Genomic DNA, 56910 nt, shown 5'->3' with positions numbered 1-56910 from the left:
TCGATCGAGGTCGCGACCGACTCGGGGTCGCCGAACGCCGACGAGTCGAACGCCGCCATCGGCACGCCCGCGCTGTCGAGCGACTCGATGAGCGACGCCTCATCGTCGTGCCGCCCCGTGAGCAGCACGAGGTCGGGCTCGAGCGCGAGAATTTGCTCGGGATCAGGGTTTTGCGTCACGCTGACGTGGGTGGCGACCTGCTCGGCGAGGTCGAGCTGGTTGCCGGTTCCAGGGGTCGCCGACCCCTCCGAGACGGCCACGAGTCGCTCGGGTCCGACGAGTTCGAGGGCGAGGTCGCCCACCTCGGTCGAGAGGGCGGCAATGCGCACGGGCTCGGCGGTGACCTGCACCGTGCGCTCGCCCACCTCCACCGTTCTCGGCCAGCTCGCGCCGGACGCGGCGTCGCTCGCTGCCGTGGTGCCGGTGGCAGCGCCCGTCGTGGCGGCGCAGCCGGTGAGTGCGACGGCGGCGAGGGCCGCGGTGGCGAGCAGGCGCAGTGGGAATCGTTGGGTCATGGTTCGCTTTCTCTTGGTGGTGGTCTGACTGGTACTGGTGGCCGGGCGCGAGGCGGCCGGGCTGCTGCCCCCCCTACCCCGCGCCCGTGGGCACGGATGCGCGCGACAGCACGGTCACCCGCGGCACCTCGAGCCGCGGGTCGAGATCGACGGCGCTGTGCACGCCGTACGCCGCCTCGAGCGTGCCCGGCGTGAGCACGCGCTCGGGCGGACCCTCAGCGCGGAGTTCCCCGTCGGCGAGGAGCGCGAGCCGGTCGCAGGCGCGGGCGGCGAGGTTGAGGTCGTGGAGCACCGCGACGACCGCGCAGCCGTCGCGCGCGAGGTCGCGGAGCAGGTCGACGACCTGCAGCTGATACGCGAGGTCGAGGGCCGAGACGGGCTCGTCGAGCAGCAGCACGCGGGGTTGTTGGGCGAGCTGCTTCCCGATGAGCACAAGCTGCCGCTGTCCGCCCGAGAGCTCGGTGATCGGCCGTTCGGCGAAATCGCGCACGCCGACCCGGGCGAGGGCGTCGTCGACGGCCGCGAGGTCGCCGGCGCGAAGCTCCCCGCGCATCCGGTCGAGGCGTCGCCGATGCGCATACCGCCCGAGCTCGACGACGGCGCGCACGGTGAGCTCGGCATCGATGCGGGTGTCCTGCGGCAGGAACGCGACGTGCCGGGCGCGATCGCGGGCCGCGAGCCGAGCGAGGGTGCCGACCGGGGTTGTCACCTCGCCCGCGCCGGGCGCCGCGAGCCCGCCGAGCACGCGCAGCAGGGTCGACTTGCCGGCGCCGTTCGGCCCGATAAGGCCGAGCACCTCGCCGGCCCGCACGTCGAGGTCGATGCCGCGCAGTACCTCGCGGCCGCGGTAGCCCGCGTACACGCCTCGGGCTCCGAGCAGCGACTCGGGGCGGCTCGGCGCGACGACGCTCACGCGGCCCTCGCCCGGCGCGCTACGAGCACGAGCAGCACCGGCGCGCCGATGAACGCGGTGACGGTGCCGGTCTGCAGCACGACGGGGTCGAAGAGGTTGCGGGCGATCAGGTCGGCGAGCACGAGGAAGATGGCGCCGAACCCCATGCTCACCGGCAGCAGGGTGCGGTGGTCGGGGCCGAGCACGAGCCGCACGAGGTGGGGCACGACGAGGCCGACGAACGAGATCACGCCGGTCACGGCGACACCCGCCGCCGTGACGAGCGCCGCGATCGCAAGCAGACTCTGTCGTGCGCGCCCCGTTCGCACGCCGCTTGAGGCGGCGTGGTCGTCGCCGAGCACGAACAGGTCGAGCTCGGGCACGGCCGTCGCGAGCAGCAGCGTGCCCACTACGATCGGTGCCACCGCGAGGCCAACGTCGCCCCAGTTCGTCGAGGTGAGGTCGCCGTTGAGCCAGAACATCGCTTGCTGCGCGTCGTCGGAATCGGGGGCATTCGCGATCACCGCCGCGATCACGGCGCCGAGGAACGCGTTCACCGCGATGCCGACGAGCAGCAGCGTCGCCCCGGCTCCCCCTCGCATCCCGGCCACGAGTTGCACGACCGCGACCGCCGCGAGCGCGCCGACGAACGCGGCGAGTGGCAGCAGCCACGGTGCGGCGACCGCGGCGCCCGAGACGATGACCGCGACCGCCCCAACCGCGGCGCCCGACGACACCCCGGTGACACCAGGCTCGGCGAGCGGATTGCGAAATACCGCTTGCATGACCGCACCCGCCGCGGCGAGCCCGGCCCCCACGAGTAGCGCGAGGGCGACGCGTGGCAGGCGCACGCCCCACACGAGTGACACGGTCGCGGCGGGCAGCTCGGGCAGCGATACTCCGAGGCGGCTGAGTGGCTCGCGGAGCGGATCGAGCAGGGCCACGATCACCTCGCCCGGGCTCGTGCCGACGGGGCCAATGCCGCACGCCGCGAGCGTGACGGCGACGAGCGCAACCGGGATGCCGACCGCGAGCCACCCGGCGCGGCGGCGCGGGCCGGGGTGGTCGTGACGCGACCCACCCGTCACGGTCTTCGGATGCACGTGATCCGTTGCGCTGCCCGTCGTCGTGGCGTCGCGCTGGGCTCGATCAATCGTGGTCATCGCAGCAACCCTATCGCTTTTGAGAATGATTTTCATTCTGCACAACCACTGCCGCCCCACAACTCGACCTCCCCCGCCTCCTGTTGAGTGGTCGCTTTTTGTAGTTTCCAGCGCCTGGAAACTACAAAAAACGACCACTCAACGCTGGTTTCCTGGGAGGATGGAGACCGTGGGGAGATGGCGAGGGATGCGGGCGGCGGTCGGATGCGCGGCGGCCTTTGCACTGTTGGCCGCGTGCACGAGCACGGCCGGGTCGCGCATCCCCGAGGCGGATGTTGGCGAGACCGCCGGCGCGAGTGGCGCATCCGAGCTGCCCTCCGGGCCGTACGAGGGCGAGGTGCCGATTCGTGAAGCCGCGACGCCCGCGAGCTGCGATGGCACGGCCGAGCTCGCGATTGGCTTCAGCATCGTCGACGCCGCCGCGGGCAGCCGGTATCTCGGGGTCGAGATGCTCAACTGCTCGGATGCGCAGGTCACGCTGCGCGAGCCGCCAACGTTCGCAACGTCAACGCTCGACGGCATCGACATCGATGTCGAATGGGAGGAGTCGCCCGGGTCGGCATCCGCGCCGACGATCGAGCCCGGCTCATCGGCAACCCTTGAACTCTCGTGGCAGTCGAACGGCCGCTGTGAACGCGGCGCGCAGGTGCTCGAGGTGTCGATCGCCGGCGCATCCGGCCGCATCGAGGACTGCCTCCAACTCGGCAACGACCCGGGCTGGGACGACCCGACCACCGCATCCGACGCCTACGGCACCGACCCCGCCACCGCATCCTGGTCCTACCCCACCAAATAACAGTTGAGTGGTCGCTTTTTGTAGTTTCCAGGCACCGAAAACTACAAAAAACGACCACTCAACCATGAGGGGAGGCACTCGGACTGAGGCTGACCCCGATTCCCGGACAGGTGGTTGGTTGGTCAGGCTGCCAGCGCGAGCTGGCGTCGTTCGTACTCTAGCGGGCTGAGGTAGCCGATGGCGGAGTGTCGGCGACGGGCGTTGTACCAGCCATCGATCCAGACGTAGGCGCCGCGTCGCGCGGCGTCGATCGTGGCGAAGGCGTGCCGGTGATAGTACTCGTTCTTGAACGTTGACCAGAACGATTCCGCGGCGGCATTGTCCCAGCACACCCCGGTGCGGCCCATCGACCGCAGCACGCCAAGCTCCTTCGCTGCTTTCGCGAGCTGCGCGCTGGTGTACTGGGTGCCTCTATCGGCGTGGAAGATCACCTTCCGCGGCAGGTGACCGCGCAGCGCGACCGCCTGGCGCAGTGCGTCTTCGACGAGGTCGGTGTGCAGGCTGTCGCCGACGGTCCGGCCCAGGACGCGGCGGGTGTTCCCGTCCCTGACGACGCACAGATACGCCCATCCCTCACCGGTGTGCAGATACGTGATGTCGGAGAACCAAGCGACGTCGCGTTCACCCTTGTCAAACTGCCGCTCCACCAGGTCGGGGACAGGGAACGGATCCTCACCATGGACGGTCATCGGTGGATGCCAGGTAGCGGGGCTGATCCCCGTGACACCGTCTACCTGCATGAGTTTCGCGACCGTCTTGCGCGAGACCACCACCCCGGCGTCCTGCAGATCAGCATGGATCCTTGGCGCCCCATAGGTCCCGTCAGACGCGGCATGGAACTCACGGATCTGCACCGTCAGTTCCGCCGCTCGCTGCTGCCGTGGCGACGGGCCGGCAGCTATCCGGGCCCGCCACTCGTAGTACCGGCGCCGGTCCACCCCGAGCAGCGCACACATCCGTGTCACCGTCATCGTCGTCTGATTGGCCTTCTCCGCCTCGATCACCGCGAACCGTTCCTCGGGTTCTGCTTCGATGCGAAGAAGGCCGCCGCTTTTCCCAGGAACTCGTTGTCCATCCGCAGATCCTGATTCTCGCGGCGTAACCGTTCAAGCTCGGCGCGCTCGTTCAGATCCAGCGACGTGTCGGCCTCACCGCCTGTGCGCGCTCGTTCGGCGTGCACCCACCGGCCCAACAACTGCTCACCGACACCGATCTCGCGCGCTACCGCCGCGACGGTCCGACCCGTGTCGATCACCAGATGTGCGGCCTCACGTCGATACTCCGGCGTGTATGTTTTTCTCTTGCTCGTGCCCATCAAGGACATCCTCCCCGACGGGCCCGCAAACACACGGATCCCGCCTGGTCAGTGTCCGGAATCCGGGGGCAACCTCAGACGGGGGTAAGGCAAATCAAATACGATTGGGGCATGCTTGCCAATGACGACATCAGAAAGATTGCCGAGGAGCTCGCCGACGCCGAGCGCACTCACACGGTGATCCCCCGCATCACCGCCCGCTACCCCGACGCGACCGTCGAGGACTCCTACGCAATCCAGGGCGTCTGGCGCGACAGCCAGGTCGCCGCCGGCCGCAAGCTCGTCGGCCGTAAGATCGGCCTCACCTCGAAGGCGATGCAGGCCGCCACCGGCATCACCGAGCCCGACTACGGCGTCATGTTCGACGACACCGTCTACGAAAACGGCTCGGTCATCGAGTTCGACCAGTTCACGAACGTCCGCATCGAAGTCGAGCTCGCGTTCGTACTCAAGTCGCCGCTCGAAGGCCCGAACTGCTCGCTGTTCGACGTCATCCGCGCCACCGAGTTCGTCACACCCGCGCTCGAGATCCTCAACTCGCACATCGAGATGGAGGGCCGCACCATCGTCGACACCATCTCCGACAACGCGGCCTACGGCGGCATGGTGCTCGGCGGCATCCCGATGCGCCCCGACGAGATCGACCTGCGCTGGGTCTCGGCGCTGCTCTACCGCAACGAGACCATCGAAGAGACCGGCGTCGCGGCGGGCGTGCTCAACCACCCCGCCACCGGCGTCGCCTGGCTCGCGAACAAATTCCATCAGCACGGCCAGCGGCTCGAGGCGGGCGAGATCGTCCTCGCCGGCTCGTTCACCCGACCCATGTGGGTCGAGCGCGGCGACTCGGTCGTGTGCGATTACGGAAAGATGGGCACCATTTCATGTCGTTTTCTCTAGAGCTTCCTCCCACCTTCGCACAGCGCCTCGCTGACGCCGACCGCGGCCTCGCCGGCATGTGGCTCTGCTCGGGCTCGACGGTGAACGCCGAGATCGCGGCCGGCTCGGGCCTCGACTGGGTTCTCATCGACGGCGAGCACGCCCCGCTCTCGCTCGAGTCGATCCAGACCCAGCTGCAGATCCTCGCCGCCTACCCGGTCACCCCGGTCGTGCGCGTGCCCGTGAACAACGAGGTCATCATCAAGCAGTACCTCGACCTCGGCGCGCAGAACCTGCTCGTGCCGATGGTGAATTCGGGCGAGGATGCGGCTGCCGCGGTTCGCGCGGTGCGCTACCCGCCCGCTGGCGTGCGCGGCGTCGGCGCCGCCCTCTCGCGCGGGGGCCGCTGGAACCGCGTCGAGGGCTACCTGGGGCGCGCCAACGACGAGCTCGTCTCGCTGTTCGTGCAGATCGAGTCGGCGGAGGCGGTGGAGAACGTCGAGGCGATCGTGAACACCGAGGGTGTCGACGGCATCTTCATCGGCCCGAGCGACCTCGCGGCCTCGATGGGCTTCATCGGCCAGCAGACCCACCCGGATGTTGTGGCCGGCGTCCACACGTCGATCGCGGCCGCCCGCGCGGCCGGGAAGCCGGTCGGTATTAACGCGTTCGACCAGCAGGTCGCGCTCGGCTACCTCGACGACGGCATGGACTTCATCCTCGTCGCGGCCGATGTCTCGCTGCTGGCCCGCGCATCCGAGAAGCTCGCGGATACGTTCATCCACGCGCGGCAGGGCGCCGAGGCCCAAGGCGAGCGCGCGAGCTACTAGACCGCCGCTGACGCGTACCCGTCCGGGCAGCATTGCGGGTCGGTCTCCGGTTGGAGATCGACCCGTTTCGCTATCTCGGGCGCGAAACGCCGCCATAGTCTGAGCGGCAGCACCACTCCGTGTGCCCGCCAGAAAGGGGCCCTTCACAGATGAGCATGGGTAGGGGTCTTGCGCCACGGCCGGTGTCCGCCGGTGGCGAGCAGGGCGCGTAGGCGGTAGTTGCCGAAGTTCCGGAAGCCGCGGGCGACCCGGCGCATCGTCTCGATCACCCCGTTCACGGCCTCGGTGGGCCCGTTGGAGGCCCCGGCGGTGTCGAAGTAGGCCAGGATCGCGGCCTTCCACCGGCGCAGGGTCCGCCCGAGCCGGGCGATCTCCGGGATCGGGCAGGACGGGAAGGCGGCAAGGATCTCGGCGACCAGCCGGCGGCTGTCCCCATCCACGCTCCTAAAGAGCGTCGGCAGGGGTGGACAGCCCAGATTCCGCTAGAGGTAAGGCACCCAGCGCCAGAAATTTCTGGTGGACGGGGAACGCCTCGATGTCGACACCCACGGCCGGTTGAAAACCGATCCATACCCTGCCTTTGCGCGCTTCCCACGACCCTTATTGAACGGTGACGGGAATCACCAGGCCGGTCGGCTCCACATGACCAGGGAACCGTATTTCCGCTGGCCACGGGTCTATAATTGTGGGGAGAAGGGTCTCACACCGGAGCGACACTCGGAGGCAGAAATGTCCGGCCATCAGGTTGATTCCACCCACGAATCCAGAGCCATGAGTCGGGACACCGTCTCCATGCTCTGGAAGTTCGGACTGATGGTGCTGGTGGGAGCGGTGATCTTCTTCATCCCCGCGCCGGAGGGCGTGGACCCCCGCGGCATGCACATGCTCGGGATCTTCGTCGCGACCATCCTGGGGCTCATCCTGCAGCCCCTGCCCACCCCCTCGGTGGCGCTGATCGGTCTGGCCACCGCCATGATCACCGGCGCCATGGACGTCAAGAGCGGGGAGGCCCTGAGCGGGTTCTCCAATTCCGCGGTGCTGCTGATCGTCGCGGCATTCTTCATCGCGGACGGCTTTCTGCTCACCGGGCTGGGGCGCCGCGTGGCCCTGATGTTCCTCACGATCCTGGGCAAATCACCCCTGGGCATCGCCTACGGCATGGCCGTCACGGACCTCCTGCTCGCCCCGGCCACCCCGTCCAACACGGCCCGCGCGGGTGGTGTGATCTACCCGATCGTCCGCTCCGTCGCGGAGGTGCAGGGCTCCACCCCGGACACCGACGAGTCCCGCAGGAAGCTCGGCTCCTACCTCACGTTCACCGCCGCCCACGTCAACGTGATCACCAGCGCCATGTTCATCACCGCGATGGCCGGCAACCCGCTGGCCGTGGCCTCCGCCGAGAAGCTCGGCGTGCACATCTCCTGGGGCCAGTGGGCCCTGGCCGCGCTGATCCCCGGCCTCGTGAGCCTGGCGGTGGTCCCGTGGCTGCTCATGAAGGTCTACCCGCCCACGCTGAAGAGCACTCCGGAAGCACCCACCATGGCCCGCAGCGAGCTGCAGAAGATGGGGTCCATGACTCGCGGTGAGATCATCATGGCGGCCACGTTCGTGCTGCTCCTGCTGCTGTGGGTCTTCGGCACGGCCATCGGTGTCAACGCCACCACGGCGGCCTTCGTCGGCATCGCGGTGCTGCTGGTGACCAAGGTGCTCACCTGGAACGACATGGCCAAGAACGGCTCCGCCTGGAACACCCTGATCTTCTTCGCGGTCCTGGTGGGCATGGCGGAGAACCTGAACAACCTGGGCGTCATCACCTGGATCGGCTCGGTGGTTTCCGGCGCCGTCGGCGGCATGCCCTGGGCTGTTTCCTTTGCCATCCTGGCGCTCGTCTACTTCTACGCGCACTACTTGTTCGCCTCGAACACCGCGCAGATCGTCGCGATGTACGGCGTCTTCCTGGGTGCGGCCATCACCGCGGGTGCCCCGCCGATGTTCGCGGCCCTCGCCCTCGGCTACATCGGCAACCTGTTCGGCGCCATCAGCCACTACGCCTCGGGCCCGTCCGGGGTGGTCTACGGTTCCGGGTACGTCAAGGTCTCCGAGTGGTTCAAGGTCGCCTTCATCATGTCCGTGGCCATCATCATCATCTGGACCGTGGTGGGCAGCGGCTGGATGTGGATCCTCGGCGACCTCGCCATGTAGTCCGCCCGGCAAACCCTCCCCGCACGACGACGCTCGGTGCCCTCCCAGGGGCCCCGCGCGTCGTCGGGGGTCGCCGGGGGAGGGGGTGCGGCGGCCGTGTTGCGCAGCACCTGCCGCAGCTTCTCCTTGTTGAGGCCGGCAATCGCGGTCAACGGGATCCCAGCGGGGCACACCTCCGCGCACTCGCCGTAGACCGAGCACGGACCGAACTCCTCCTCGGCCGCGCGCGTGATGCCTTTGGCCCGGCGGCCACGCTCCTTCTGGCTGGAGGGCAGCGTGGCCAGGTGCATCGTCTTGGACCCGGCGAACAGCTGCGCGGAACCGTTGGGGCACGCGGCAACGCACGCACCGCAGCCGATGCACGCTGCCAGGTCCAGCGCCCACTCCGCGGCCTCGTGCGAGACCGGGATGGCGTCCGCGTCCGGCGCTGTGCCCACGGAGGTGGAGACGAACCCGCCGGCCTCGATCAGCCGGTCCAGCGCGCTGCGGTTCACCGCGAGGTCCTTGACCACGGGGAACGCTCCGCTGCGGAACGGTTCGAGCTGCACGGTCGCGCCGTCCTCGAAGGACCGCAGGTGCTGCCGGCACGACGGCGTGTTCTTTTGGGGGCCGTGCGGAGTGCCGTCCACGGTCACGCCGCACGCCCCGCAGATGCCTTCGCGGCAGTCCGAGTCGAACGCGATCGGCTCCTCACCACGGGCAACGAGGTCGTCGTTGAGCTTGTCGAGCGCCTCCAGGAGGGAGAACTCGGGTCCGACCTCCTCCAGCAGGTACTCCTCGAAGTGCCCTTCCTCGGCGCCGGACTCCTGACGCCAGACTTTCAACGTGAGTTTCATGAGGATGGTCCTCTCATCGGTAGTCGCGGGTCTCGGGCGGGACGCTGGGGAACTCCAGGGGCTCCTGGTGCCTGATGTAGCGCGGCCCCGTTTCGCCGGTCTCGCCGGAATCAGCACGCTCCCACGCGGACGCGAACAGCCAGTGCTCGTCGTCGCGCTGGGCCTCGCCGCCCTCGGTCTGGTGCTCCTCGCGGAAGTGCGCGCCGGCGGACTCGTCCCGGTCCAGCGCGTCCAGGCACATGAGCTCGGCCATGTCCAGGTAGTCGGCCACGCGGCCGGCGCGCTCGAGCTCCTGGTTGAAGCCGTCCGGGCGCCCCTGCACCCGCAGGTCGCTCCAGAACTCCCTGCGCAGCTTCCGGATGCCTCGCAGACCCTCGGCCAGCCCCTCGGCGGTGCGCGTCACCCCGCACTTCTCGTACAGCAGGTCGCCCAGCCGGCGGTGGAAGCGCTCCGGGCCCTGCGTGCCGCCGATGTCGACCAGCGCCTGCACGCCCGCCTCGGCCTCGGCAACCGCGGCCCGCACGACGCCGTCGTCCGGTGAGAGCTTCGACCTGCCCAGCAGCGGCGCCAGGTAGTTGGGCACCGAGTAGGGGAGCGTGAACCACCCGTCCACGCACGCGGAGAGCAGCGAGTTGGCGCCCAGGCGGTTGGCGCCGTGGTAGCCCCAGCCGGCCTCGCCGCCCACGAACAGCCCGGGGATCGACGTCATCATGTCGTAGTCGCTCCACAGCCCGCCCATGGCGAAGTGCGCGCCGGGTGCAATGCGCATGGGCTCCTCGTACGGGTCCTCGCCGGTGGCGTCCGAGTACATCTCGAAAAGGTTGCCATAACGCTCCGCGATCACCTTGCGGCCCAGACGCTCGATGGCGTCCCGGAAGTCGAGGTAGACGGAGTTCTTCAGCGGCCCGACGCCGCGCCCCGCGTCGATCTCGGTGCGCGCGGCCCGGCTGGCGACGTCGCGCGGTGTGAGGTTGCCGAAGGCCGGGTACCGGCGTTCGAGGTAGTAGTCGCGCTCGTCCTCGGGAATCTCGTTCGGGGGCCGGTGGTCCCCGGCCTTCACAGGAACCCAGATTCGGCCGTCGTTGCGCAGGGACTCGCTCATGAGAGTGGTCTTCGACTGCCACTCGCTGGAGACCGGCAGGGCCGTGGGGTGGAACTGGATGAAGCACGGGTTGGCGAACAGCGCGCCGCGCCGGTGGGCCCGGAATGCGGCGGTGACGTTCGAGTTCTTGGCCAGCGTGGAGCGGTAGTAGACGTTGCCGTAGCCGCCGGTGGCGAGCACCACGGCGTCCCCGGTGACCGCCGAGATCTTCCCGGTCACGAGGTCGCGCACCACGATGCCCTGGGCGCGGCCCTCCACGACGATGAGGTCCAGCATCTCGGTGCGAGTGTGCAGGTTCACCTGTCCCGTGGAGACCTGCCGCAGCAGCGCCTGGGCGGCGGCAACCTGCAGCTGTTGACCGGTCTGCCCGCGCGTGTAGTAGGTCCGGGAGACCTGCACGCCGCCGAACGAGCGGGTGGCCAGCCCGCCCCCGTACTCGCGGGCGAAGGGCGCGCCGATCGCGTTCATGTGGTCGATGACCCGGATGCTCTCCTCGGCCAGCCGCCAGGCATCGGCCTCGCGGCCGCGGAAGTCGCCGCCCTTGACGGTGTCCTTCACGAACCGGGCGATCGAGTCGTTGTCCACCGTGCGGGCGCGTGCGGCGTTGATGCCGCCCTGGGCGGCCACCGAGTGGGCGCGGCGCGGGGCGTCGTGGAAGGTGAACGACTCCACGTTGTAGCCGAGTTCGCCCAGGGCCGCCGCCGCACCTGCACCGGCGAGTCCGGTGCCCACGACGACCACGGTGAACTTCCGACGGTTGAGCGGGCCCACCATGCGGTAGTGCAGCCGCCGGTCCGCCCACGTCTGGGACGGGGGCACGTCCGAGCCCAGACCAGGGAGGTCCGAGCCCACGGTGCGCAGCTCGTCCAGCAGGGCGTGCGGCTGGGTGGTCGAGGATGCCGTCATCACTGAATCACTCCCAGGAGAACCAAGACGGGGATCGAGATGTTGCCCAGGCAGATGGCCATGGCGACCAGTCCCGCCACCCACGCGGCGAGCTGCCGCAGCCGCCTGCCGGTGGCGCCGAGGTCGTTGGCGGCGGTCCACGTCCCGTGGGCCACGTGCACGGTGAGCACCAGCATGGTGAGCATGTAGAAGAGGGCCACGACGGGCCGCTGGAAACTGGCGACCAGATTGGCGTACGCCGATCCGCTCTCGAACGCCCCGGATGCGGCCGGCTGGACACCCAGCGTGAGGTCCAGGATGTGGAAGATCACGAACAGCAGGATCACCAGGCCGGTCCCGAGCATCGAGCGCGCCATCAGGGCGTCGCCGCGGCGCAGCCCGGTGCGTTTGAACGGCCCGCGGGCTCGACGGGCGCGCGTCCACAGCAGGAGCCCGCAGCCCACGTGCAGCACCAGGCTGATCAGCAGCACGACGCGCAGCACCCACAGGACACCCGCGTAGGGCATGAGCGGCATCAGGATCTCGCGCAGCCAGTGTGCGTAGTGGTCGAACTCCTCCTGGCCGCGGAAGATGTGCAGATTGCCGTACATGTGCACGAACACAAATCCGACGAAAATGAGACCGGTGACGGCCATGGTGGTTTTCGCGGCGAAGTTCGACACCGGCAGCCGTGTGCGCGGCGGGGCTGACGTGCGTTGTTTTCGCTGAATGGTTGCCGTCATCGTTGCCCCTCGTCAGTGGGTGAACCGAGTGCTGAACTCCGGGAGTTCATCATCCTCAATTCTACACCGGGAGGGGCATTGCAAGACGCGTTCCGGGGCGTTTCCAGTACTGCCGCCAGAAAGGGTTGCGGGCCCTTCACAGATGAGCATGGGTAGGGGTCTTGCGCCACGGCCGGTGTCCGCCGGCGGCGAGCAGGGCGCGTAGGCGGTAGTTGCCGAAGTTCCGGAAGCCGCGGGCGACCCGGCGCATCGTCTCGATCACCCCGTTCACGGCCTCGGTGGGCCCGTTGGAGGCCCCGGCGGTGTCGAAGTAGGCCAGGATCGCGGCCTTCCACCGGCGCAGGGTCCGCCCGAGCCGGGCGATCTCCGGGATCGGGCAGGACGGGAAGGCGGCAAGGATCTCGGCGACCAGCCGGCGGCCGGTCTCGGGGCGGGCGTGGTAGATCGCACGCAGCTTCTGATAGCAGTGCCAGGCCAGGGTCACCTCGTGGTGCGGGTCTCCGGCCTCGAGCTTGGTGTTGAGCCGGGTGATCTGTTTGGCGGTGAGGTGCTCGGCGCCGATCTGCAAGGTGCGGCGGATCCCGTAGAGCGGGTCCCCGGCCCGGCCCCGGTGGCCCAGGGTGTCCTGCTGCACCCGACGACGCACCTCGTCCACGACCTGCCCACCGAGTTTCACCACGTGGAAGGCGTCCAGGACGGTGATCGCCTCAGGGAGTTCGTCGCGGATGGCGTTGGCGTAGCCGTGGAACGGGTCCAGCGTCGCCGTGCGGATCCCGCTCGTGAACGCCGGACCCTGCTCGGTGAGCCAGTCGCCGTAGGCCGCCCCCGTGCGCCCCTTGACCAGGTCCAGCAGTCGCGCCCGGGGCCGGCCGTCCTCGCCGCGGGAGTGGTCCACGATCCCGGTGACCAGCCCGGTGCCGGGTGGACCCACGTGGCGCCACACGTGCTCGTCGACACCGAGGGCGTCCACCCCGGCCAGCCGATCCTCCGCGGCCAGCTGGCCTTCGATGACCGGGGCCACGGCGTGCCAGACGGTGTTCCAGGCGACTCCGAGCATGTCCGCCAGGGCGGAGACCGCGATGTCGTGGGAGCGCAGCTGCGTCACCGCCCAGGCGATCGCGCGGGTGGTGAGCTTGGCCCGCGGCGCGGCCAGCTCGTGGACCTCGCTGAACGTCACGACCTCGCAGGCGTCCTCCCGGCACCTGAAGATCCGCTTGCGCCACACCACCCGCACGGGCACCCCAGCGCAGGGCAGATCGTGGAGCACGACCTCCCGGCGGCCGTGGCCGGTGGCGAGCACCCCGCAGGACGGGCACCCCACCAGCGTCGGAGAAGTCTCCACCACCACGGTGAACGAGCGTGGTCCGCGTTCCACGGCCCTGACATGGACGTCGGGCAGGTCGAAGAGCGCGCACGCGGGCGCGCAGATAGCATGAGACACGTCGAGGCCTTCATGGATCGGGTTGCTTGGTCGCTACCCATCCTGGAGGCCTCGACCTCTACCCAGACCTCACAACACACCCCTCGAGACGCCCACGCGCACACCGCTACCCATGCTCATCTGTGAAGGGCCCAGAAAGGCCTTGTCATGCAACGCAAGCACCTCGTCTCCCTCCTCGCCGGCGCCTCGCTGCTCGCGACCCTCACCGCCTGCAGCAGCGGCGACGACGCCGAAGCCCCCGCCGAGGATTCCGCCGGCACCTCCGCCGAGGAGTCGACCGACACTGGTTCCGGCGCCGAGGAGTCGACCGACACTGGCTCCGAGGACGGCGCCGCCGCCGCATCCGATGTCTCGCTGTCGGTCGACGGCCAGGCGGTCGACCTCGGCCAGGCGTCCGTGAGCTGCGCCGACTCCGAAGCCGGGTTCGCGATTTCGGTCTCCTCGGACAACCTCGATGCCGCATCCGGCCAGGCGATCGGGGCGGTGCTCAGGAGCGCCGATGACCCGACGGTGACAGCCCTCGCGCTCTCCGACGCGGAGGGCAACAGCCTGGCGTACGCCGAGGGCACCGGTGGCTCGGCCGAGGTGACCGTCAACGGCAACACCTACGAGATCACGGGCGAGGCCATGTCGACGAACATGGACGACCCGACGAACATCGAGCACCTCCCGTTCGAGTTCACGGTGACCTGCCCGTAGCACCACCGCAAGGAGGCGGGGCGGCCGACGCACAGCGCGTTTGCCACCCCGCCTCGTTGTGTGCTCCGCGAACGCCCCTCACACGCAAATTCACGCGCCGAAGTCACCCTGGCCGCGACCAATCGCCCGCCCGGCTGATGGGCGCAGAACCTAGAGCGCGCGCAGCACGACCGCGCTGCCCTGGCCGCCGCCGCCGCAGATGCCGACCGCGCCAAGCGAGCCCGCGCCGGCCGCCTGCAGCTGGCGCGCGAGGGTGCCGACGATGCGGGCCCCGGATGCGCCGATCGGGTGCCCGAGCGCGATCGCCCCGCCGTGCTGATTGACGATCTCGGGGTCGATGCCGAGGTCGCGCGTCGACTGCACGCCGACGGCCGCGAACGCCTCGTTGATCTCGACCGCGGCGAGGTCGGATGCGGTGGCCCCCTCGACCTTCGCGAGCGCGGCCGAGATCGCGCGCGAAGGCTGCGAGTGGAGGTGATTGTCGGGCCCGGCGACGAAGGCCGTCGCCTCGATCTTCGCGAGCGGCTTGAGCCCGAGGCGCTCGGCGGCGGCCTCGCTCACGATGACAAGCGCAGCCGCGCCGTCGGTGATCTGCGAGGCGTTGCCCGCGGTGATCGTGCCATCCTTCGCGAACGCGGGGCGCAGACCCGCGAGCGACTCGGCGGTCGTGTCGGGGCGCACCCCGTCGTCAGCGTCGACGACCGTGTCGCCCTTGCGCGAGGACACAGTGAACGGTGCGATCTCCTCGGCGAGGAACTCGCGCGACGCGGCCGCGCGCTGGTGCGAGGACGCGGCGAACGCATCCTGCTCTTCGCGCGTGAGCTTGCGCGGCGCGTTGCCCTGCTCGGTAAGGGCGCCCATCGCGACTTGGTCGAACGCGTCGGATAGACCGTCGTGGTCGACCGTGTCGACGAACGTCGCGTCGCCGTACTTCACGCCGGCGCGCAGCGGCGCGACGTGCGGCGCGAGCGACATCGACTCCTGCCCGATCGCGAGCACGACGTCGGCCTCCCCCGCCGCGATGACGCGCGCGGCCTGCGACACCGCCTCGGTGCCCGAGAGGCAGACGGCGTTGAGGGTGATCGCGGGCACGTCCATCGAGACGCCCGCTGCGACCGCGCTCTGGCGCGCGGGGTTCTGGCCCGCGCCCGCCTGCAGCACCTGGCCGGCGACGACAAGGTCGACGTCAGCGGCGCTGACGCCCGCGCGCTCGAGCGCGGCCTTCGCGGCGTGCGCGCCAAGCACGGTCGCGGGCTGCCCGGCGAGCTTGCCGGTGAACTTGGTGAACGGCGTGCGGGCGTACCCGGCGACGAGTGCGGCCATGGGAGTGCTCCTCGGTTCTCGGCCGCGAGCTGGTCGCGGCGCTGCGACGATTCGGCCCGCGGGTCGGGCCGTCCCTTCTATTGTGCCTGCTGCCTCCGACACTGCCTGGGCGGGTGGCTAGCCCCAGAGGGCGGCGGTGGCGTCGGTCGCGAAGAGGCGCTCGATCTCCGCCGGCGCGACGTCCTCGAGCCGCGCGGGCTGCCACTGCGGATTGTTGTCCTTATCAACCACCCGCGCACGAACGCCCTCCCGAAAGTCGGGCGCGGTCGCGAGGTGCATCCCGACCCGATACTCCCGCGACACGGATGAGCGCAGCCCCGGCCTCTTCCGCGCGTCCCGCAGCAGCCGCGCCGTCGCGACGAGCGAGGTCGGCGACATCTGTTGGATGCTCGCGGCGGCCTCCCCCGCGGCCGCATTTCCAGCCTCGGCCAGGTCGCCGAGCGCCGCGAGCATATCCTCCACCAGCTCGTGCCGGTACGCGGCGTCGATCCAGTCGCGCTGCGCGTGCAGCTCGCCCGCAGGCGCGGGCGCGGAGAACCGCGCGACCACCGCATCCGCGTCGTCGGTCTCGAGCGCGACGAGGAGCTCCGCGAGTCGCGCCGACGCCACGTAGGCGTCGGCAAGCCCGCCCTCGATCGCGTCGCCCGCGCCCATCGACCCCGCGGTCAGCGCGAGGTGCATACCGACCTCGCCGGGCATGACGGCGAGGCGCCAGCTGCCGCCGACATCCGGGATGTACCCGATGCGCACCTCGGGCATGCCGAGGCGGCTGCGCTCGGTGACGATGCGGTGCGACGCGTGCGCGCTGAGGCCGAGGCCGCCGCCGAAGGTGATGCCGTCCATGAGCGTGACATACGGCTTCGACATCTCGTTGAGCTTGACGTCGAGCCGGTACTCATAACCAAGGAAGTCGTAGAACAGCTGCGGAGTGCCCGCCTCGATCGCCTCGCGCGACTCGGCGATGTCGCCGCCGGCACAGAGCGCGCGGTCGCCCGCGCCGACGAGCGCGAGCTGGCGGATGCTCGGGTCGGCGAGCCACGCATCCACCTGGTCGCCGATGAGCCGAAGCATCTCGAAGGAGAGGGCGTTGAGCTGCCGCGGTCGGTTCAGGGTGATGAGCCCGAGGTGACCGCGCTGGTCGAAGAGCACCGGTGACGCTGTCATAGCGGTTCCACCCTAGCTCCGCGGCGGATGCGCGCCCGCGCGGCCCGGATGCGAGCCTGCGAATGGCCGGTCTACTCGCCAAGTCTCGACAAACTCCGGGAAATATGGCGCGGCGCCGGGCTCAGCCCGACCCCACGTCAAATATCCGGGAGCTTGTCAACAGATCCGGAGTAGCCCGGCGCCGCTGCCGAGAAGATTTCGGCCCCGAGCCGAATCGTGCCGTGTAACGCTCGGACCGGGACCCGGCGACAAGAATAATTGGACAACGTCGCAATTACCTCGGTGCCACCCGACAAGGTTTTCGACGCGCATCGTGCTAATTCGTGCATCCTTCAATGCGGATGGCCGATGATCGCCTCCAGCGCAACGATTTCTGGCCGCGCGGCCAGGGCCGAGCGTTAGTCTTGTGGCACGTTCGGCTGGCGGCTGCTGCGCGCCATTTTCGCGCCCGCCACCGAGCTTTTGCACGCAGGCAGCAGCACGAATTTCAGGGATGATGCCAATGACTACACCGCACACCAACAGCCCGTTGATGCAGGAGCTCGACCCCGAGATCGAGGCGCTCGTTGCCACGGCCGACGCGGCCGCCATCGCCTTTGCCGACACCACGCCGAAGGAGCGCGGCGCTGCGCTCGTGGCCGCGGGTGACGCGCTCGACGCGAACGCCGACGAGCTCGTCGCGCTCGCCAAGGAAGAGACCGGCCTCTCGGAGGGTCGCCTTCGCGGCGAGCTCAACCGCACCGCCGTGCAGCTGCGCCTCTTCGCCGACGTGATCATCGACGGCACCTACCTCGACGCGCGCATCGACTACCTCGACACCGACTACGCGCTCGGCGTGCGCCCCGACCTGCGCCGAGTGCTGCAGCCCGTCGGCCCGGTCGTCGTGTTCGCGGCCTCGAACTTCCCGTTCGCGTTCTCGGTCGCCGGTGGCGACACCGCGTCGGCGCTCGCCGCGGGTTCGCCCGTGCTCCTCAAGGCGCACTCGGGCCACCCGAAGCTGTCGATCCGCACCGGTGAGGTCGTCGCCGAGGCGCTCAAGGGCGCGGGCCTGCCCGACGGCGTCTTCGCCGTGTTCACGGGCCAGGAGAACGGCACCGCCGTGCTCAAGGACCCGCGCATCCAGGCCGGTTCGTTCACCGGTTCGGAGCACGTCGGCCGCCTCCTCGCCGACATCGCGGCGGCGCGCCCGCAACCGATCCCCTTCTTCGGTGAGCTCGGCTCGACGAACCCGGTCTTCGTGACCCAGGCGGCGCTCGACACCCGCGCCGACGACATCGTGAGTGGCTTCGCCACCTCGATCTCGGGCTCGGCCGGCCAGCTCTGCACCAAGCCGGGCTTCGTGTTCCTCCCCGAGGGCCACGGCCTCGACGAGCAGCTCGTGTCGGCGTTCGCCGCGGTCAACGAGCCGCTCGGTGAGCAGCGCCTGCTCAACCCCAGCATCACCCGCGGCTACAACGGCCGCCGCGACGAGGTGCTCGCCGCCAACGGCGTGCGCACCATTGTTGAGGGCTCGTCGCGCGTCGACAACGACAAGCAGGGATGGACCACCCCGACCGTCGTTGCCGTGTCGCTCGACGACTTCCGCGCCGGCCGCGAGGCGATTCTCGCCGAGGTGTTCGGCCCGTTCTCGGTGCTCGTCGAGGTGCCCGCTGGCACCGACTACACCGCACTCGTCAACGAGTTCTTCACGGGCTCGCTCACCACGACCATCCAGGCCGCGGACGGCGAAGCGAGCGACGAGCTCCAGCAGCTCGTGCGCGCCCTGCGCCAGGTGTCGGGTCGCATCCTGTTCGGCGGCTGGCCGACTGGTGTCGCCGTGACTTACGCCCAGCAGCACGGTGGCCCGTGGCCCGCGACGACGAACGACTCGTCGACCTCGGTGGGCACCGCGGCAATCGGCCGCTTCCTGCGCCCGGTCGCATTCCAGTCGATGCCGGATGCCCTGCTCCCGGCCCCGCTGCAGAGCTCGAACCCGTGGGGCGTGCCCCAGCGCATCGACGAGGCCGGCGCCTCGAAGACGTGGGGATCGACCGCGCGGTAGTTTGCGGTTGATCGCTGGGTTGAGCGGTTAAGTGAAGGATGCTCGTGGGCTTGGCCCGCGGGCATTCTTCGGTTTCCGGGGGAGGTGGGGCGGGGTAGGTGCGCCGGTGTGAGATGGACCGTGGTCGGGAAGCAAGGACGGGATACGTGAGGTCGGGCAGGTGCGCCGGTCTGGTATGGGCCATGGTCGGGAAGCAAGGACGGGATACGTGAGGTCGGGGACGCGCGCGCTGGCGCGGTCACGCGCCTGGCCGAGCCCGCGCATCCGGCCACGCCCGCGCATCCCGTCATGGTCACGACAAAGTGAGTCGAAGTTACGAGATATCGAGCGAGAAACCGAAAATTGAACTCACTTTGCGGCGAGGGTGCCCTCCCAGCAGCGACACCCACCCGATTCCCGCCACCACGCAGACGTCACGCCACAGAGGGTCCCCGATATCCCAGTTTTCGGCGAAAAAGTGGGATCTTGGGGACACTCGGCGGGCAAAGGCGCACGCCGAGCGGGCGGCGCGTTGACGCGCCCAGGCTGGGTGACTAGCGTCAGCGAAGTGACCCGCACCCTGACTCTCGCCCAGGCGCGCCGCGTCGCCATCGCCGCGCAGGGGCTCGATCGCCCGCGCCCCGACACCGTGACGATGCGGCAGCTCACCGGCGTGCTCGACCGCATCGGCCTGCTGCAGATCGACTCGGTCAACGTGCTCACCCGCGCACACCTCCTCCCCCTCTACTCGCGCCTCGGCCCGTACGACACAGCGCTCGTCGACCGAGCCACGGGCAAGGCGCCGCATCGCCTCATGGAAACCTGGGCGCACGAAGCGACCTACGTGCCGACCGCGACCTATCCGCTACTCACCTGGAAGCGCCGCAACTGGGGCAGCATGAACGCCGCGAACGTCGAGGCGAAGCATCCGGGCATCATGGAGCTCGTGCGCGGCATCGTCGCCGAGCACGGCCCGATCACCAACCGCGAACTCGAGCGCTACGTCGACGAGGCGCACGCCGAACGGCCGCGCGACGGCTGGGGCTGGTCATGGAGCGGCGCGAAGGTCGCCCTCGAGATCCTCTTTGACGAGGGTGTCGTCACTTCGACCCGCCGCAACGCACAGTTCGAGCGCGTCTACGACCTCACCGAGCGCGTGCTGCCGCCGGCCATCGCGGCGCAAGACAAGCCCGAGCGTGCGGATGCGGTGCGCGAGCTCGTACGTATCTCGGCCCAGGCGCATGGCGTGGGCTCGCTCCGCTGCCTCGCCGACTACTTCCGTCTCGAGACCGCGAGCACGAAGCAGGCCATCGCCGAGCTCGTCGAACTCGGCGAGCTCGAGCCCGTGACCGTGCGCGGCTGGGATCGCGAGGTTTGGCTCGCGGCCGGCGCGCGCATCCCCCGCCGCACCGACGCGCGGGCGCTGCTCGTGCCGTTCGACCCGCTCGTGTTTGAGCGCCGGCGTCTGCTCGAGCTGTTTGGGATGCACTATCGCATCGAGATCTACACACCCGCGGCGAAGCGCGTGCACGGCTACTACGTGCTGCCGTTCCTGCTCGGCGAACACCTCGTCGCCCGCGTCGACCTCAAGCACGACCGCGCCCGCGGCGTGCTGCTCGTGCGCTCGGCGTTCGCCGAAACCCCGGATGCGCAGGCCGCGAAGACCTGGCCGCACGAGGACGTCGTGGTCGCGAACCTCGCCGCAGAGCTCCGCGAGCTCGCGCGCTGGCTCGGCGCCGACGCCGTCGAGGTCGAGGCGGATGCGCGCGGCGACCTCGCGACGCCGCTCCGACTCGCGTCCTAAACAACGCGCGAACCGAAATTTCGTGTCGCTGGCGTGCGGCAAGATAGAAACATCGGCACCTCCCGCGCCGCCAGTTGTGAAGAAGGAACGCGTTCGCCTGTGGTCAATCACGTGAATTTCATTTGGAGTATTGCCGAGTCGCTGCGTGGCCCGTTCAAGCCGGCCGAATACGGCCAGGTCGTGCTGCCGTTCACTGTGCTGAGGCGCCTGGATGCGGTGCTCGCGGCGACGAAACCGGACGTGCTCGCGCTCGCCGACAGCCTCGGCGACGTGCCCGAGATTCTGCGCCACATGGAGCTCACGAAGGCGTCGGGCCAGGAGTTCTACAACTCGAGCCCGTTCGACATGGCAAAGCTCATCGCCGACCCGAACGACCTGCGCCAAAACATCGCCGCGTATATCGCCGGGTTCTCCACCAACGTGCGCGATATCTTCGACCGCTTCGAATTCGAAACGACGCTGAACAAGCTCGCCGAGAAAAACAAGCTCTTCGCGGTGACCGAGAAGTTCGCGCACGCTGACTTCCACCCCGACCGCGTCAGCAATATCGACATGGGCCTCATCTTCGAGGAGCTGATCCGCTGGGCCAACGAGAAGTCGAACGAGACGGCGGGCGACCACTACACCCCGCGCGAGGTGATCTCGCTCATGGTCGAGCTGCTGTTCGCGCTCGACGACGACGCGCTCTCGCGCTCGGGCGTCGTGCGCTCGATCTACGACCCGACGGCGGGCACGGGCGGCATGCTCTCGGTGGCCGACGAGTACCTGCGCCGCGCGAACCCGGGCATTCAGCTGAGCCTCTACGGCCAGGACTACAACGACTACTCCTACGCCATCTGCAAGGCCGACATGGTGATCAAGGGCCAGGACGTCGACAACATTCGCCTCGGCGACACCCTCACCGAAGACCAGTTCGAAGACAAGAAGTTCGACTATGGCCTCTCGAACCCGCCCTTCGGCGTCGACTGGAAGGACCAGCGCGAATTCATCGACGACGAGCACGCGCGCCTCGGCTTCGCCGGCCGCTTCGGCCCGGGCACGCCCGCGGTGAGCGACGGCGCCATGCTCTTCCTGCTCCACCTCGTCAGCAAGATGCGCCGCACCGAAGACGGCGGCTCGCGCGTCGGCATCGTGCTCAACGGCTCGCCGCTGTTCTCGGGCGGCGCGGGCGGCGGCGAGTCGAATATTCGCAAGTGGCTGCTTGATAACGACCTCGTCGAGGCCATCGTCGGCCTGCCGAAAGACATGTTCTACAACACCGGAATCTCGACGTACATCTGGGTACTCAGCAACCGCAAGGACGAGGAGCGCAAGGGCAAGGTGCAGCTCATCGACGGGCGCGAGTTCTTCGTGAAGCTGCGTAAGGGCCTCGGCTCGAAGCGCAACGAGCTCTCGCGCGGCGACATCGCGCGAATCGTGCAGCTCTACGCCGAGTTCGAGGAGACCGAGCACTCGAAGATCTTCAGCAACGACGACTTCCTCTACCGCACGATCACGGTCGAGCGGCCGCTCAAGCTCAACTGGCAGGCCACGCCCGAGCGCATCGACGCGGTGTTCGAGACGCGCCCCGTCAAGAAGCTGAACGAGGCGGATGCGCAGATACTGCGCGACGCGCTCGTCGCCCTGGGGGCGGAGCAGGTCTGGAAGAACCGTGGCGAGTTCCAGCAGGCGCTCAAGCAAGCAGTCAAGGGCCGGATGCTGTTGCCGGCACCGCTGCTAAAGGCAATCACGACGGCGCTCGGCGAGCACAACGACACCGCCGAGGTCTGCACCGATGCGAAGGGCAAGCCCGAGCCCGATACCTCGCTGCGCGACACCGAGAACGTGCCGTGGAACGAGGATGTCGACGAGTACGTGGCCCGCGAGGTGCTCCCCTTCGTGGCCGACGCCTGGGTCGACCATTCCAAGACCAAGGAGGGCGCGGAGATTCCCTTCACCCGCCACTTCTACAAGTACGTACCGCCGCGCCCGCTCGAGGAGATCGACCGCGACCTCAACGAGGTCATGGACCAGCTCCGCACCATGCTCGCGGAGGTCGAGCGGTGAGCGACATTCCGTTCGGCAGGGCCGTCGAACTAGTCACCGAACGATCGCCTCAGCATGGTGACTTCCGCATCGGCCTCGAAGCAATAACCAAGGAAACCGGACGGCTCAACTTCGATTTGAACGTCGAGTACGACGGCGACGGAATCGCCTTTCAACCCGGCGACGTACTCTTCGGAAAGTTGCGCCCGAATCTTGCCAAAGCATGGCTCGCAGACAGACAGGGCGAAGCAGTTGGTGACTTTCACGTCTACCGACCTCGAGAAGCCATGACAACTAGTAGGTATCTCGCATACCTCGTTTTGTCCGATCCATTTCTCGGACCCGTCATCGCCTCTGTTAGCGGAGCAAAGATGCCCCGCGCCGACTGGAGCGAAGTCCGAAATGTGAAGGTGTGGCTCCCTAGCGCTCAGGAACAGGAGGCGATCGCGGACTACCTGGACCGGGAGACGGCGCAGATCGACGCGTTCATCGCGAAGAACGAGGAACTCATCGCGCTCCTCGAGGAACGAAGAGATTCAATTTGGAATGAGCTATACGACGTTGCACTCGAACACAGTGAGCCAATCCTGCTGCGACGCTTAGTTGCTTCAATCGTGGACGGCCCTTTTGGATCCTCGCTCACTTCAGCTCACTATTCTGCCTCTGGGACTCGAGTCATCCGACTAGGAAACATAGGCATCAACGAGTTCAAAGACATGGATAAGGCCTTCATCCCCGATGACTACGCGAGTTCACTCAGCGCACATGCCGCCTCGCCAGGCGACGTGATAGTCGCTGGCCTGGGTGACGATCGCATGCCGCTGGGCCGCGCTTGCGTTCTCCCCGAGATCGGACCAGCCATTGTGAAAGCTGACTGTTATCGAGTCAGGCCTTCGAGCGCCATCAGCTCTGAGTTCTTAGCTTGGTCGATGTCCTCACCCAAGGTGAGGGGTCAATTCACTTTGCTAGCGCGGGGCACCACTCGTCAACGATTGAACACTTCAGTCGTGCTCGACGTCCGAATTCCGGCGCCTGGCAGCGACGTAGAGAGCCGGATCCTCGCAGAATCCTCGATGGTATTTCATCGAATCGAGACTTCAATTTCCGCCGCAGAAAGCGCAATCGAGCTCGCGCGGGAGCGTCGCGCCGCGCTGATCTCGGCGGCCGTGACTGGCAAGATCGATGTGAGCAAGGAGGCTGTTTCGGTATGAGCACGCACGGGGCGCATCGGGAGTCGGTGCTCGAGACCGAGATCGCTGAGCATCTCGCGGCAAACGAGTGGCTCTACTCCCCCACCGACGAGGGCTACGACCGCGAGCTCGCGCTGTTCCCCGACGACGTCTTCGCGTGGCTGGCGGAATCCCAGCCCGAGACGCACGCGAAGGTGATCCGCGCATCCGACAGCCCGGCGCAGCAGGCCGCGGCCAAGGCCGACCTGCTGCGCAACCTCACGAAGCGCCTCGACAACGATCCGTTCAAGAACGGCGGCACGCTGCGCATCCTGCGCGAGGGGTTCGCGTACGTGCCGATGCGCGGCGGGTCGATCAAGGTCGACATGGCGCAGTTCCGCCCCGCGACCTCGATCAACCCCGCAACGCAAGCGCGCTACGAGGCCGTGCGGCTGCGCGTAATGCGGCAGGTGCACTACTCCTCCCGGCACCCGAATCGTGCGCTCGACCTCGTCCTCTTCATCAACGGGCTGCCGGTCGCGACGATCGAGCTGAAGACCGACTTCACGCAGTCGGTTGGCAACGCTATGACGCAGTACCAGTTCGACCGCAACCCCGCGGGCGAGCCGCTGTTCGGCCATGGCCGGCGCTCGCTCGTGCACTTCGCCGTCTCGAACAGCGCGGTGAAGATGACGACGAAGCTCGCGGGCGCGAAGACCCGTTTCCTTCCATTCGACCAGGGTGACAACGAGGGCGCGGGCAACCCGCCGAACCCGCACGGCTCGGCCACCGCCTATTTCTGGCAGGAGATTCTGCAGCGCGACACCTGGCTGCAGCTGTTCGGCTCGTTCGTACATACGCAGATCGACGTCGACACCGACCCCGACACGGGCAAGAAGACGCGCACCGAGAAGATCCTCTTCCCCCGCTTCCACCAGTGGCGCGCGGTCACCCGTCTCGTGGCCGCGGCCCGCGCCGAGGGCGCCGGGCACCGCTACCTCATTCAGCACTCGGCGGGCTCTGGTAAGACGAACTCGATCTCGTGGCTCGCGCACCAACTCTCGCAGCTGCACGACGCCGACAACGAGCGCATCTTCGACACCGTCGTCGTGGTCACCGACCGCACCGTGCTCGACAAGCAGTTGCAGGACGCAATCGCGCAGTTCGAGAAGCAGGCCGGCGTCGTGCAGTCGATCACGCGCGACTCGGGCGACTCGAAGTCGAAGGTGCTCGCCCAGGCGCTCGTGGCTGGCAAACACATCGTGATCGTGACGATCCAAACGTTCGAGGCGCTCATCGACACGATCCAGCAGCTGCCCGAGCTGCGCGGCCGCCGCTTCGCGGTGATCGCCGACGAGGCGCACTCGTCGCAGACCGGCTCGACCGCGGGCGCGCTCACCAAGGTGCTCTCGCCCGACGAGCGCGCCGCCGTGGCCGAGGGTGCGCCGATCGACTCGGAGGCGTACCTGCAGTGGGCGATGGCGGTCACCGCCGGCGCCTCGAACATCTCGTACTTCGCGTTCACGGCGACGCCGAAGCAGAAGACGCTCGAGCTGTTCGGGCGGGTGCCCGAGGGCGGCACGCTGCCCGAGCCGTTCGACCTCTACTCGATGCAGCAGGCGATCGAGGAGGGGTTCATCCTCGACGTGCTCGAGAACTACACGCCCTACAAGGTCGCGTGGGAGCTGCAGCATCCGGGTGCCGACTACGACGGCAGCGAGCCCATCGACGAATCGACCGCGGCGAAAGCGCTCGTGCAGTACGTGCGCCTCCACCCGACGAACATCAGCCAGAAGGCGAAGATCGTCGTCGACCACTTCCGCAGCTTTGTCGCACCGCTGCTCGACGGCAAGGCGAAGGCCATGGTCGTCACCGGCTCCCGTAAAGAGGCCGTGCGGTGGAAGAAGTACCTCGACCAGTACCTGGTCGACGCGCACATCCAGGGCGTGCAGGCCCTCGTCGCGTTCTCGGGCACGGTCGACGACCCGGAGGACGTGGGCACGGACCTCACCGAGGCGAAGATGAACGAGGGCGTGCGCACGGCCGACCTCGCCGAGGCGTTCAAGCCGTCGACGTACAACGTGATGATCGTGGCCGAGAAGTTCCAGACCGGCTTCGACCAGCCGCGGCTCGTGAGCATGTACGTCGACAAGAAGCTCGGCGGCGTGCAGGCCGTGCAGACGCTCTCGCGCCTCAACCGCATGTACCCGGGCAAAGACAAGACGTACGTGCTCGACTTCGTCAACGAGCCCGAGGAGATCCTCGCCGCATTCCTGCCGTACTACCGCAAGGCATCGCTGACGGCGACGACCGACCCGAACCTCATCTACGACCTCGTCGGCAAGCTCGACGTGGCCGGCATCTACACGATGGAGGAGGTCGAGCGGGCCTTCGACGCCGCGCTCGTTGGTGGCGCGAACGCGAACAGCAAGATTAGCGCAGCGACCCGGCCCGCCGTCGACCGCTTCCAGCACCGGTGGTTCGAGGCCGTGATGAGCCGCGACGAGGCCGCGCAGGAGGAGCTGCTGCTGTTCAAGCGCGACGCGCAGGCGTTCGTGAAGTTCTACGACTTCATCTCGCAGGCGCGCAACCTCGAGGACACCGGCTTGCCTCGGCGGCACTATTTCTTCCGGCGCATCCTGCCGCAGTTGCGGACGGCGACGATCGAGGAGCCGATCGACATTTCGCAGGTCGAGCTGCGCAGCTACCGCATCTCGAAGGGCGAGACCGTCAAGCTCACGCTCGAGCAGGGCCCGGGCCTCGACCCGATCACCGCGATTGGCTCGGGTGCGGTGCACGAGAAGCATCGCGACGAGCTGCAGAAGATCATCGACAAGCTCAACGAGCGCTACGGCGGCAAACACCCGCCCGGCGCTGTCGACTACACGTTCAACAACGTGCTCATGCGCCTCTCCCGCGACGAGGAGCTCGCCGAACAGGCGCAACACAACACCTCGCATCAGTTCGAGGAGTCGCCAGCGCTACCCCGGGCCTTCGCGCGGGCGATGATGCGCGCCCGCAGCGAAACCCCGCAGATCATCGACGACGTCCTGGGCGACTCGGAGATCTTCGCGGAGCTCGCCCGGGCAATCCCCGCGATGCTCTACGAGACCTTCAGAAAGAACGGTCGCTCCGAAGACCCCCGCGGCTAGAGAGCAAAGATCCCGGTTGGGTGGCGTCCAGGGCGATTCCCCTCAATGCCACCCAACCGGGGACGCTTTGCGTGCGCCTACTTCTCGTTGGCGAGGCGCCAGCGCTGGCCCGGGTCGGTCGCGATGCGAAGCCATGCGGCGAGCACGTTCGCGCACACCGTCGTAATGACGATCGCGAGGCCCGGCAGCACCGACTGCCACCAGGCGATCTGCAGGTACTCGCGACCCTGCGACACCATGAGATCCCAGCTGAGGTCCGGCGGCTGAATACCGATGCCGAGGAAGCTCAGCGACGACTCGGCGAGCATCACATAGCAGAACTCGAGCGTCGCGAGCGAAACGATCGTCGGCAGCACGTTCGGGAAGATGTGGCGACCCATGATCGTCACGGGGCTCGCGCCGAAGTTGCGCGCCGCATCCACGAACATGCGCGTGCGCAGCTCGGCGGTCTCGGCCCGCGCGGTACGCAGGTAGATCGGGATGCGGGTCAGGGCAAGCACGAGCACGATGTTCGCGGCGCTCGGGGCGAAGATGTAGAGGATGACGAAGGCGAGCAACAGCGACGGGAACGACATGATGATGTCACCGACGCGCATCGACACGCTCTCGCGCCATCCGCGGTGGTAGCCGGCCCAGATGCCCCAGGCCGTACCGATGATGCCGGCGACGACGACCGCGGCCAGCGAGACGCCGAGGCTCGTGCCACCCGCGATCATCATGCGGGCGAGCATGCTGCGCCCGATCGCGTCGGAGCCGAGGATGAACTGCCACCCCTCGCCGACGCTGAACGGCGGCAGGTTTCGGTTGGGCAGGTCGGGTCGCTGCGCGAGGTCGCTCACGAGCAGCGGCGCGACGAGCGAGGTGAGGATGATGAGGATGAGCACGATCGCGGCCGTGGTCGCGAACTTGTCGCGCAGCAGCAGCGTGAACAGACTCGGTTTGCCGCCATCGCGCTTCAGCTGGCGGCGGTCGGCCTTCGTCGTGAGAATCGCTTCCGTGCCGCCGGCGTCGACCGCCGGGGTGTACTTGGGCCGGGTGTCGGTCATGCGACTGCCCCCTGGGTTCCGGGTACCTGAGTGGATGTGGTGGTGCCGGTGCTCGAGGCCGAGTCGGCGGATGCGGTGGCCACGGTCGCCTTGATGGCGCCGGGCTTGACGGTGCGCACACCAGTCGTGGCCGGCTCGCCGTCCTTCTTTCCCTGCTGCTTCGCGCTGCGACCGGTGGGGCGAACCCGCGGGTCGAGCGCCGCGTAGAGCAGGTCGATGACGATGTTCAGCACGAAGATCGCGACGGCGGTGACGAGCACGCCAACGGGGCGCATCATCAGCGTCGCGACGGGCAGGTCGAGGCCGTTGCGGGCCGCGAAGTCGGCCTTCATCTCCTCGGTCGCGCTCAGCGGGAGGTAGAGCGACGACGGATCACCCGTGAGGCGAGCGAGGAAGAAGACGCCGATGACGACGACGATCAGCGGGATCGCGCTTTGGAGGATGCGCTTCCCTAGGTAATTCAGTACGTGAGTTCCTCTCTGAACCGTTGCGTTGAGTCGGGTACGGTGCCGGCGCTACGCCGAGGTCACCGTGGAGATCCGCAACTCGTCGCCTGATGCCGAGTTCGGGGTGTAATTGATGCGGTCGGAGATACCGAGCATGCCGGGCTGGTGGGAGATGAACGCCATCTGCACGATCGATTCGACCTCGTAGTTCATGATTTCTTCGTACGCGGCCTCGCGCTCGTCGCCGGAGAGTGGGCGGGCAGCATCCATCATCGCGTCGAACTCGTCGGTGCCGAACTCGCTCTGCGGGCCGTCGGAGAGGAAGTACTGGTCGACCGAGAACTGGGCGTCACCAGCCTGGTTTCCGTGCTGGATCAGCAGCATGATGGGCCCCTGGTTCGTGACGAACGGCGCGGTCTGATACTCGAGGTGCTGCGCGGTCTCGAGCATCTGCAGGTTCACGTTGAGGCCGATCTCGGCGAACTCACCCTGCAGAATTTCGGCCATTTCCTGAATCTTCGGGAACTGGGCGGTGCGCACGACGAGCTGGATCTCGGTGTCAACCGGCACGCCATCGGCGCGGGCCTCCTCGACGAGCTGGCTGGCCTTTTCGGGGTCGAAAGGCCAGGGCTCGAGGTCGGGGTTGTGGCCAACCACGCCCTCGGGGATGATCTGCGCCGCCACCTGGTCGCCGTTCGGGTAGAGCGCGTCGACGATGCCCTGTTTGTCGATCGCGTAGTTGATCGCCTGGCGGATGCGGATGTCGTCGAGCGGCGCGACGTTGCCCTGGAAGCGCACGGCGACAGTCTCGTTGTTCGGGTACGGGACACCGTAGTCGCCGATGCCGTCGTCCTGACTTAGGCCGGTCGCAATGTCGGCCTCGCCGTTCGTGATCATGGCCGCGCGCACGGTCGCCTCGCCACGCCACACATACTCGACGTTGGGGAACTCGGGCTTGTCGCCCCAGTAATCGGCAAACTGGGTGAGGCGAATGTTGTTGCCCGAGCTCCAGTTGGCAATCTCGTAGGGGCCGGTGCCGGCGGGCTCGCGCACCTTCTCGGTGTCGGAGGTGGCGGGCGAGACGATCTCGATGAATGAGAGCTTCAGCGGCAGAATTGGGTCGGGCTCTTCGGTCGTGATCTTCAGCGTCGTGTCGTTGACGACGTCGAGGCCGTGGCACCCGGGCGGCGAATGCAACAATTGTGCGAATGAAGGCACACGAAGTGGTTATGGCGTGGGTCACCGACGAACTCGCGAGCGGCCGTCTGCACGTCGGCGACCACCTGCCGAGTGAGCGCACGCTCGCCGAGACGCTCGGCATTTCGCGCGGCTCGGTGCGCGAGACGATGCGCGTGCTCGAGTCGCTCGGCACGATCCGCACCTCGACCGGCTCGGGCCCCCGCTCAGGCACGATCATCACGGCGGCACCCGAACAGGCGCTCACGCTCGCGCTCAACCTGCAGCTCGCGACACGGCAGGTCGATCACCACCACATCTTTGAGATGCGGCTGCTGCTCGAGACGTGGGCGGCCGAACACTCCGACCCCGCCCTCGGCGATTGGGAGAGTGCCGAGCGACTGCTCGACCTCATGGACGACGAGTTGCTCCCCGTCGAGGATTTCCTTCCGCTCGACGCCGAGTTCCACGTCGTGCTCTCGCGCGCCGCGGACAACCCGCTCATCAGCACGCTCATGGATGCACTGCGGCTGTCGATCGCCGATCACACGCTCGCGCTCGCCCACGCGATTCCCGAGTGGGCGACGACCTCGCACAGGCTGCGGCGCGAGCACCGGGACATCTTCACCGCGCTCCGCGAGGGCGACCGCGAGGCCGCGGCAGAGCGTATCCAGGCCCACATTCGCGGGTACTACTTCGAAACGTCGACGGCCGGCGAAGGCGCAGGCAGCCTCGGCGCTCCCGCCACCGGCGCCGAGTAGTTCCCAGCCGCACCTTCTTAGGCCGGGCGACCGCGCCCGGGGGTCTCCCCTGTGCGTTTTGAACATTTTTTGTTGACGCGTTGAACAGCGAGTGCCTACACTCGTGTGGTCAGACCACAAGGTCATACCACACGTGTGGCCTACCCGCATCCGCACTGGCAGCGGAAATCTCAGTAGCAAAAATCTCAAGGGAGAGATTCATGAACGCACCGGGAACACCTACCCCTACACCCGACACCACAGAGAAACTCAACCTGCGCGTGCTCCTCGGCAGCCTCAGCGGCAGCGTCATCGAGTGGTTCGACTTCCTCGTCTACGGCACGGTCGCCGCGCTCGTCTTCAACAAGCTCTACTTCCCGAGCGACGACGAGTTCGTCTCAACGATCCTCGCGTTCGCGTCGTTCTCGCTCACGTTCTTCTTCCGCCCACTCGGCGGCATCATCTTCTCGCACATCGGCGACCGCATCGGCCGCAAGAAGACGCTGTTCATCACGCTCACGCTCATGGGCGGCGGCACCGTCGCGATCGGACTACTGCCCGACTTCGCGGCGATCGGCGTCGCCGCGCCGATCCTCCTCGTCTGCTTCCGCATCCTGCAGGGGCTCGGCATCGGCGGCGAGTGGGGCGGCGCGCTGCTGCTCGCCTACGAGTACGCCCCGAAGCACCGGCGCGGACTCTACGGCGCCGTGCCGCAGATGGGAATTAGCCTCGGCATGCTGCTCGCCTCGATCGTGATCGCCCTGCTCACGCAGCTGCCCGACGGCCAGTTCCTCACGTGGGGCTGGCGCGTGCCCTTCGTCGCGAGCATCATTCTCGTGTTCGTCGGCCTCTGGATTCGCAACGGCCTCGACGAGACCCCCGAGTTCCGCCGCATTCGTGAGACCGGTGCCCGCCTCAAGCTGCCGATCAAGGACGTCGTGACGAAGCACTGGGGCGCCGTGCTCGTGTCGATCGGCGCGAAGGCTGCCGAGACCGGCCCGTTCTACATCTTCGGCACCTACGTCGTCGCCTACGCAACGAACGTGCTCGGCGCCCGCGAAAACGTTGTGCTACTCGCGGTCGGCGCGGCCTCGCTCGTCGCGACCATCTGGATGCCGATCTTCGGCGCGATCTCTGACCGCGTCTCCCGCGCCCTGCTCTACCGTTGGTCGGCGATCGCGACGATCGTGCTCATCGTTCCCTACTACCTTGTGCTCAACACCGGCGAGACCTGGGCGCTGTTCGTCACGACAATCATCGCCTTCGGCCTGCTGTGGGGCAGCGTGAACGCGATTCTCGGCACGCTCATCGCCGAGAACTTCGCGCCCGAGCTGCGCTACACCGGCGCGACCCTCGGCTACCAGCTTGGTGCCGCGATCTTCGGCGGCACCGCCCCGATCATCGCTGCCTGGCTGCTCGAGATCAGCGGAGGCGAGTGGTGGCCCATCGCGGTCTACGTCGCGATCTGCGCCAGTATCTCGGTGATCGCGTCGTTCTTCATCAAGCGCGTTGCGCACGTCGAAACCGCTATCACTCCGGCAGCCGTGCCCGAGGCGTAGTCCCAACATCGTCGAAAACGAAAAGGTCTCCACCATGGTGCAACGTCAGCTGCCGAACCCCTCGGACATCTTCGAGTACATGCAGTTCAAGAAGCCCGATTTCAACCTCAAGCGCCGCCGCCTCGAGGCGGCCCTCACCGTCGCCGACCTTCGGAAGATCGCGAAGCGCCGCACCCCCGCGGCCGCCTTCGACTACACCGACGGTGCCGCCGACGAAGAACTCTCGATGCGCCGCGCCCGCCAGGCGTTCCGCGACATCGAGTTCAACCCCGACATCCTTCGCCCGGCCGAGCACGTCGATACGACCATCAACATCCTCGGCGGCACGAGTGCCCTCCCCTTCGGCATCGCCCCGACCGGCTTCACCCGGCTCATGCAGACCGAGGGCGAGACCGCTGGCGCCGGCGCTGCCGCGGCGGCGGGCATCCCGTTCTCGCTTTCGACCCTCGGCACGACCTCGATTGAAGAAGTGCAACGGGTCAACCCGAACGGGCGCAACTGGTTCCAGCTCTACGTCATGCGCGACCGCGAGATCTCGTACGGCCTCGTCGAGCGCGCCGCAAAGGCCGGCTTCGACACGCTCATGTTCACCGTCGACGCGCCGATCGGCGGCAACCGCATGCGCGACACCCGCAACGGCTTCTCGATTCCGCCGCAGCTCTCGGTGAAGACAATCGTCGACGCGATCCCGCGGCCCTGGTGGTGGTGGGACTTCCTCACGACGCCGAAGCTCGAGTTCGCCTCGCTCTCATCGACCGGCGGCACCGTGGGTGAGCTGCTCAGCTCGGCGATGGACCCCACCATCTCTGACGACGACCTCTCGATCATCCGCGACATGTGGCCAGGCAAGCTCATCGTGAAGGGCGTGCAGACCGTGCCCGACGCCGTGCGGCTCATCGACAAAGGGGTCGACGGCATCGTGCTCTCGAACCACGGCGGCCGCCAGCTCGACCGCGCGCCCGTGCCGTTCCGTCTGCTCCCCGAGGTCGTGCGCGAGGTCGGGAGCGACGCGAACATCATGCTCGACACCGGCATCATGCACGGCGCCGACATTGTCGCCTCGATGGCGCTCGGCGCGAAGTTCACGCTCGTCGGCCGCGCGTACCTCTACGGCCTGATGGCTGGTGGCCGCGAGGGCGTCGACCGCATGATCGAGATCCTCGGCTCGCAGATTCGTCGCGCGATGGCGCTGCTCGGCGTCTCAACCATCGACGAGCTCGAGCCGCGGCACGTCACACAGCTGCAGCGCCTCGTGCCGGTGCAGGGATCGGCGGCCGCGCCCGCCGGGTCTCGGGTGACCGGGGCGTAGTTGCTTGGGCCGCGGGCGACTACCGGGGGCGCAAAGTACACACCCGTGGCACATTCGCGTGTGGCTGGGAGGGCCGCAATAACGGCCCAAGCTCTCGGTGGTGCGGCTGCGGCCGGTGCCGTGAGGCCTTGCCCAGCCCCGGGCATCCGGACGAATGGCGAATTAGCCCGGAATCAGGCGCCAACCCCGCCCCTACCGAACCTGGCGCTCGAGGGGCAAGCCCGCGGCGAGGAGGTCGATGTTGTGGGCGATGTCGCGGGCGCGGGCGATGAATACCTGCTCGGCGTGGCCGGAGTGGTGGGGGCTGACCACGGTGTTCGGGAGGCTCGCGAAGCGCGCGACCGACTCGGGGGCGCGGAGTCCGTCGTTGCCGCCCCACCACACGTCGAGGCCGACGCCCGCGATCGTGCCGTCGGCGACCGCCTCGGCCACCGCATCCTCGTCGAGCACGCTGCCGCGGGCGACGTTGAGCAGGTGCGCAGTCGAATTCATCGCGGCGAGCTGCGGCCGCGAAATCATGCCGCGCGTCTCGTCGTTCAGCGGCGCGCACACGACGACCACGTCGCACTCGCCAAGGAACGCCTCGAGCTCATCAAAGCCGTAGACGCGCTCGAACGACGAGCCCGCGGGCACGCCGGCCGAAGCGTTGCGGCGAACGCCGATCGTGCGCATCCCGAGCCCTGCCGCGAGCGCCGCGACCTCCTGGCCGATCTCGCCGGTGCCGACGACGCCGAGCGTGTCGCCGAACGCAAGCCGGTGGTACGGCGTGGCCGGGTCGCTCGCGACCGTGTGCCACTTCCCCGACCGCAGCTGCGCATCCGTCGTCAGCGCTCGCCGGCGCAGCATGAGCAGCTGCATAATGACGTGCTCGGCGATCGAGCGGCCGTGGTGACCGGTGTCGCAGATCGAGACGTCGGCGGGCAGCAGCGCGGCGTCGACGCGATCGGTGCCCGCGCCGGTCACGTGCGCGAGGCGGATGCGCGACTCGCGCAAGTCGGCCGGCTCGGCCAGCTTCGAGAGCACGAGCACGTCGGCCTCGGCCGCCACTCGGTTCAGCTCGTCGGCGTCGCCCGAGGTCGCGTAGACCCACTCGTGAGGCTCGGCCGTGGCCTCGAGCTGCGCGCGAAAGGGCGCGATGATTGGGTCACTGACGACGATGCGCAGCGGAGTTACCACTTCGGAACCTCGGGCGAGAAGTCGGGGCGGATGCGGTGCATGTACGTCGTGTCGTCGCGCTGCGTCTGGCCCGCGTCGAGATACTGCTGGTGCAGCGCCACGAGGCGGTCGCGGTCGAGCTCGACACCGAGCCCGGGGCCCTCGGGCACGTTGACCGAGCCGCCCTCGATGGTGAACACGTCGCCGACGATGATGTCTTCGTCGGCACGCTTCCACGGCCAGTGGGTGTCGCAGGCGAAGCTGAGGTTCGGCGTCGCGGCCGCGAGGTGAATCATCGCGGCGAAGCTGATGCCGAGGTGCGAGTTCGAGTGCATCGACAGGCCCCAGTTGACCGTTTCGCAGATGCCGGCGAGCAGCTGCGAACGCTTGAAGCCGCCCCAGAAGTGGTGGTCGCTCAGCACGATGTCGACCGAGTTCTGCTCGATGGCCGGGCGGATGTGGTCGAACGAGACGACGTACATGTTCGTTGCGAGCGGGATGCTCGTGCGCTGCTTGACGGCGGCGAGGCCGTCGAGTCCGACGGTCGGGTCCTCGAGGTATTCGATGACGCCTTCGAGCGCCTCGGCGACCTTGACCGAGCTCTCGACGCTCCAGGCGCCGTTCGGGTCGATGCGCAGCAGCACGTCGGGGAACGCCTCGCGCAGGGCGAGGATCGCGGCGACCTCCTCCTCGGGCGGGAAGACCCCGCCCTTGAGCTTGAGCGCGGTGAAGCCGTAGCGGTCGATCATGGTGCGGGCCTGCTCGACGATGCCGGCCGGGTCGAGCGCGGGGCCCCACGCGTCGTCCTCGCCGGGCTCGTTCTGCTCGGTGAGGTGGCCGCCCCACTTGTAGAACAGGTAGCCGCTGAGCTCGACGCGCTCACGCACGCGGCCGCCGAGCAGCTCCGACACCGAGACGCCAAGCTGGCGGGCGCGGATGTCGAGCGAGGCGACCTCGAACGGCGAGAGCACGCGGTCGGAGGCGGTGGTGCCGGTGACCATGCCCGACATGCCGTGGCCGCCCTCGATAGTGTCGTTCTCGAGTGCCTCGATGACGCGACGGCGTAGCTCGTTCGTCTCGGTGACCTCGACGCCGAGCAGCACCTCGGCCGCGAGGGCGAGCCGCTGGATGTGCTGGGCATCGCCGTAGGTCTCGCCGAGGCCGACGGTGCCGTCAGCGGCGGTGACCTCGATGATGGCGCGCAGCGCGAAGGGCTCGTGCACGCCGACCGAATTGAGCAGCGGCGCGTCGTGGAACGCCACTGGCGTGATCACGATCTCGGAGATGCTGCCCGGGGTCGCCCTGGTAGCTTGCTGGTCATCGCGTCGAAAACGGCGGATCTGTTCCACGGCGTCATTGCCTTTCGTCGGTGCACTGGGACACGGCGCGGTCGCCGTGGCCGAAGAGTTGCACTTCGGTGAGGCGGCCGCGCGGCTGCAAATGACGCAGCCGCCGCTGAGCCGACAGATTCAGCAGCTCGAGCGCGAGCTCGACACCCAGTTGTTCGTACGCACGAGCCGTCGCGTCGTGCTCACCGAGGCCGGTCGGGTGCTGCTGCCGCACGCCCGCCAACTCCTCGACCTCGCCGACCGGGCCGCCGCCGACACGAAGGCGGTGGGGCTCGGCGCCGAGGGCAGCCTGTCGATCGCCTATACCGCGATGTCCGGACGGAGCATCCTGCCCGCCATCGTCAAGCTCGTGAATAAGCACCTGCCGGGGGTGCGCCTCAACCTCACCGAGCGCATCACCGCTGACCAGCTCGACGAGATCGAGCGCGGCACGGTCCACATCGGACTGCTGCACCCGCAGCTCAACCGCCTTGCGCGTCGCGTTCCAGGTCGGCGACCAGCTCGTGGATGCGGTGCAGGGCGTCAGACTCGACCTCGCGCCGGGTGAGATTCTCTCGATCGTGGGTGAGTCGGGCTCAGGCAAGAGCACCGTCGTGAACGCGATTCAGGGCCTGCTCTCGCCGAACGCGAAGATTCAGGGCGGCTCGGTGCGCTTCGACGGCCGCGACATGCTGCGCCTCAACGAATCACAGTGGCGCGAGGTGCGCGGCAAAGACATCGGCTTCATTCCGCAGGACCCCGCCGGCTCGCTCAACCCCGTACGCAAGGTGGGCATTCAGGTGGCCGAGCCCCTGCTCATCCACCACCTCGCCGACCGCAAGTCCGCGACGAGCAAGGCGGTCGAGCTGCTCACGATGTCAGGGCTCACGCACCCCGAGGAGCGCGCGAACCAGTACCCGTTCCAGTTCTCGGGCGGCATGAAGCAGCGCTCGCTCATCGCCGGCGCGCTGTCGACGAGCCCGAAGCTGATCATCGCCGACGAGCCGACGAGCGCCCTCGACGTGACGGTGCAGAAGCAGATTCTCGACTACATCGAGCAGCTCGTGCAGGAGCTCGGCGTGGCCGTGCTCATGATCACGCACGACCTCGGCCTCGCTGCCGTGCGTAGCGACAAGGTCGTCGTGATGCGCAAGGGCGAGGTGGTCGACGCCGGCCCCGCCCGTGAGGTCATGTCGAACCCGAGCGCGAGCTACACGCGCACCCTCACGGCGGTCGATCACGCGAACCTCATCGACCGGTTCCCCGACGAGCTCTCGGGCGGGCAGCGCCAGCGCGTCGCGATCGCGCGCGCCCTCGCGCTCGAGCCCGAGTTCGTCGTGCTCGACGAGGCCGTGTCGGCGCTCGACGTATCGGTGCAGGCGCAGATTCTCAAGCTGCTCGACGAGCTGCAGGGCGAGCTCGGCCTGAGCTACCTCTTTATTACCCACGACCTCGGCGTCGTCGCCGAGTCGGCCGACACCGTCGCCGTGATCCAGCACGGCAAGATGCTCGAGTACGGCCCCACCGCCGAGATCTTCCGTCACCCGCACAGCGACTACACGCGCAAGCTGCTCGACGCGGTGCCGAGCCTGTAGCCCGCGCCCGCGCTGCCCGACCGGGCCGCGCATCCGCCTGCGCTCACTTTGTGGGTGGTTCGGCCGGCGCGTAACAGTGTTGCGGGGCGCGTGCGACATACTCGGTCACACGGCTTGGGATGCCCAGGGTCGCCCGCTTGACTGGATGCACGGCCCGGACACCGCGACACGGCGCGGCCCGGGCCGGCCAACTTCCACGACGGCAGGAGCGCCAATGACGACCCCCGACCACGCCGCCGCGGTGCGAAGACTCGAGGACGAGGCGCTCGAGTTCACGCGGCAACTGATTCGCATCGAGAGCGTCAACACGGGCGATCTCGCGACGATCGGTGACGGCGAGACGCGCGCCGCGAGGCTCGTGCAGGAGTGGCTCGGCGAGGTCGGTATCGAGGGTGAGTTCTTCGAACCGCATCCCGGCCGCGGCTCGTTCGTCGCGCGCGTGCCGGGGAGTGACCCTTCGGAGCCCGCACTGCTCGCACACGCGCACCTCGACGTCGTGCCGGTCGATGCGCGCGACTGGACCGCGCCGCCCTTCGGCGCCGAGGTGCGCGACGGGTTCTTGTACGGCCGCGGTGCCGTTGACATGAAGCACTTCGCCGGCACGCTCGTGGCCGTGGTGCGGCACTTCGCACGCACGGGTGTGCGGGCGCGGCGCGATCTCGTCCTCGCGTTTCTCGCCGATGAAGAGGCGGGCGGGGTCTGGGGCTCGCGGTGGCTCGTGCGCAATCGGCCCGAGTTGTTCTCGGGCGTGACCGAGTCGATCAGCGAAGTCGGCGGGTTCTCCGTGCCCTTGGATGCGGCGGGCCGACGCGCATACCTGCTCGCGACCGGCGAGAAGGGCCCGGCGACGGTCGCGCTGACCGCGCGCGGGGCCGCCCGGCACGCCTCAGGATTGTCATCGGAGAACACGGTGGTTGCGCTGGCCGAGGCGGTCGCGCGTATCGGGGCGTACGAGTTTCCGGTCGCGCGCACGGGTGCGCTCGAGGCTTTCCTGGATGCGTTTGGTCGCGCCCGCGGCCGCGCATTCGACGAGTCGACGCTCGAGGCTGAGCTCGCGGGGCTCGAGATCGCGGGTCCGCTCGTCGGTGCCGGCCTGCGCACGACGGCGACGCCGACCGTGCTCGAGGCCGGTGGCAAGCCGAACGTGGTGCCGGGGCGTGCATCCGCGCTCGTCGATGTGCGGGTGGTTCCGGGGCAGGACGAGCTCGTGCGCGCGACGCTGCGCGAGCTCGCGGGGCCCGATATCGAGATCGAGGAGCGCGCCTGGTTCCGCGGCACGGAGTCGCCGGCGTCGGGGGCGTTCGTTGAGGTGCTGCGCGAGGCGATCGCGGTCGAGGATGCGCAGGGCGAGGTCGTGCCGTACATGCTGCCCGCGAGCACCGACAACAAGCATTTCTCGACGCTCGGCATCGCCGGGTACGGGTTTACTCCCCTGCGGGTGCCGCTCGACTTCGACGTGTTCGCGCAGTTCCACGCCGCCGACGAGCGCGTGCCCGTCGAGGCGCTACAGTTTGGGGCGCGCGTCACGGCCCGCATCCTGGAGCGGGCGTAACGGTGGGCGCTGCGAGTGCGCGTGGCCACGAGGCCGCGTCGGATCGGGCCCAGGGTTGGCGCGTGGTGCGTTCGTTGTGCGACCGCGAGCCGGCCCCATGGGCGAATGGCCTCGGTTCGACGACCGAGTTGGTCGGACTCGACGAGAATGTGCCGGGCATCGACCGCGCTGGTGGGCGGTGGAAGCTCAGCGTCGCAGACCTCGAGCGCCCTGCCGACTTTTCGCCGCTGCCGGGGTTGCAGCGCACGTTCGTGCCGGTCGGCGCATCCGTTTCGCTCGAGGTGGATGGTCGCCTGCACCTGCTTGGCGACGGCGTGCCGCTGCACTTCGACGGCGGGTCGGCCACCGCGCTCATCGGCCTGGATGCGCCCTGCAACGCCGTGAACCTCATGGCCGAAAGCGCGGAGTTCGACCTGCGCGTCGTCGCGGCCGCGGCGGATGCGCCGGGTGCGTTCGCGCTCATCGCGCTCGCCGAATCGGAGCGGGTCTCGCGGTTCGACCTGCTCGTGCCGGGCGGCGCACTCGACGACGAGGACTTGCCAGCAAGCCTCGGCGCGCTGATCACGCGCCCTTCGATTCCGCGCGCGTAACGAGTGGCCGTTTCGCGGCCGCAGGGTGTCCTCAATATCCCACCTCGGCTGCCTCACAGTGGGACATCGGCGACACTCTGCGCCGGGAGTCGGCCCGAGGCGGAAGCTAGTCGCAGGTGCCGTCGATTGAGCAGGTGGTCGCGGTGACCACCCCGCCGAGGAGGGTGTCGAGGCCCTGGAGTGCGGGCAACTGCGGGGCCGAACCTGAGTCGGATGCCGTGGTTGCGCCCTCAGCGGCCGCGGCTGCGTCGCTGGTCAGCGCTTCGCTCGAGTCGGATGCGGTGGCTGCGTCGGCGTGGGCCGTGACCGCAGAATCGGCCGCGGCGTCGGCGCGGTTCTTGCGCAGCGCATCCATCGCCGCCGTGGCCGCGACCGAGGCAAGCCGCTCGGGTGTTGCGCTCATTCGGCAACCTGCGCATCCTGCTCGGCCACGAGCGAGCGCACGACCTGACGGAAAGTGTCGAGCGGCAGCGCGCCCGGCGCCGTGTACTTGTGGTTGAAGAGGAAGAACGGCACGCCCTGGGCGCCGAGCATCTGGGCGCGGCGGGCCTCGTCGGTGACCTCCTGGTTGAAGTCGTCACCGGCGAGTACTTCGCGGGTGCGCTCCTCGTCGAGGCCCTGCTTCGTGGCGGCCGCGACGATCTCGTCCTGGTTGAAGGGGTTCACGTCGCCGGCGAAGTAGCGGCGCTGCAGGTCGAGGAAGAACGCGTCGCCGTCACCACCGTTGTCGATGACCGCCTGGCGCACGCGGTGCAGTGGGCGGGTGTTCGCCATCGGGCGCTCGGTCGCGTAGGGGCGTCCGATCTCGTCGGCGAGGCCGTGGATCTGCTGCTCCATCTGCTCGATCTGCTCGCGGGGCATGCCCTTTCGGCGGGCGAGGTGGTCGACGTTGTTCTCGCTGCCGTCGCCGACGGGCGAGGTCGGGTCGAGCTCGAACGCGTGCAGCTCGATCTTGAAGCGGTCGCTGAGGCCCTCGGCCTCGAGGGCATCGTGGAGGCGCGATTCGCCGATGTAGCACCACGGGCAGACGACGTCGGTCCAGATATCAATGGCGATCGGCTCGGGAGTGGCCTGCGTGTTCGAAGTCATGCTCGTAGCAACGCGCCGCGCGCCCCGCTCATTCCCGTTCGCGGCGCTCAGAAGAACGCTCGCCACGGCTGGACCAGGGCGAAGTTCGTGAGGCTCGCGATGAGGCCGAGGATGCACAGCGTCAGCCCGACGCCCGCATTCGCCCCGTCGCGCCGGGCCCGGCGGGCGAGCCAGATGCCAACGCCAGCAAGAATCGCGCTCACCGGAGACAGCGGGACCGTGTACAGCGCGTTCATGCCGATGTACGAGTGGGGCTCGAGCATCTGCAGGAACATCACGATGACGAAATAGAGGGGTGTCAGCAACGAAAGCGCGCCAAGGACAGTCGCCGTCACGGCCTTGTTGCGGCCGGGCGAGCCCGCCGACTCCCCCGGCTCGCCGTGCTGACCAACTTCGCTCATGCGCGTCACCCTAGCCACGCATCCGCCCGACCGGCCGCATGAATGATTGCGGTTTCGTCTCCTCTCCCAACGCTTCGCCCTCGCATGGGTGTTGCGTTTGGGCCCATTTCTCGGCGATTTCGTCCGCCGAATGGGACGAAACGCGACACCCATGGCCGAGGCGGCGCGGGCGGCGCACAATGGGGGCATGTCTGCAGAGTCGCGGTTTCCGAAGTCGGTCTATGCGTCGGGCGAAGAGCCGGATGCGCGCTTCACGCTCTCGAACGAGCGCACGTTTCTCGCGTGGATGCGCACGGCGATCGCGCTGATCGCGTGCGGCATCGCGCTGCAGCTGCTCGGCCAGCAGCTGCACGAGGTGATGCGGATGCTCGCGGCCGTCGCGCTCGTGCTGACCGGCATCGTGCTCGCGGTCGCCGCGTGGTTTTCGTGGATGCGCACCGAGCGCGCGCTGCGCCGCGACGAGCCGCTGCCGCGCACGCCGCTCGGGCTGATCTTGTCGATCTCGGTCGCGGTATCGGGCGCGCTGCTCGTCGCGGCGATGTTGCTATGACGCTGCATTCGTACGACCCCGATGAGGTCGCGCTGCCGCGCAGCGAGACGCGGTTTGCGTGGCAGCGCACCGCGCTCGAGATCGGCATCTACTCGCTGCTCTGGTCGCGGCTCATGCTCGGGCGCCCGGGCGAGGATGTGCTCGCGCTGCTCGGCTACCTCGGCATCGCCGCCGCGGCCGGGCTGTATCTCGGCGCGAGCATCCGTCACTCGGGGCGCCGTCCGGTCTTCAATCGCGCGCCGTGGCTGCAGCTGGCGCTGCTGCTCGGGACGGTCGGTGCGGGCGTCGTCGCCCTCGTCGTGATCGCGCTCTCGGTACTGCCGCAGGCGGTCACGCCGTAGGTCGGGCCGCGCGTATGGGTGGTGAAGGCGGTGGCCAAGCCACGTTCGATGCGGTTTTCTACGATCGCTGCGGTCGCAACCGCAGTGATCGTAGAAAACCGCATCTCCACGGTCGTCATTTCTGCCGCTGCCATCTCCGCGGCATCGATCTCGGGCCACAGAAAACGCGAAGAGGCCCCGCACATGCCGGGCCCCTCAGCGACAGCGACTAGATGCGGGCGACCGCGCGGCGCGCGCCCTCACCGAGCGAATCGAGCTTCGCCCAGGCGATCTGCGGGTGGATGCGGCCACCGAGGCCGCAGTCGGTCGACGCGATGACGCGCTCGGGGCCGACGATCTTCGCGAAGCGCGCGATGCGCTGCGCGACGAGGTCAGGGTGCTCGACGAGGTTCGTCGAGTGGCTCACGACGCCGGGCACGAGCACGAGGTCGTCGGGGATGATCGCCTTGTTCTCTTCCCAGATCTCCCACTCGTGCTCGTGGCGCGCGTTCGCAGCCTCGAACGAGACCTGGCCGACGTTCGCCGAAAGCACGGTCTTGAGGATGTGCTTGAGCTCGATGTCGGTCGTGTGCGGTCCGTGCCACGAGCCCCAGCAGAGGTGCAGGCGCACGAGTTCCTTTGGCAGACCCTTGATCGCCTCGTTGATCGCGTCGATGCGGATCTGCGTGAACGCGAGGTAGTCCTCGACGCTCGGCTCGGGGTTGATCTGGTCCCAGTTCTCGGCGAGCGACGGGTCGTCGAGCTGCACGATGAGGCCGGCGTCGGTGACGGCCTTGTACTCCTCGTGGAGCGCGGGGATCCAGGCGTCGATGTGCTCCTGCTCGCTCGCGTAGAAGTCGTTCTGGATGCGCGCGGCCGAGCCGGGCGCGATCGCGGTGATGAAGCCGCGCTCGCCGGCCTCGAGCGCCGAGGCGAGGTTGCGCACGTCGGTGGCAATCGCATCCTGGCCGACGTACTCGATCTCGCCGGTCGTCGCCGGCCACTCGGTCGCGTTCTTGCCCGTGCCCATGCCGCTGTTCGGGTCGGCGTAGGCCTCCGCGAAGATCGTCCAGTCGCGGCGGTCGGGGAACGAGGTGAGCTGCACGTTGCCCGGCGTCGAGCGCACGGGCTCCTGCGTGAACGGGTTGTCGCCGGTGAGCGAGAGTCCCTTGTTGCGCTGGAACGAGTAGGTCCACCACGCGCCGTAATCGACCGGGCTCGACATGGCCTTGCCGAACTCACCGTCGCCGGGCTGCGTGATGCCGAGCTCGCGCTGGCGCTCGACGACGTCGCGCACCGCCTCGGTCACGAGGGCGTCGTATTCGGGCGTCGACTGCAGCGTGAAGCCGTCGTCAGCGACGGTGCGCGCCGAGTTGGCGTCGATGAGCGCCTGCGTGCGGGGCAGGCTTCCGGCAGTGGTGGTTTCGATTTTCGTCATAGTGCTCAAAAAGTATCGAAGTACCCCGATATTTCTGCGGTTTGTGACGCCGCAAGACTTTTTGCTGTCGGGTTGCTGGACACTGAAACACTTCACATTTTCGAATATTTCGAATAAACTGATGAAGAAGAAGAAGACAGGACCTCACCATGCGCAACACCCTCGACGACGCCAACGGCCGCACCTTCGTCCCGAGCGAAGCAGAAGGTGCCCAATTCGCGCGCCTCAAGGAACAGTTCGACCACCAGTCCGACAACGGCGCGACGATGCGCATCGTCGCCGGCGACGGCGAGGAGCTCGAGCTTCCCGGCAGCCTCTTCGAGATCGTTCGCCACATCGCCGTGACGCTCAGCGCAGGCCGCGGCATCAGCGTCATGCCTCATGACACCCAACTCACCACGCAAGAGGCCGCAGACTTCCTCGGCATCTCGCGACCGACGCTGGTGAAGCACCTCACCGAGGGCGAAATCCCCTTCTCGACCGTCGGCCGCCATCGCCGAGTGCTGCTGACAGACCTCCTCCGCTACCAAGAGGATGCGCGGGTCGAGCGACGCGCGCTCCTCCGCCGCACCGCGCGCGAGGGCCAGCAGGACGGCTTGTTCGACGTCACCTACGAGCCCGAGTCGGAGTAGACGGCAAGATGGCGTTCCCGGCGCTCCTCGACACCTGCACCATCTTCGGCGGCGCCCTGAACGACCTCTTCCTCACGCTTGCCGAGACAGGCACATTTCGACCCATGTGGTCGGCCGGGATCCTCGAAGAGCTCGAACGAAACCTATTGAAACGCGGCTTGCCGGGCGACGCCATCCGCAAACGTATTGCCAACATGCAGGCCGCATTTCCCGATGCCGAGGTACACGGATACGAGTCACTGGAACCCCAGATGACATGCGACGAGAACGACAGACATGTACTGGCCGCCGCCGTTCGAGGCGACGCCGCTGTGCTGGTGACATTCAACCTTCGCCATTTCCCAACCGAAGCGCTGGCTCCATACGATCTCGACGCCATTCATCCCGATGAGTTTCTGCTCAACCAGCTCGATCTGCATCCAGCCGAGACCGTTGGGGCAGTCCGTCGGCAGGCCGACGCCTACGAGAACCCGCCGCTCACGACGACTGCACTCTTGACGCAACTCGCAAAGGCTGGTGTGCCCAAGTTCGCCGAAGCGGTTTTGCGATTGCTCTAGTTCGCGGTCGAGCGCGCTGATCACGACCGTCACCTACGCCTTCGAGGATGCGGCGGGCACGCGCCGTTTCGTGCAGCGCTCGACGCGCATCCCGGTCGCCGACCCGCTCGTCAACGGTGAGGTCGTCGACGTGTGGTTCGACCGCGCGGATCCGTCGAACACGAAGCGCATCGTCATCCGCCGCCGCGACGCCGCGCGCCGGTGACGTAGCGTGGCAGCCATGCGCAACAACCAGCCGATCGACGACGTGCCCATCGCCACCGACATGATCCGCCTCGGCCAGTTCCTGAAGTTCTCGGGCCTGCTCGAGACCGGCGGCGACGCGAAGGAGCTCATCGGGGATGGTCTGGTCGGGGTGAATGGCGAGGTCGACACCCGGCGTGGCCGGCAGCTGCACAACGGTGACGTCGTGACGTTCGAGGGGCGCAGCGCGCGGGTGGTCGCACCGGTCGACGCCTAGCCGGTGGCGCGACACGTTGACGCGCGCAATGTCCGCGCGTCCGCTACCTCGCCCGGTGCCGCTTAAGCGATATATGTCGGGTACTGTCGCCCCATGGATATCGTCTCGATGATCATGAGCGCGTCCGTGGCCTCAATCGCGTGGGTCACGTTCGTCCCGTGGTCGAAGCTGAAGCGCCTCAAGGAACTCGACGACGACGCGGACAACTCGTCGCAGTAGCCCACTCGCACGACTACCTCAGGCGGGTTGGGCCGACTACGCGAGCCGACGCTCACTGCGGGCGCTGCCGCGAAACTCTAACCGCGAGCGTCGGCCGCCGCCGCTTCCTTCTTGCGCGCGTAGGCCCGCGCCGCCCGCACGCGATCGCCGCAGCGCGTCGAACACCACTGCCGACGCGCGTGGGTTCGCAAAAAGAACCGGATGCACGGCTCGGCTTCGCAGCGCGCGAGCAGCGGCGCCTCGTCGCCGGTCAGTAGCGTCGCCGCATCCTCGGCGATTCCTGACATTGCCTGCTCGACAACCTGCGTCACGGGATGCTCCGGGACCCGAACGAACCCACCCCCAGGTGCCATGCCGAGCAGCGGGACTTGCGGGGCCGCCTTCATCGCCGCATTGATGCGGTCGAGCGCGTGCTCCCCCAGCCGCACCCCGTCGACCGCCGCTGCGAACGCCTCCCGCAGGTCCTCGCGCATGCCGAGCAGCCGGTTCTGGCAGTAGGACTCGAGCATGGAACCTTCGGCGGCGAGGCCACGTTCGATCAGCCACGACGTAGCGTCCGCGGGCGTCTCGATCGCGTCGACGACCACGTCGCCAGGCAGCCGAATCACGCTGTTCACGAGGTCGATACTGGGATGCTCAAGCGCACCAGGACTCGGGGGAAGAGGCAGTTCGCGCATAGTTCTCATGGTAGCAACGTCGATTTACCGGGAACTTTTGCTACGCTCAGCCTCACGGCAAACACCTCTATTTGCCGTGACTTGCGAGTACCGAGGCTCCAGCCTCCGACGACACGCCCGCCACCAACACCAAGGAGCATCATGACCACACCGAACCGCGCCCTGATCATCATCGACGCCCAGCAGGAGTACTTCGAGGGCCTGCTTCCCATTCAGTTCCCCGACCGCAACGAGTCGGTTGCGCGCATCGCCGCGGCCATCGACGCCGCCGCAAACGCCGACGTTCCGGTCGTGATCGTGCAGCACGAAGCGCCCGCCGGCGCACCCATCTTCGACCCCGCGGGCGCGACGTTCCCACTGCATCCCGAGCTCGAGGCGCGCGCCGACAAGGCCGCGCACCAGTTCACCAAGTCGTTCGCGAGCGTCTTCGCCGGCACCAGCCTCGAGGAATGGCTGCGCGAGCGCAACATCGATACCGTCACCCTCGTCGGGTACATGACGAACAACTGCGTGCTCGGCTCGGCCGCGGCCGCCGAGCCGCTCGGCTTCAGCGTCGAGGTGCTTTCGGATGCGACGGGCACGGTCGACCTCTCGAACGAGGCCGGATCTGCCTCGGCACAGCAGGTGCACGAGACGCTCATGGCGCTGCTCAACTCGAACTGGGCGGCGGTCGCGACGACGGATGCGTGGGTCGAGGCGATCGGCAGCGGCTCCGCACTGCAGGGCGGCAACCTCATCGAGTCGGCGGCACAGGGCCGCGCCGCGTAGTCGGATCGCAAGAAGTGACCGCGAGACAAAGGCAAGCCCCACAGCAGGAAATGCGACCGGCGCCGGAACCAGCAATCCGCAACTTCCGGCGCCCTCGCATCTACCTTCGCCGACATGGTCGCCACACGTAGCCGTTTGGGCGTCGTTGATTCTCACCCGCCCGGCGGGGTGCGACGCACGCACTCGCAGCCGCATCGCTCCCCACGGTTGAAGGGCAGCATCCGCTGATCCAGAATTGTTCGCGATGCTGCGTCGTCATTCGCGGCGCACCGAACTGGGAGAGCACGCATGGCGACTGAGGGTTCCGAAGCCGCAAACATTCAGACATTCGTCGACTACATCCGTGCAAGCGCGATGTCAGCACAGGCCGGTGATTCGTTCGACGGGCAAGGCCTGGGCGACCTCTGGCGCCGGCCCGAGCCGCAACTCCTCCCCACCCCCTCGGTGGTGCGGGGCTTTCGCATCCGCATCGACCTGCAGCACACGAAACCGCCGGTGTGGCGCCGCGTCGAGGTGCCCGGCGACATCCTCCTCCCGCGACTGCACGAGGTGATTCAGGCGGCGATGGGATGGACCGACAGTCACCTGCACCGCTTCCGCACCAGCAACGACCAGAACCCTCCCGAGTTCCTCACCCGGTTCGACCTCGCCGAGGGCACCGAAGGGATGCTCGAAGAAGACGTGCGTCTCGATCAGGTCCTGGCTGCCGAGGGTGACCGACTCTGGTACGACTACGACTTCGGTGATGACTGGAACCACCTCCTGCACGTCGAGAAAGTGCTCGACAGCCCTCCTCCGGCACCGACGTGCGTCGGTGGGAGGCTTGCCTGCCCGCCAGAGGACTGCGGCGGCGTTTGGGGATATGCAGAGCTCGCCGCCTGGGTGCGCGCGGACTACGACAACGCGATCCTCCCTCAGGCTTTCGACAGCGCAGCGGAAGGTCGCGACTGGCTGCCCGACGGCTGGCACCCCGATACCTTCGCCATTGGTGAGACGAACGAGCTCATTGCGGCAGCCATGGCAGACCCAGTTCCGCTCGTCGAAGAACTTGAGTCGCTGCTCGAACTGGCCGACAACGTCGGCGCACGAGGCGTGCGCGACGCGCTCGCACATCCCGCCATTTCCGGCGCAACTGACGTCAGCGCAGAAGATGCAGCGGATCTCGCCGAACCGTTCCTGGTGCTCCTCGACGTCGTCGCGCCCGGTGTTACGCTCACCAACGCCGGGTATTTGCAGCCCGCGGCCGTCGAGCAGATCGCACACCGCACGGGTGTCGCCGATTGGTGGCCCCGCAAAGCCAACCGAGAAGACCTCACTCGGCCGGTCATGAATCTGCGCGCCACGGCGCGTGCTCTGGGGCTCGTCGCTGTACGCAAGGGCCGCATCGCCCCGACTCAGGCCATCGCCAAGCACCGTGACGATCCGCAAGCGATCCTGCGGCACATTGTCGGCCGCCTCCCCCTCGGAAGAACACCCGACGAACGGCACGCCGGCTGGATGGCGCTCACCGTGGCCGCGAATGAAACGCCTGCGGAACTCTGGGACTCGCGCATCAGTGAACTCATGTTTGAGCTCGGATGGAGCGACAGTAAAGACCCTTACCGTGCGCCAGCCCCCGGCAGCGCCACGCTCGACGTGCTCCGCCTGCTCGGAGGGTCGATGCGCGGAATCCGCAGACCTCGGGGCGTGAACAAGGCGGTCGCCGCTATGGCCCGGGCAGTCATTTTGCCCTGACCGCGATGAGCGCGCCGTTGGAGGGGAGTCTTGGTCGCGACACTCGGGAACGAACCCCGGAAAAAGTGCACCAAATTTGCACAATAAACACCTCGGAAACGAAGAAAACCCCTGGATGCCAGGGGTTTTCTTTGGCGGTGACGGTGGGATTTGAACCCACGGTGGAGTCGCCCCCACACAACATTTCGAGTGTTGCACCTTCGGCCGCTCGGACACGTCACCAGCGTCTATTTTAAGCACATTTCTCAGTGCCCGCGCAACTTATGTTTTGCCGAATCTTGGCGAGGGCCGGATGCGGGGGTCGCGGGCCGCTCTCGCAACCGCTCCCGTACGCCCTCCGAGCCGCGCCTCCGTGCCGAGCCCCACGAATCCTGCGGCCGACGCCACAAGGTGTCCCCGATGTCCCACTTTTTGCGCGAAAAGTGGGACATCGGGGACACCCTGCGCAGCGCACGCACCCACGCCCGCGAAACCACCCCTCGGTACGATGCCAGCAGGCCACCGCACGTGCACGACCGCAAAGGATGACGACGACTCGATGACCTCTGACCGCACGAACGCCCCTGCTCGCCGGTCGCCCCGACTCGCCTGGATCATCGCCGGCGCATCCGCAGTCATCGTCATCCTCGTCGCGGTCATCGTCTTCGCGCCCCACGACGCAACCGAGACCGGCCCGACCGGCTCGGGCACCGCATCCAGCACAACCACCCCAACCCCGACGCAAAACATCGCCGAGCAGCTCATCGTGCCCGGCTACGACCCGAACCCGGGCACATTCGCGCTGCCCGACGCATCCGGGCTCACGAGCAAACCGATCACCGCGAACTTCGCGCTCCAAGACGACGCGACCGCCTGGGGTGGCACCTTCGGCCTCAGCTTCGAGGCGACCGAGCTCGCGAATCCCGCTTGGAATAGCGACAACTCGAACCTCACGACGACCCTCGCCGCGCTCGGCCACCCGGCGCTACGCTTCGGCGGCAACAAGGTCGACCGGCGGATGTGGTGGACGAGCACCGACGAACCCGCGCCCGAGTGGGCCGAGGCGACAGTCACTCCGGCCGACCTCGAGCGGGTCGCGGCGGTCGTCGTGGCGGTCGATGCCGACGTCACGCTCGTCGTCGACCTCGGCCACAACGACCCCGAGCGCGCCGCCGACATGGTGAAGTACGCGACGGCCGCGTTCGACGACCACCTGCTCGCGATCACGATCGGCAACGAGCCGAACGGCTACTCCCCCGAGGCGCAGCCCGACCTCGCGGTGCGCGGCGACGACTGGGACACCGACGCCTACCAGGATGCGCTGGTCGAGTACTCCGACGCGATCGACGCCGAGACGCCGGGCACGAACTACGCCGGCCCCGGCGCCTACGACACGACCTGGCTGCGGGCGTACACCGAGTCGGATCTGCCGAACAAGGCCGCGGTGACGATGCACTGGTATCCGCTGTGGCGCTGCGACGCGACGAGCGGCCAGTCGTCGACGACCACCATCGAGAACCTCACCTCGCCGTCGCTGCGCGAGAGCGCGCACAAGATCCTCGGGCTCGGCAAGGGCGTCGCCGACGACGCCGGCCTACCATTCTGGGTTGAAGAGACCGGCCCGACCTCCTGCTCAGGCGGCAACGAGACCTCCCGCACGCATGCCCAGGCGCTCTGGACCAGCGACTATGTGTTCACGGCCGCCGAGATCGGCGCCGAACGCATCGCCTTTCACTCGATGCTCGGGGCGTGCGAGGGCGGCGCCCCGATGAGCCCAGTGTGCGCGAGCGGCTCGGTCGACGAGCCGGGCGAAGTGATCGAGGGACGCTCGAACTTCCTCGCGCTCATGCTGCTGAGCTGGGTGCCCGATGGCCAAGTGCTCACGCCCACGGTGAGCGGCGACGGCAGCGTCATGGTGCACGCCGTCTACGGCAACGACGGCTCGCTCGCGTACGTCATCGTCGACATGCGCGATCCGGGTGCGACGGATGCGCTGGCTCCCGTTTCGCTGCACGCCCCCGACGGCCTGGGGGCGGATGCGCCAGCAGCGTGGACGCCCAACTCCGGCTCCCAGCTCGCGAGCGACGCGCTCGACTCGACCGAGAGCACGCTGCCCGCAATGGCCCCGGTGCAGGCCGACCTCGCCGCCGAGACCTTCACCGAGGATGCGCCCCTCACCGTCGCGAGCACGCCCGGCACCACGACCGTGCTCACGTTCGACGGCGCGACTTCGCACGCGGACGGTGACGGGCCAACGGCTTCGGCTTCGGCGACGCCGACCCCGTAGGACGGGGTCGCACCGACGCGAGCCGCGCGCGCCGCCCCGCGCACCCACCCGTCGCGGCCGCAGAGTGTCGCCAACATCCCACTTTCCACGCAAAAAGTGGGACATCGGGGACACCCCACGCCACGCCACCCATCCACAGGCCCCGGCCGACGTCGGAGGCCGCAACTACCCTGGAAGCATGGCCACGAAGAGCAAGCAACGCAACACCTATGAGTGCACGGAGTGTGGCTACGAATCCATCAAGTGGGTCGGCCGCTGCCCCGAGTGCCAGGCATGGGGCACGGTCGTCGAGAAGGGCGTGCCCACCGGCATCGAGGCCCGCGCGCAGGCTCTCGCACCGCGCCACCGCGCGGTGCCGATCACCGAGGTGCCCGCGTCCGAGGTCGCGCAGCACCAGCCCACGAGCATCGGCGAATTCGACCGCGTGCTCGGCGGCGGCATCGTGCCCGGCGCGGCGATCCTGCTCTCGGGCGAACCCGGCGTCGGCAAGTCGACGCTGCTGCTTGAAACCGCGTCGCGCATCGCCGCGACCGGCGCTCGCGTCCTCTACGTCTCGGGCGAAGAGTCGGTGAACCAGGTGCGGATGCGCGCCCAGCGCACGAACGCCCTCCAGCCCACGCTGCTGCTCGCGAGCGAGACCGACCTCGGCACCGTGCTCGGCCACATCGAGCAGACCGACCCGGCCCTGCTCATCCTCGACTCGGTGCAGACCATCGCGTCGGCGAACGTCGACTCGCTCGCCGGCCAGCCGAGCCAGGTGCGCGAGGTCGCGACGGCGATCATCCGTGCGGCGAAGACCCGCAACATGCCAGCGATTCTCGTCGGTCACGTCACGAAAGACGGCAACGTCGCGGGCCCGCGCCTGCTCGAGCACCTCGTCGACGTCGTCGCGCACATCGACGGCGACCGGCAGACCGCGCTGCGCTTCGTGCGCACGCTGAAGAACCGCTTCGGCCCCACGGATGAGGTGGGCTGCTTTGAGATGTCGGGCGACGGCATGGTCGAGGTGCCAGACCCATCGGCGCTGTTCGTGAGCCAGCGCGACCAGCCCGTGGCCGGCTCGGCGATCACCGTCGCGCTCGAGGGCAAGCGCGTGCTGCCCGTCGAGGTGCAGGCGCTCGTCGTGCACTCGCAGGCGCCGAACCCGCGCCGCGTCACCAACGGGGTCGACTCGAACCGCGTCGCGATGATCCTCGCGGTGCTCGAGCGGCGCTGCGGCATCCAGCTCGCGAGTCATGACGTCTACGTCTCGACCGTCGGCGGCGTGCGCCTCACCGAACCGGGCGCCGACCTCTCGATCGCCGTCGCGTTGAGCTCGGCGCAGAAGAACACACCGACAAAGCCGAACACGGTCGTCGTCGGAGAAATCAGCCTGGTCGGCGAGATTCGGCACGTTTCGTCCGAGAAGATGCGGTTCGCCGAGGCGAAGCGGCTCGGCTACGGCAAGCAGTTCGGGCCCGAGCACGGCACGGTCACGAACGCCATCAACCTCGCGCTCGGAGGCGGGAACCGCAGCGGCGGGGGCGACGGCAGCCGTGGCGGCAATAGCGACCGCGGTGGCAACGCGAACCCGGGCAGCAACGGCAACCGCAACGGCAACCACCTCCGCCCGGTCTAAACGCCGCCGCTACTGCAGTTCGAAGAACACCGGCTCCGAGGCGATGCCGCCGATCGACACCGTGAGCGAGTAGTACGCGCCGCCACCGACCGCGGCGGGCCGCGAATCGGAATCGCACGTGTCAGTCGTCGACCGCTCGCGCACCCATTCGATCGCGGGCGACGTGACTTCCTTGCCCGGCGTCAGCTCGACGACCTGGCTCGTGGCGTCGGACTGGCAGTCCGTCGACGTCCAAATCGTGTCGTCGCCCGACTTGATCGTGTAGATCTGCGCCGAAGTGCCCACGTCCATCCGGCACGGGGTGTCGCTTGTGTTCACGAGCTTCATCGACAGCTGCGGCAGCGCGTCGGCTGCGTACGTCGCCGCGTCGGTGACCGCCGTGACCGTGACGTCGCCCTCGGCGCAGACGGCCGGGGTGTCGTCGGTCGGCTCCGGGGTTTCGGATGCGGTGGGCTCAGGCGAATCGGTCGACTCGGCCTCGCTGGTGGTCGAGGTCGGTGCTGCGGTCTCAGTCGAGCTCGGCGCCGCGCCCGTTGACGTCGCGTCGCCGCCACCCCGGAGTGCGCCGAACATCGAGACGACGCCCCAGACGAGCAGCGCGACGACGATCACTGCGAGCACGAGCACAACGAGCCGGCGGCGCCGGTACACCACGGCGCTCGGCTTGCCACCCCGCTGCCCAGACATGTGAGAAATCGTACGCAACCCCGCGCCCGCCGCCGCGATCCCACACCGCGACCCCGCGCATCCGGTCGCCTCCGCCCGCGCCCCGCCAAAACTCCACGGAAAACGCCAGCGGCGGCCAGAGCCGAAGCTCCGACCGCCGCGGCGGATCGCCCGGAGGCGTGTTACTTACGCGTCGGTGTTCCGACGGCGCAGCAGCATCAAGGTGCCGCCGAGCGCGAGGGCGATGACGCCCGCCGCGATGCCCGCGAACATCGCGGTCTCGTTCGCACCGGTGGTGGCGAGCTGGTCGCCCGAGCCGTTGTTGTTCGACGCCGGCACGGTCGAGGTGCCGTCGGTCGAGCCACCGTCGGTCGCCGCACCGGTCTCGTCGCCAACCGTGAAGGTCACGGTCGCCGAAAGTTCGCCCTGTGTGGCAACGATCGTGTAGGTGCCGGCCGGCCAGGGCAGGTTGTCCTCGACCACCGCGCCGGTCGCCTCGTCAACCGTCTGGTAGGTCAGCTGACCGCTGACCGTGCCATCGGCGTCAGCGAGCACCGAGTCGACGCTCTGCGCGTCGCCACCGTCAGCGCTGATCGCGATGTCGACAGCCTCGTTCGCGGCGAAGTTCACGCCGACGTAGTTGACGCCCGCGGCCGACTCAGCCGTGGTGTAGTGCTCCTGCTCGGTGACGAGCTGGGGCTCCTGCGACTCGGTCTCCGACGGTGCCGGGGTCTCGGTCGACGGGGTGGTCGGCGGCGTCGTGGTCGGCGGGGTGGTCTCGGTGGCCGCGGTCACGGTCAGCGGGAGGTTGACGGTCGAGCCCGAGGGCTGCGCGACGACCTGGATGGTGTAGTCGCCCGCCGCGGTGTCGGCCGGAACCGTGAAGGTCACGTCGGCAGTGGTGGTCTCGCCCGCGAGGGTCGAGCCGTTCACGGTGCCTTCGCCGATGACGTTGCCGTCGAGCAGCACCTCAACGGTGGCGTTCGCGACGAGGTCGAGCGAGTGCAGGTCAACGTCGGTGACGGTGATGGTCTGCTCGGCGCCGGCCTCGATCGACGGCGCAGCGCCGTCCTCACCGAAGTAGCCGTCGATCTGGAAGCCGTTCCGGGTCTGCTCGGGTTCGAGCAGGGTGTCGGGGAGGCTCTCGACGTACTGCACGAACGCGTCGAGGTCGACCGAACCGGTGTCGTAGACGCCCTCGTTGTTGTTCAGCGAGAGGAAGTTGTCGCCACCAGCCGCGAGGAACGACGGCATGACGACCTTGTAGACCTGCGCGTCGTCGAGGGCAACGCCGTCGACGTAGACCGAGGTGATGTGACTGCCCTGCGTGGTCAGCGGGTCGTCCGAAGTCGAACCGGTGTAGCTGTAGTCAACGTTCGACGAGAGGCCGAGCTGCAGGTACGGGCGCGACGGCACGGTGCCGTCGGCCTGCAGCTGCCACTGCTCCTCGAGCACGTTCTTGAGCTCGGCGCCGGTGATCGAAACCACCGAGAGGTTGTTCACGAACGGCAGCACAACCTGGCCGTCCTTGTAGGTGAGGGTGCCGTCGCCCGCGATGTCGGAACGCATGCCGCCCGGGTTCATGATCGACAGGTCGGCGTCGAGCGCGTCGGTGCCGACGCCCTGCGCCCAGAGCATCATCGAGTCGGCAACAACACTGCCGAGGGTCGACTCCTGCGCACGGTTGTCTTGGACCGTCACGGCGCCGGTGGCGTCGTAGGTCTTCGCACGGGTGATGTCTTCGTCAACGACACCGATCTGCTCGGCGCCGAGCACCTCGGCCTCGGCGACCGCTGCCTCTTGGATGCCGACGATGGTGTTGTAGGTGGCCAGCGAGTCGGCCGACAGCGTGCTCGCGTCAACTCGCGGGGTCGAGCCGTCCTCGAGGTAGGTCGGGATGACCGACGACGACGAGCTCACGACGTTGCCGTCGGCGTCGACGTCGAGCACGATCTGGCCGACGTTCTCGGCGTACTGACCAGCCTGAACTACCTGGCGAACCTTGCCGTCAATGTTGGTCTCGTAGTTGTAGGTCTGGTGCGTGTGCGCCTCGTAGATGGCGTCGACGTCAGCCGACGTCTCGGTCGCCATCTTCGCGAAGGTCTCGTTCGACGAGTTGTCGTCGTAGCTGCCGCTCGAGGGGCCACCCTCGTGGTACGAGGCGATGATGATGTCGGCTTCGCCGTTCGACTCGTCGCCGTCGGAGAGCTGCGCGGCAACGTCGTTCACGGCGTCAACCGGGTCGGTGAAGCTGAGGCCCTCGATGCCCGCGGGGCTCACGCCGGATGCGGTGGACTGCGTCACGGCGCCAACGACGGCGACCGTGTGGCCGGCAACCTCGAAGGTGCTGTACGCGTCGAGCAGCGGGGTGCCATCGGCCTTGATGACGTTGGCAGCGAGCAGGGTGCCGAACTCGTCGCGAATCGCGAGCGCGTCTTCCTGGCCCTTGTCGAACTCGTGGTTACCCGCGGTGAACGAGTCGACGCCGAGGGCGACGAGCGCGTCCTTCGACGGCTGGTCGCCGGCGACCGACGACTCGAACTCCGAGGCGCCAACCTGGTCACCGTTGCCGATGATGAGGCTGTTGTCGGCGCCGAACGTGTCCTGCACCTGCAGCACGTTGGCGGCGAAGGCGTCGGCCTGCGTGATGCGACCGTGGAAGTCGTTGAAGCCGATGAGGTTGATCTGGGTGGTGCCTTCGGTGGGCTGAATGACCTCACCGGTGTTTAGCGCTTCGGCGTTTGCCGGAGCAACGAATGCGGTGGCAGCCAGCGCGAGGCCGAGGGTGGCCGCGACACCGCCCTTCACCAACGGGGACTTTTTAGCCACGAGGCCTCCTAGAACCGTGATACGAACGCGATCATACTTCCATGTGGAGGTAACGTTCAGGTAAAGCCCGGGAACTTTTCACGTTTTGGTTTCCCACAGGGCGGCTGCGCGGGCTCGAACCGCAGGATGCGCACGACGGGAAAAGCAGGATGCGCGACCCGTGCGCTGTGCCCGAGCCGCGCATCCGCTCGTGTAACTAGGCCTGGATGAGCGCCGACGAGACCTCCGAGAGCGACGCGAGCTCAGCATCCGTGAGCTCGAGCGTGGCGCCCGCGATGAGATCGGCGACCTGCGAAGGCTTCGACGCGCTCGCGATCGGCGCGGCGACGCCCGGCTGCTGGCGAAGCCACGCGAGGGCGGTCGACGCGATGCTCGCGCCGTGCTCGCCGGCGATGCGCTCGAGCTCGTCGATGATGCGCACGCCCTCGGCCGTCGCGTACTGCGAGGCGCCGCCGGCTCGCGGCGACTCCCCCGCCTCGACGGGCTCGCGGTACTTGCCGGTGAGGAATCCCGACGCGAGCGAGTAGTACGACAGGATGCTCAGTTCGTGGCGCTGCACCGTCTCGAGCAGCGGGCCCTCGACGTCACCGCGGTGCACGAGGCTGTACTGCGGCTGCAGCGCGACCGGCTTCGCGGCGCCGGTGCGCTCGGCGATGTCGAGCCACTGCTCGACCTGCTCGGCCGAGTAGTTCGACAGGCCGATGGTGCGGATCAGGCCGTCGCGCACGAGCGCGTCGAACGCCGCGACGGTCTCGTCGAGCGGGGTCACCTCGTCGGGCTTGTGCGCGTAGAAGAGGTCGATGGTTTCGACGCCGAGGCGCTGGAGCGACTGTTCGGCGACGGCGCGCACATTGGCAGCGGTGAGCTGCGGGCCGCCCGGCTGCATGCCGACCTTCGTCGCGATCTGCACGCCCTGCGGCTTGCGCGCGGCAATCCACTCGCCAATCGTGCGCTCGCTCTCGCCGCCCTCGTGGCCGGGAACCCAGTAGCTGTACGAGTCGGCCGTGTCGATGAGCGTGCCGCCGGCCGCGGTAAAGGCGTCGAGCACGGCGAAGCTGGCGTCGCGGTCGGCCGTCCAGCCGAACACGTTGCCGCCGAGGACGAGGGGGAAGATTTCGAGGTCGCTGGTACCAATGCGCGTTGAGGTCATAGTGGTGACAACCGCGAGGGGCCGAGCGGCATTCCTCCGAGTTGGCCGGAAACGGCCGTCGGGCGGCCGCGTACGATACGCGGCCGCC

The 56910-nt window shown here is 68.1% G+C and carries 50 protein-coding genes, 1 tRNA gene and 2 pseudogenes (1 of these 53 only partly in view); 28 read left to right on the top strand and 25 right to left on the bottom strand.

The window, feature by feature from the left end:
- From QM019_RS03885 to QM019_RS03875, 3 genes are all read right to left on the bottom strand, one after another.
- On the bottom strand, positions 1–515 hold the 5' portion of the coding sequence (locus QM019_RS03885) for an ABC transporter substrate-binding protein (protein WP_282851940.1). 487 nt of this gene lie to the left of the window's left edge; only the first 515 of its 1002 coding nucleotides appear in the window; it begins with the start codon at positions 513–515; its stop codon lies beyond the left edge, outside the window.
- Between the two features lie 73 nt (positions 516–588).
- Positions 589–1428: an ABC transporter ATP-binding protein gene (locus QM019_RS03880; RefSeq protein WP_282851939.1), complete on the bottom strand. Its 840-nt coding sequence runs from the start codon at positions 1426–1428 to the stop codon at positions 589–591.
- Positions 1425–2570: a FecCD family ABC transporter permease gene (locus QM019_RS03875; RefSeq protein WP_282851938.1), complete on the bottom strand. Its 1146-nt coding sequence runs from the start codon at positions 2568–2570 to the stop codon at positions 1425–1427. The genes QM019_RS03880 and QM019_RS03875 overlap by 4 nt, the downstream gene beginning before the upstream one ends.
- A 169-nt stretch (positions 2571–2739) precedes the next feature.
- Between QM019_RS03875 and QM019_RS03870 the strand changes: the two genes are divergently transcribed.
- Positions 2740–3366, top strand: a complete 627-nt coding sequence (locus tag QM019_RS03870) for a DUF4232 domain-containing protein (RefSeq protein WP_282851937.1) — start codon at positions 2740–2742, stop codon at positions 3364–3366.
- Between the two features lie 122 nt (positions 3367–3488).
- On the opposite strand, the gene QM019_RS03865 is transcribed toward QM019_RS03870, so the two are convergent.
- A protein-coding gene (locus tag QM019_RS03865) for an IS3 family transposase (protein ID WP_428831954.1) occupies positions 3489–4690 on the bottom strand; the annotation gives its coding sequence in 2 pieces (ribosomal slippage) (positions 3489–4426 and positions 4426–4690; 1203 coding nt in all).
- Positions 4691–4792: 102 nt separating this feature from the next.
- Between QM019_RS03865 and hpaH the strand changes: the two genes are divergently transcribed.
- Both hpaH and QM019_RS03850 read left to right on the top strand, forming a co-directional pair.
- The gene (hpaH, locus tag QM019_RS03855; protein ID WP_282851935.1) at positions 4793–5578 is read left to right on the top strand and encodes a 2-oxo-hept-4-ene-1,7-dioate hydratase; all 786 of its coding nucleotides are present in this window, start codon (positions 4793–4795) and stop codon (positions 5576–5578) included.
- On the top strand, positions 5563–6387 hold the full coding sequence (locus tag QM019_RS03850; RefSeq protein ID WP_282851934.1) for an HpcH/HpaI aldolase family protein: 825 nt from the start codon (positions 5563–5565) through the stop codon (positions 6385–6387). The genes hpaH and QM019_RS03850 overlap by 16 nt, the downstream gene beginning before the upstream one ends.
- Before the next feature lie 143 nt (positions 6388–6530).
- Here QM019_RS03850 and QM019_RS03845 read toward each other — a convergent pair.
- Positions 6531–6815: pseudogene (locus QM019_RS03845) on the bottom strand (transposase); the annotation flags it as partial.
- Positions 6816–7158: 343 nt separating this feature from the next.
- On the opposite strand from QM019_RS03845, the gene QM019_RS03840 reads away from it, so the two are divergent.
- Entirely contained in the window at positions 7159–8589 is a 1431-nt protein-coding gene (locus QM019_RS03840) for an anion permease (RefSeq protein ID WP_282851956.1), read from the top strand.
- A 98-nt stretch (positions 8590–8687) separates the two neighbouring features.
- Here QM019_RS03840 and QM019_RS03835 read toward each other — a convergent pair.
- The 4 genes and pseudogenes from QM019_RS03835 to QM019_RS03820 form a co-directional block, all read right to left on the bottom strand.
- Positions 8688–9425 (bottom strand): annotated as a pseudogene (locus QM019_RS03835) (succinate dehydrogenase/fumarate reductase iron-sulfur subunit); the annotation flags it as partial.
- A 13-nt stretch (positions 9426–9438) separates the two neighbouring features.
- On the bottom strand, positions 9439–11433 hold the full coding sequence (locus QM019_RS03830; protein WP_091697763.1) for a fumarate reductase/succinate dehydrogenase flavoprotein subunit: 1995 nt from the start codon (positions 11431–11433) through the stop codon (positions 9439–9441).
- Positions 11433–12155, bottom strand: coding sequence for a succinate dehydrogenase cytochrome b subunit (locus tag QM019_RS03825; protein ID WP_091697765.1), 723 nt, complete (start codon positions 12153–12155; stop codon positions 11433–11435). The genes QM019_RS03830 and QM019_RS03825 overlap by 1 nt, the downstream gene beginning before the upstream one ends.
- 136 nt (positions 12156–12291) lie before the next feature.
- The gene (locus tag QM019_RS03820) at positions 12292–13596 is read right to left on the bottom strand and encodes an ISL3 family transposase (RefSeq protein ID WP_282851933.1); all 1305 of its coding nucleotides are present in this window, start codon (positions 13594–13596) and stop codon (positions 12292–12294) included.
- A 147-nt stretch (positions 13597–13743) separates the two neighbouring features.
- Here QM019_RS03820 and QM019_RS03815 point away from each other — a divergent pair, with 147 nt between their 5' ends.
- Entirely contained in the window at positions 13744–14295 is a 552-nt protein-coding gene (locus tag QM019_RS03815; protein ID WP_282851932.1) for a lipoprotein LpqH, read from the top strand.
- 150 nt (positions 14296–14445) lie between these two features.
- Here QM019_RS03815 and QM019_RS03810 read toward each other — a convergent pair whose 3' ends face one another.
- Together QM019_RS03810 and QM019_RS03805 are read right to left on the bottom strand one after the other, a co-directional pair.
- Complete coding sequence (locus QM019_RS03810) at positions 14446–15618, bottom strand: acetyl-CoA C-acyltransferase (protein ID WP_282827824.1); 1173 nt, start codon at positions 15616–15618, stop codon at positions 14446–14448.
- Between the two features lie 117 nt (positions 15619–15735).
- Positions 15736–16782 (bottom strand): enoyl-CoA hydratase/isomerase family protein, encoded by a 1047-nt coding sequence (locus tag QM019_RS03805; RefSeq protein WP_282851930.1) that lies wholly within the window; start codon positions 16780–16782, stop codon positions 15736–15738.
- A 502-nt stretch (positions 16783–17284) separates the two neighbouring features.
- Here QM019_RS03805 and QM019_RS03800 point away from each other — a divergent pair.
- The 5 genes from QM019_RS03800 (at position 17285) to QM019_RS03780 (ending at position 26952) form a co-directional block, all read left to right on the top strand.
- Complete coding sequence (locus QM019_RS03800) at positions 17285–18823, top strand: aldehyde dehydrogenase (NADP(+)) (protein WP_282851928.1); 1539 nt, start codon at positions 17285–17287, stop codon at positions 18821–18823.
- A 547-nt stretch (positions 18824–19370) separates the two neighbouring features.
- Positions 19371–20606: a winged helix-turn-helix domain-containing protein gene (locus QM019_RS03795; protein WP_282851927.1), complete on the top strand. Its 1236-nt coding sequence runs from the start codon at positions 19371–19373 to the stop codon at positions 20604–20606.
- Between the two features lie 111 nt (positions 20607–20717).
- Entirely contained in the window at positions 20718–22652 is a 1935-nt protein-coding gene (locus tag QM019_RS03790) for an HsdM family class I SAM-dependent methyltransferase (RefSeq protein ID WP_282851926.1), read from the top strand.
- Complete coding sequence (locus tag QM019_RS03785) at positions 22649–23842, top strand: restriction endonuclease subunit S domain-containing protein (protein WP_282851925.1); 1194 nt, start codon at positions 22649–22651, stop codon at positions 23840–23842. Before QM019_RS03790 ends, QM019_RS03785 begins: the two co-directional genes overlap by 4 nt.
- The gene (locus QM019_RS03780; RefSeq protein WP_282851923.1) at positions 23839–26952 is read left to right on the top strand and encodes a type I restriction endonuclease subunit R; all 3114 of its coding nucleotides are present in this window, start codon (positions 23839–23841) and stop codon (positions 26950–26952) included. The genes QM019_RS03785 and QM019_RS03780 overlap by 4 nt, the downstream gene beginning before the upstream one ends.
- 77 nt (positions 26953–27029) lie before the next feature.
- Here the strand turns inward: QM019_RS03780 and QM019_RS03775 are convergent, their stop codons facing one another.
- The 3 genes from QM019_RS03775 to QM019_RS03765 form a co-directional block, all read right to left on the bottom strand.
- The gene (locus tag QM019_RS03775) at positions 27030–27998 is read right to left on the bottom strand and encodes an ABC transporter permease (RefSeq protein ID WP_282851922.1); all 969 of its coding nucleotides are present in this window, start codon (positions 27996–27998) and stop codon (positions 27030–27032) included.
- Positions 27995–28330 (bottom strand): hypothetical protein, encoded by a 336-nt coding sequence (locus QM019_RS03770; RefSeq protein WP_282851921.1) that lies wholly within the window; start codon positions 28328–28330, stop codon positions 27995–27997. The genes QM019_RS03775 and QM019_RS03770 overlap by 4 nt, the downstream gene beginning before the upstream one ends.
- 183 nt (positions 28331–28513) lie before the next feature.
- Complete coding sequence (locus QM019_RS03765) at positions 28514–29662, bottom strand: ABC transporter substrate-binding protein (protein WP_282851920.1); 1149 nt, start codon at positions 29660–29662, stop codon at positions 28514–28516.
- On the opposite strand from QM019_RS03765, the gene QM019_RS03760 reads away from it, so the two are divergent.
- The 3 genes from QM019_RS03760 (at position 29653) to QM019_RS03750 (ending at position 33228) form a co-directional block, all read left to right on the top strand.
- Positions 29653–30381 carry a FadR/GntR family transcriptional regulator gene (locus tag QM019_RS03760; RefSeq protein WP_282828351.1) on the top strand — a complete coding sequence of 243 codons (729 nt, stop codon included), beginning with the start codon at positions 29653–29655 and terminating at the stop codon, positions 30379–30381. The genes QM019_RS03765 and QM019_RS03760 overlap by 10 nt on opposite strands.
- A gap of 200 nt (positions 30382–30581) precedes the next feature.
- A complete protein-coding gene (locus QM019_RS03755; protein ID WP_282828349.1) occupies positions 30582–31919 on the top strand; it encodes an MFS transporter in 1338 nt (445 codons plus the stop codon).
- Positions 31920–31953: 34 nt separating this feature from the next.
- The gene (locus QM019_RS03750; RefSeq protein ID WP_282828347.1) at positions 31954–33228 is read left to right on the top strand and encodes an alpha-hydroxy acid oxidase; all 1275 of its coding nucleotides are present in this window, start codon (positions 31954–31956) and stop codon (positions 33226–33228) included.
- 192 nt (positions 33229–33420) lie between these two features.
- Here QM019_RS03750 and QM019_RS03745 read toward each other — a convergent pair whose 3' ends face one another.
- Together QM019_RS03745 and QM019_RS03740 are read right to left on the bottom strand one after the other, a co-directional pair.
- Complete coding sequence (locus QM019_RS03745; RefSeq protein ID WP_282851919.1) at positions 33421–34404, bottom strand: NAD(P)-dependent oxidoreductase; 984 nt, start codon at positions 34402–34404, stop codon at positions 33421–33423.
- Positions 34398–35657: a glucarate dehydratase family protein gene (locus tag QM019_RS03740; RefSeq protein ID WP_282851918.1), complete on the bottom strand. Its 1260-nt coding sequence runs from the start codon at positions 35655–35657 to the stop codon at positions 34398–34400. The genes QM019_RS03745 and QM019_RS03740 overlap by 7 nt, the downstream gene beginning before the upstream one ends.
- A 121-nt stretch (positions 35658–35778) precedes the next feature.
- On the opposite strand from QM019_RS03740, the gene QM019_RS03735 reads away from it, so the two are divergent.
- From QM019_RS03735 to QM019_RS03720, 4 genes are all read left to right on the top strand, one after another.
- Positions 35779–36279, top strand: coding sequence for a LysR family transcriptional regulator (locus QM019_RS03735; RefSeq protein ID WP_282851917.1), 501 nt, complete (start codon positions 35779–35781; stop codon positions 36277–36279).
- A complete protein-coding gene (locus tag QM019_RS03730) occupies positions 36203–37306 on the top strand; it encodes an ATP-binding cassette domain-containing protein (RefSeq protein ID WP_282851916.1) in 1104 nt (367 codons plus the stop codon). Before QM019_RS03735 ends, QM019_RS03730 begins: the two co-directional genes overlap by 77 nt.
- Positions 37307–37520: 214 nt before the next feature.
- Entirely contained in the window at positions 37521–38858 is a 1338-nt protein-coding gene (locus tag QM019_RS03725; RefSeq protein WP_282851915.1) for a M20/M25/M40 family metallo-hydrolase, read from the top strand.
- Between the two features lie 62 nt (positions 38859–38920).
- On the top strand, positions 38921–39448 hold the full coding sequence (locus QM019_RS03720) for a HutD family protein (RefSeq protein ID WP_282851914.1): 528 nt from the start codon (positions 38921–38923) through the stop codon (positions 39446–39448).
- A 106-nt stretch (positions 39449–39554) separates the two neighbouring features.
- Here QM019_RS03720 and QM019_RS03715 read toward each other — a convergent pair whose 3' ends face one another.
- Genes QM019_RS03715 through QM019_RS03705 form a run of 3 tightly spaced genes read right to left on the bottom strand, consistent with a single transcriptional unit; the run spans position 39555 to position 40938 of the window.
- Positions 39555–39851 carry a hypothetical protein gene (locus tag QM019_RS03715; protein ID WP_282851913.1) on the bottom strand — a complete coding sequence of 99 codons (297 nt, stop codon included), beginning with the start codon at positions 39849–39851 and terminating at the stop codon, positions 39555–39557.
- The gene (locus QM019_RS03710; RefSeq protein ID WP_282851912.1) at positions 39848–40537 is read right to left on the bottom strand and encodes a DsbA family oxidoreductase; all 690 of its coding nucleotides are present in this window, start codon (positions 40535–40537) and stop codon (positions 39848–39850) included. The genes QM019_RS03715 and QM019_RS03710 overlap by 4 nt, the downstream gene beginning before the upstream one ends.
- A gap of 47 nt (positions 40538–40584) precedes the next feature.
- A complete protein-coding gene (locus tag QM019_RS03705) occupies positions 40585–40938 on the bottom strand; it encodes a hypothetical protein (RefSeq protein WP_282851911.1) in 354 nt (117 codons plus the stop codon).
- A gap of 187 nt (positions 40939–41125) precedes the next feature.
- Here QM019_RS03705 and QM019_RS03700 point away from each other — a divergent pair, with 187 nt between their 5' ends.
- Together QM019_RS03700 and QM019_RS03695 are read left to right on the top strand one after the other, a co-directional pair.
- Positions 41126–41488 carry a YidH family protein gene (locus tag QM019_RS03700; protein WP_125107699.1) on the top strand — a complete coding sequence of 121 codons (363 nt, stop codon included), beginning with the start codon at positions 41126–41128 and terminating at the stop codon, positions 41486–41488.
- On the top strand, positions 41485–41829 hold the full coding sequence (locus QM019_RS03695; RefSeq protein WP_282851910.1) for a hypothetical protein: 345 nt from the start codon (positions 41485–41487) through the stop codon (positions 41827–41829). The genes QM019_RS03700 and QM019_RS03695 overlap by 4 nt, the downstream gene beginning before the upstream one ends.
- Before the next feature lie 208 nt (positions 41830–42037).
- On the opposite strand, the gene QM019_RS03690 is transcribed toward QM019_RS03695, so the two are convergent.
- Positions 42038–43246, bottom strand: coding sequence for a cobalamin-independent methionine synthase II family protein (locus tag QM019_RS03690; protein ID WP_282851909.1), 1209 nt, complete (start codon positions 43244–43246; stop codon positions 42038–42040).
- Positions 43247–43395: 149 nt separating this feature from the next.
- Between QM019_RS03690 and QM019_RS03685 the strand changes: the two genes are divergently transcribed.
- The 5 genes from QM019_RS03685 (at position 43396) to QM019_RS03665 (ending at position 45114) form a co-directional block, all read left to right on the top strand.
- The gene (locus QM019_RS03685; protein ID WP_282851908.1) at positions 43396–43878 is read left to right on the top strand and encodes a helix-turn-helix domain-containing protein; all 483 of its coding nucleotides are present in this window, start codon (positions 43396–43398) and stop codon (positions 43876–43878) included.
- An 8-nt stretch (positions 43879–43886) separates the two neighbouring features.
- Positions 43887–44435 carry a PIN domain-containing protein gene (locus QM019_RS03680; RefSeq protein WP_282851907.1) on the top strand — a complete coding sequence of 183 codons (549 nt, stop codon included), beginning with the start codon at positions 43887–43889 and terminating at the stop codon, positions 44433–44435.
- Between the two features lie 70 nt (positions 44436–44505).
- The gene (locus QM019_RS03675; RefSeq protein ID WP_282827774.1) at positions 44506–44640 is read left to right on the top strand and encodes a hypothetical protein; all 135 of its coding nucleotides are present in this window, start codon (positions 44506–44508) and stop codon (positions 44638–44640) included.
- 15 nt (positions 44641–44655) lie between these two features.
- Positions 44656–44895: an RNA-binding S4 domain-containing protein gene (locus QM019_RS03670; protein ID WP_282851906.1), complete on the top strand. Its 240-nt coding sequence runs from the start codon at positions 44656–44658 to the stop codon at positions 44893–44895.
- Between the two features lie 93 nt (positions 44896–44988).
- The gene (locus QM019_RS03665; protein WP_282851905.1) at positions 44989–45114 is read left to right on the top strand and encodes a hypothetical protein; all 126 of its coding nucleotides are present in this window, start codon (positions 44989–44991) and stop codon (positions 45112–45114) included.
- 77 nt (positions 45115–45191) lie between these two features.
- Here the strand turns inward: QM019_RS03665 and QM019_RS03660 are convergent, their stop codons facing one another.
- Positions 45192–45791 carry a CGNR zinc finger domain-containing protein gene (locus QM019_RS03660; protein WP_282851904.1) on the bottom strand — a complete coding sequence of 200 codons (600 nt, stop codon included), beginning with the start codon at positions 45789–45791 and terminating at the stop codon, positions 45192–45194.
- A 141-nt stretch (positions 45792–45932) separates the two neighbouring features.
- Here QM019_RS03660 and QM019_RS03655 point away from each other — a divergent pair, with 141 nt between their 5' ends.
- Both QM019_RS03655 and QM019_RS03650 read left to right on the top strand, forming a co-directional pair.
- Complete coding sequence (locus QM019_RS03655; RefSeq protein WP_282851903.1) at positions 45933–46559, top strand: isochorismatase family protein; 627 nt, start codon at positions 45933–45935, stop codon at positions 46557–46559.
- A gap of 288 nt (positions 46560–46847) precedes the next feature.
- Positions 46848–48293, top strand: coding sequence for a plasmid pRiA4b ORF-3 family protein (locus tag QM019_RS03650; protein WP_282851902.1), 1446 nt, complete (start codon positions 46848–46850; stop codon positions 48291–48293).
- Between the two features lie 132 nt (positions 48294–48425).
- Here the strand turns inward: QM019_RS03650 and QM019_RS03645 are convergent.
- Positions 48426–48515 (bottom strand) — tRNA-Ser (locus QM019_RS03645).
- Between the two features lie 265 nt (positions 48516–48780).
- On the opposite strand from QM019_RS03645, the gene QM019_RS03640 reads away from it, so the two are divergent.
- The gene (locus QM019_RS03640; RefSeq protein ID WP_282851901.1) at positions 48781–50559 is read left to right on the top strand and encodes a hypothetical protein; all 1779 of its coding nucleotides are present in this window, start codon (positions 48781–48783) and stop codon (positions 50557–50559) included.
- Positions 50560–50737: 178 nt separating this feature from the next.
- Positions 50738–52177 (top strand): DNA repair protein RadA, encoded by a 1440-nt coding sequence (gene radA / locus QM019_RS03635; RefSeq protein WP_282851900.1) that lies wholly within the window; start codon positions 50738–50740, stop codon positions 52175–52177.
- 9 nt (positions 52178–52186) lie between these two features.
- Here radA and QM019_RS03630 read toward each other — a convergent pair whose 3' ends face one another.
- From QM019_RS03630 to QM019_RS03620, 3 genes are all read right to left on the bottom strand, one after another.
- The gene (locus tag QM019_RS03630) at positions 52187–52864 is read right to left on the bottom strand and encodes a hypothetical protein (RefSeq protein ID WP_282851899.1); all 678 of its coding nucleotides are present in this window, start codon (positions 52862–52864) and stop codon (positions 52187–52189) included.
- Between the two features lie 165 nt (positions 52865–53029).
- Positions 53030–55672 carry a 5'-nucleotidase C-terminal domain-containing protein gene (locus QM019_RS03625; RefSeq protein WP_282851898.1) on the bottom strand — a complete coding sequence of 881 codons (2643 nt, stop codon included), beginning with the start codon at positions 55670–55672 and terminating at the stop codon, positions 53030–53032.
- Between the two features lie 196 nt (positions 55673–55868).
- Entirely contained in the window at positions 55869–56822 is a 954-nt protein-coding gene (locus QM019_RS03620; protein WP_282851897.1) for an aldo/keto reductase, read from the bottom strand.
- Positions 56823–56910 lie beyond the last annotated feature (88 nt).

The organism is Gulosibacter sediminis, assembly GCF_030011715.1.
GTDB lineage: Bacteria > Actinomycetota > Actinomycetes > Actinomycetales > Microbacteriaceae > Gulosibacter > Gulosibacter sediminis.
The sequence above is the reverse complement of the archived record's forward strand: the minus strand, read 5'-3'. Positions and strand labels throughout refer to the sequence as shown.

What these genes read in the sequence shown, in the direction of transcription:
- QM019_RS03775 (WP_282851922.1), bottom strand. Translation starts at nt 27,998, where the DNA reads ATGACCGACACCCGGCCCAAGTACACCCCGGCGGTCGACGCCGGCGGC.
- QM019_RS03640 (WP_282851901.1), top strand. Translation starts at nt 48,781, where the DNA reads ATGCCAGCAGGCCACCGCACGTGCACGACCGCAAAGGATGACGACGAC.
- QM019_RS03680 (WP_282851907.1), top strand. Translation starts at nt 43,887, where the DNA reads ATGGCGTTCCCGGCGCTCCTCGACACCTGCACCATCTTCGGCGGCGCC.
- QM019_RS03650 (WP_282851902.1), top strand. Translation starts at nt 46,848, where the DNA reads ATGGCGACTGAGGGTTCCGAAGCCGCAAACATTCAGACATTCGTCGAC.
- QM019_RS03665 (WP_282851905.1), top strand. Translation starts at nt 44,989, where the DNA reads ATGGATATCGTCTCGATGATCATGAGCGCGTCCGTGGCCTCAATCGCG.
- QM019_RS03695 (WP_282851910.1), top strand. Translation starts at nt 41,485, where the DNA reads ATGACGCTGCATTCGTACGACCCCGATGAGGTCGCGCTGCCGCGCAGC.
- QM019_RS03825 (WP_091697765.1), bottom strand. Translation starts at nt 12,155, where the DNA reads ATGACGGCAACCATTCAGCGAAAACAACGCACGTCAGCCCCGCCGCGC.
- QM019_RS03710 (WP_282851912.1), bottom strand. Translation starts at nt 40,537, where the DNA reads ATGACTTCGAACACGCAGGCCACTCCCGAGCCGATCGCCATTGATATC.
- QM019_RS03805 (WP_282851930.1), bottom strand. Translation starts at nt 16,782, where the DNA reads ATGACAGCGTCACCGGTGCTCTTCGACCAGCGCGGTCACCTCGGGCTC.
- hpaH (WP_282851935.1), top strand. Translation starts at nt 4,793, where the DNA reads ATGCTTGCCAATGACGACATCAGAAAGATTGCCGAGGAGCTCGCCGAC.
- QM019_RS03725 (WP_282851915.1), top strand. Translation starts at nt 37,521, where the DNA reads ATGACGACCCCCGACCACGCCGCCGCGGTGCGAAGACTCGAGGACGAG.
- QM019_RS03750 (WP_282828347.1), top strand. Translation starts at nt 31,954, where the DNA reads ATGGTGCAACGTCAGCTGCCGAACCCCTCGGACATCTTCGAGTACATG.
- QM019_RS03770 (WP_282851921.1), bottom strand. Translation starts at nt 28,330, where the DNA reads ATGAAGGCCGACTTCGCGGCCCGCAACGGCCTCGACCTGCCCGTCGCG.
- QM019_RS03815 (WP_282851932.1), top strand. Translation starts at nt 13,744, where the DNA reads ATGCAACGCAAGCACCTCGTCTCCCTCCTCGCCGGCGCCTCGCTGCTC.
- radA (WP_282851900.1), top strand. Translation starts at nt 50,738, where the DNA reads ATGGCCACGAAGAGCAAGCAACGCAACACCTATGAGTGCACGGAGTGT.
- QM019_RS03660 (WP_282851904.1), bottom strand. Translation starts at nt 45,791, where the DNA reads ATGCGCGAACTGCCTCTTCCCCCGAGTCCTGGTGCGCTTGAGCATCCC.
- QM019_RS03685 (WP_282851908.1), top strand. Translation starts at nt 43,396, where the DNA reads ATGCGCAACACCCTCGACGACGCCAACGGCCGCACCTTCGTCCCGAGC.
- QM019_RS03850 (WP_282851934.1), top strand. Translation starts at nt 5,563, where the DNA reads ATGTCGTTTTCTCTAGAGCTTCCTCCCACCTTCGCACAGCGCCTCGCT.
- QM019_RS03700 (WP_125107699.1), top strand. Translation starts at nt 41,126, where the DNA reads ATGTCTGCAGAGTCGCGGTTTCCGAAGTCGGTCTATGCGTCGGGCGAA.
- QM019_RS03810 (WP_282827824.1), bottom strand. Translation starts at nt 15,618, where the DNA reads ATGGCCGCACTCGTCGCCGGGTACGCCCGCACGCCGTTCACCAAGTTC.
- QM019_RS03705 (WP_282851911.1), bottom strand. Translation starts at nt 40,938, where the DNA reads ATGAGCGAAGTTGGTCAGCACGGCGAGCCGGGGGAGTCGGCGGGCTCG.
- QM019_RS03690 (WP_282851909.1), bottom strand. Translation starts at nt 43,246, where the DNA reads ATGACGAAAATCGAAACCACCACTGCCGGAAGCCTGCCCCGCACGCAG.
- QM019_RS03755 (WP_282828349.1), top strand. Translation starts at nt 30,582, where the DNA reads ATGAACGCACCGGGAACACCTACCCCTACACCCGACACCACAGAGAAA.
- QM019_RS03620 (WP_282851897.1), bottom strand. Translation starts at nt 56,822, where the DNA reads ATGACCTCAACGCGCATTGGTACCAGCGACCTCGAAATCTTCCCCCTC.
- QM019_RS03715 (WP_282851913.1), bottom strand. Translation starts at nt 39,851, where the DNA reads ATGAGCGCAACACCCGAGCGGCTTGCCTCGGTCGCGGCCACGGCGGCG.
- QM019_RS03655 (WP_282851903.1), top strand. Translation starts at nt 45,933, where the DNA reads ATGACCACACCGAACCGCGCCCTGATCATCATCGACGCCCAGCAGGAG.
- QM019_RS03875 (WP_282851938.1), bottom strand. Translation starts at nt 2,570, where the DNA reads ATGACCACGATTGATCGAGCCCAGCGCGACGCCACGACGACGGGCAGC.
- QM019_RS03800 (WP_282851928.1), top strand. Translation starts at nt 17,285, where the DNA reads ATGACTACACCGCACACCAACAGCCCGTTGATGCAGGAGCTCGACCCC.
- QM019_RS03780 (WP_282851923.1), top strand. Translation starts at nt 23,839, where the DNA reads ATGAGCACGCACGGGGCGCATCGGGAGTCGGTGCTCGAGACCGAGATC.
- QM019_RS03840 (WP_282851956.1), top strand. Translation starts at nt 7,159, where the DNA reads ATGAGTCGGGACACCGTCTCCATGCTCTGGAAGTTCGGACTGATGGTG.
- QM019_RS03830 (WP_091697763.1), bottom strand. Translation starts at nt 11,433, where the DNA reads ATGACGGCATCCTCGACCACCCAGCCGCACGCCCTGCTGGACGAGCTG.
- QM019_RS03630 (WP_282851899.1), bottom strand. Translation starts at nt 52,864, where the DNA reads ATGTCTGGGCAGCGGGGTGGCAAGCCGAGCGCCGTGGTGTACCGGCGC.
- QM019_RS03760 (WP_282828351.1), top strand. Translation starts at nt 29,653, where the DNA reads ATGAAGGCACACGAAGTGGTTATGGCGTGGGTCACCGACGAACTCGCG.
- QM019_RS03670 (WP_282851906.1), top strand. Translation starts at nt 44,656, where the DNA reads ATGCGCAACAACCAGCCGATCGACGACGTGCCCATCGCCACCGACATG.